Origin of the sequence: Pseudomonas sp. xss_4 (genome assembly GCF_043104125.1) — a bacterium.
Taxonomy (GTDB): Bacteria; Pseudomonadota; Gammaproteobacteria; order Pseudomonadales; family Pseudomonadaceae; genus Aquipseudomonas; species Aquipseudomonas parafulva_B.
In genome coordinates this window covers 1-57,386 of the sequence record NZ_JBICKJ010000073.1, presented here as the reverse complement: position 1 = coordinate 57,386, position 57,386 = coordinate 1, and the positions used below count along the sequence as shown (strand labels likewise).

General features: G+C 62.1%; 48 protein-coding genes, 2 tRNA genes and 2 pseudogenes (1 of these 52 running past the window's edge). 31 read left to right on the top strand and 21 right to left on the bottom strand.

Annotation, left to right across the window (positions count from 1 at the left end):
* The 4 genes and pseudogenes from ACF8GB_RS16475 to ACF8GB_RS16460 form a co-directional block, all read left to right on the top strand.
* Positions 1-490, top strand: partial view of a LysR family transcriptional regulator gene (locus ACF8GB_RS16475; RefSeq protein ID WP_058604199.1) — the 3' portion only. The gene continues 434 nt to the left of window position 1, outside the view; only the last 490 of its 924 coding nucleotides appear in the window; its start codon lies beyond the left edge, outside the window; the stop codon is at positions 488-490.
* Positions 491-728: 238 nt separating this feature from the next.
* A complete protein-coding gene (locus ACF8GB_RS16470; protein WP_196186404.1) occupies positions 729-1,286 on the top strand; it encodes a peptidylprolyl isomerase in 558 nt (185 codons plus the stop codon).
* Positions 1,287-1,347: 61 nt separating this feature from the next.
* Entirely contained in the window at positions 1,348-3,180 is a 1,833-nt protein-coding gene (locus ACF8GB_RS16465; protein WP_058638042.1) for an ABC transporter ATP-binding protein, read from the top strand.
* Positions 3,181-3,347: 167 nt separating this feature from the next.
* A pseudogene (locus ACF8GB_RS16460) lies at positions 3,348-3,800 on the top strand (transposase); the annotation flags it as partial.
* Here the strand turns inward: ACF8GB_RS16460 and ACF8GB_RS16455 are convergent.
* Positions 3,799-4,953 carry a GNAT family N-acetyltransferase gene (locus ACF8GB_RS16455; protein WP_153010288.1) on the bottom strand — a complete coding sequence of 385 codons (1,155 nt, stop codon included), beginning with the start codon at positions 4,951-4,953 and terminating at the stop codon, positions 3,799-3,801. The pseudogene ACF8GB_RS16460 and the gene ACF8GB_RS16455 overlap by 2 nt on opposite strands.
* Before the next feature lie 229 nt (positions 4,954-5,182).
* Here ACF8GB_RS16455 and ACF8GB_RS16450 point away from each other — a divergent pair, with 229 nt between their 5' ends.
* The gene (locus ACF8GB_RS16450) at positions 5,183-6,430 is read left to right on the top strand and encodes a putative porin (RefSeq protein WP_058604196.1); all 1,248 of its coding nucleotides are present in this window, start codon (positions 5,183-5,185) and stop codon (positions 6,428-6,430) included.
* A gap of 75 nt (positions 6,431-6,505) precedes the next feature.
* Here ACF8GB_RS16450 and ACF8GB_RS16445 read toward each other — a convergent pair whose 3' ends face one another.
* The 3 genes from ACF8GB_RS16445 to ACF8GB_RS16435 all read right to left on the bottom strand — a co-directional run bounded on the left by ACF8GB_RS16445 (position 6,506) and on the right by ACF8GB_RS16435 (position 13,030).
* A complete protein-coding gene (locus tag ACF8GB_RS16445; protein ID WP_058638040.1) occupies positions 6,506-7,627 on the bottom strand; it encodes a beta-ketoacyl-ACP synthase III in 1,122 nt (373 codons plus the stop codon).
* Positions 7,628-7,858: 231 nt separating this feature from the next.
* Entirely contained in the window at positions 7,859-11,764 is a 3,906-nt protein-coding gene (hrpA, locus tag ACF8GB_RS16440) for an ATP-dependent RNA helicase HrpA (protein WP_392527333.1), read from the bottom strand.
* Between the two features lie 405 nt (positions 11,765-12,169).
* Complete coding sequence (locus tag ACF8GB_RS16435) at positions 12,170-13,030, bottom strand: glycine betaine ABC transporter substrate-binding protein (protein WP_058604193.1); 861 nt, start codon at positions 13,028-13,030, stop codon at positions 12,170-12,172.
* A gap of 196 nt (positions 13,031-13,226) precedes the next feature.
* Here ACF8GB_RS16435 and ACF8GB_RS16430 point away from each other — a divergent pair, with 196 nt between their 5' ends.
* Positions 13,227-14,792: a beta (1-6) glucans synthase gene (locus tag ACF8GB_RS16430; RefSeq protein ID WP_392527330.1), complete on the top strand. Its 1,566-nt coding sequence runs from the start codon at positions 13,227-13,229 to the stop codon at positions 14,790-14,792.
* 47 nt (positions 14,793-14,839) lie between these two features.
* Here ACF8GB_RS16430 and ACF8GB_RS16425 read toward each other — a convergent pair whose 3' ends face one another.
* Positions 14,840-15,193 carry a hypothetical protein gene (locus ACF8GB_RS16425; RefSeq protein ID WP_058638037.1) on the bottom strand — a complete coding sequence of 118 codons (354 nt, stop codon included), beginning with the start codon at positions 15,191-15,193 and terminating at the stop codon, positions 14,840-14,842.
* 188 nt (positions 15,194-15,381) lie between these two features.
* On the opposite strand from ACF8GB_RS16425, the gene ACF8GB_RS16420 reads away from it, so the two are divergent.
* Positions 15,382-16,680, top strand: coding sequence for a serine/threonine protein kinase (locus ACF8GB_RS16420; protein WP_058604190.1), 1,299 nt, complete (start codon positions 15,382-15,384; stop codon positions 16,678-16,680).
* Positions 16,673-17,500, top strand: a complete 828-nt coding sequence (locus ACF8GB_RS16415; RefSeq protein ID WP_058638036.1) for a VacJ family lipoprotein — start codon at positions 16,673-16,675, stop codon at positions 17,498-17,500. Before ACF8GB_RS16420 ends, ACF8GB_RS16415 begins: the two co-directional genes overlap by 8 nt.
* A gap of 42 nt (positions 17,501-17,542) precedes the next feature.
* On the opposite strand, the gene ACF8GB_RS16410 is transcribed toward ACF8GB_RS16415, so the two are convergent.
* Positions 17,543-18,478 (bottom strand): lipid A biosynthesis lauroyl acyltransferase, encoded by a 936-nt coding sequence (locus ACF8GB_RS16410; protein WP_058604188.1) that lies wholly within the window; start codon positions 18,476-18,478, stop codon positions 17,543-17,545.
* A 111-nt stretch (positions 18,479-18,589) separates the two neighbouring features.
* Between ACF8GB_RS16410 and minC the strand changes: the two genes are divergently transcribed.
* The 7 genes from minC to ACF8GB_RS16375 all read left to right on the top strand — a co-directional run bounded on the left by minC (position 18,590) and on the right by ACF8GB_RS16375 (position 25,287).
* Positions 18,590-19,348 (top strand): septum site-determining protein MinC, encoded by a 759-nt coding sequence (gene minC / locus ACF8GB_RS16405; RefSeq protein ID WP_058604187.1) that lies wholly within the window; start codon positions 18,590-18,592, stop codon positions 19,346-19,348.
* A gap of 100 nt (positions 19,349-19,448) precedes the next feature.
* Positions 19,449-20,261, top strand: coding sequence for a septum site-determining protein MinD (gene minD / locus ACF8GB_RS16400; protein ID WP_012313198.1), 813 nt, complete (start codon positions 19,449-19,451; stop codon positions 20,259-20,261).
* A 3-nt stretch (positions 20,262-20,264) separates the two neighbouring features.
* The gene (minE, locus tag ACF8GB_RS16395) at positions 20,265-20,519 is read left to right on the top strand and encodes a cell division topological specificity factor MinE (RefSeq protein WP_009682849.1); all 255 of its coding nucleotides are present in this window, start codon (positions 20,265-20,267) and stop codon (positions 20,517-20,519) included.
* A gap of 147 nt (positions 20,520-20,666) precedes the next feature.
* Entirely contained in the window at positions 20,667-21,302 is a 636-nt protein-coding gene (locus ACF8GB_RS16390) for an RluA family pseudouridine synthase (RefSeq protein ID WP_058638035.1), read from the top strand.
* Positions 21,303-21,489: 187 nt separating this feature from the next.
* A complete protein-coding gene (locus ACF8GB_RS16385) occupies positions 21,490-22,779 on the top strand; it encodes a M18 family aminopeptidase (protein WP_058604185.1) in 1,290 nt (429 codons plus the stop codon).
* Between the two features lie 142 nt (positions 22,780-22,921).
* Complete coding sequence (locus ACF8GB_RS16380) at positions 22,922-23,089, top strand: hypothetical protein (RefSeq protein ID WP_167339350.1); 168 nt, start codon at positions 22,922-22,924, stop codon at positions 23,087-23,089.
* 44 nt (positions 23,090-23,133) lie between these two features.
* Positions 23,134-25,287: a mechanosensitive ion channel family protein gene (locus ACF8GB_RS16375; RefSeq protein ID WP_100852068.1), complete on the top strand. Its 2,154-nt coding sequence runs from the start codon at positions 23,134-23,136 to the stop codon at positions 25,285-25,287.
* A gap of 54 nt (positions 25,288-25,341) precedes the next feature.
* On the opposite strand, the gene ACF8GB_RS16370 is transcribed toward ACF8GB_RS16375, so the two are convergent.
* Complete coding sequence (locus ACF8GB_RS16370; protein WP_058638034.1) at positions 25,342-26,055, bottom strand: UTRA domain-containing protein; 714 nt, start codon at positions 26,053-26,055, stop codon at positions 25,342-25,344.
* Positions 26,056-26,380: 325 nt separating this feature from the next.
* On the opposite strand from ACF8GB_RS16370, the gene ACF8GB_RS16365 reads away from it, so the two are divergent.
* The 6 genes from ACF8GB_RS16365 to ACF8GB_RS16340 all read left to right on the top strand — a co-directional run bounded on the left by ACF8GB_RS16365 (position 26,381) and on the right by ACF8GB_RS16340 (position 31,673).
* Positions 26,381-27,442 (top strand): ABC transporter substrate-binding protein, encoded by a 1,062-nt coding sequence (locus ACF8GB_RS16365; RefSeq protein WP_078478954.1) that lies wholly within the window; start codon positions 26,381-26,383, stop codon positions 27,440-27,442.
* Positions 27,443-27,589: 147 nt separating this feature from the next.
* Complete coding sequence (locus ACF8GB_RS16360; RefSeq protein WP_058604181.1) at positions 27,590-28,396, top strand: alkaline phosphatase family protein; 807 nt, start codon at positions 27,590-27,592, stop codon at positions 28,394-28,396.
* A complete protein-coding gene (locus tag ACF8GB_RS16355; protein WP_058604180.1) occupies positions 28,393-29,232 on the top strand; it encodes an ABC transporter permease subunit in 840 nt (279 codons plus the stop codon). Before ACF8GB_RS16360 ends, ACF8GB_RS16355 begins: the two co-directional genes overlap by 4 nt.
* Positions 29,222-30,016, top strand: a complete 795-nt coding sequence (locus ACF8GB_RS16350; protein WP_058604179.1) for an ABC transporter permease — start codon at positions 29,222-29,224, stop codon at positions 30,014-30,016. The genes ACF8GB_RS16355 and ACF8GB_RS16350 overlap by 11 nt, the downstream gene beginning before the upstream one ends.
* Position 30,017: 1 nt before the next feature.
* Positions 30,018-31,007 carry an ABC transporter ATP-binding protein gene (locus ACF8GB_RS16345; RefSeq protein ID WP_058604178.1) on the top strand — a complete coding sequence of 330 codons (990 nt, stop codon included), beginning with the start codon at positions 30,018-30,020 and terminating at the stop codon, positions 31,005-31,007.
* A gap of 12 nt (positions 31,008-31,019) precedes the next feature.
* On the top strand, positions 31,020-31,673 hold the full coding sequence (locus ACF8GB_RS16340) for an HAD family phosphatase (RefSeq protein WP_058604177.1): 654 nt from the start codon (positions 31,020-31,022) through the stop codon (positions 31,671-31,673).
* Between the two features lie 124 nt (positions 31,674-31,797).
* Here ACF8GB_RS16340 and ACF8GB_RS16335 read toward each other — a convergent pair whose 3' ends face one another.
* Entirely contained in the window at positions 31,798-32,760 is a 963-nt protein-coding gene (locus ACF8GB_RS16335; protein WP_196186581.1) for an NAD(P)H-quinone oxidoreductase, read from the bottom strand.
* A gap of 141 nt (positions 32,761-32,901) precedes the next feature.
* Here ACF8GB_RS16335 and ACF8GB_RS16330 point away from each other — a divergent pair, with 141 nt between their 5' ends.
* A complete protein-coding gene (locus ACF8GB_RS16330; RefSeq protein WP_182139630.1) occupies positions 32,902-34,983 on the top strand; it encodes a carboxy terminal-processing peptidase in 2,082 nt (693 codons plus the stop codon).
* 157 nt (positions 34,984-35,140) lie between these two features.
* Here ACF8GB_RS16330 and ACF8GB_RS16325 read toward each other — a convergent pair whose 3' ends face one another.
* From ACF8GB_RS16325 to ACF8GB_RS16310, 4 genes are all read right to left on the bottom strand, one after another.
* Positions 35,141-35,509, bottom strand: a complete 369-nt coding sequence (locus ACF8GB_RS16325; protein ID WP_027915781.1) for a hypothetical protein — start codon at positions 35,507-35,509, stop codon at positions 35,141-35,143.
* On the bottom strand, positions 35,506-35,847 hold the full coding sequence (locus ACF8GB_RS16320) for a helix-turn-helix domain-containing protein (RefSeq protein WP_058638029.1): 342 nt from the start codon (positions 35,845-35,847) through the stop codon (positions 35,506-35,508). The genes ACF8GB_RS16325 and ACF8GB_RS16320 overlap by 4 nt, the downstream gene beginning before the upstream one ends.
* 125 nt (positions 35,848-35,972) lie before the next feature.
* Positions 35,973-36,413: a YkvA family protein gene (locus tag ACF8GB_RS16315; RefSeq protein ID WP_058604173.1), complete on the bottom strand. Its 441-nt coding sequence runs from the start codon at positions 36,411-36,413 to the stop codon at positions 35,973-35,975.
* Positions 36,414-36,905: 492 nt separating this feature from the next.
* Positions 36,906-37,670, bottom strand: a complete 765-nt coding sequence (locus ACF8GB_RS16310) for an FKBP-type peptidyl-prolyl cis-trans isomerase (protein WP_058604172.1) — start codon at positions 37,668-37,670, stop codon at positions 36,906-36,908.
* A gap of 325 nt (positions 37,671-37,995) precedes the next feature.
* Between ACF8GB_RS16310 and map the strand changes: the two genes are divergently transcribed.
* On the top strand, positions 37,996-38,796 hold the full coding sequence (map, locus tag ACF8GB_RS16305) for a type I methionyl aminopeptidase (RefSeq protein WP_197844498.1): 801 nt from the start codon (positions 37,996-37,998) through the stop codon (positions 38,794-38,796).
* A 100-nt stretch (positions 38,797-38,896) separates the two neighbouring features.
* On the opposite strand, the gene ACF8GB_RS16300 is transcribed toward map, so the two are convergent.
* Both ACF8GB_RS16300 and ACF8GB_RS16295 read right to left on the bottom strand, forming a co-directional pair.
* Positions 38,897-38,973: transfer RNA gene (locus ACF8GB_RS16300), tRNA-Asp, on the bottom strand.
* 13 nt (positions 38,974-38,986) lie between these two features.
* Positions 38,987-39,062: transfer RNA gene (locus ACF8GB_RS16295), tRNA-Val, on the bottom strand.
* A gap of 215 nt (positions 39,063-39,277) precedes the next feature.
* Here ACF8GB_RS16295 and rdgC point away from each other — a divergent pair.
* From rdgC to sugE, 3 genes are all read left to right on the top strand, one after another.
* The gene (gene rdgC, locus ACF8GB_RS16290) at positions 39,278-40,198 is read left to right on the top strand and encodes a recombination-associated protein RdgC (RefSeq protein ID WP_023533890.1); all 921 of its coding nucleotides are present in this window, start codon (positions 39,278-39,280) and stop codon (positions 40,196-40,198) included.
* A 113-nt stretch (positions 40,199-40,311) separates the two neighbouring features.
* Positions 40,312-41,277: a bile acid:sodium symporter family protein gene (locus tag ACF8GB_RS16285; RefSeq protein ID WP_392527328.1), complete on the top strand. Its 966-nt coding sequence runs from the start codon at positions 40,312-40,314 to the stop codon at positions 41,275-41,277.
* Between the two features lie 133 nt (positions 41,278-41,410).
* Positions 41,411-41,728 carry a quaternary ammonium compound efflux SMR transporter SugE gene (gene sugE, locus ACF8GB_RS16280; RefSeq protein WP_058604169.1) on the top strand — a complete coding sequence of 106 codons (318 nt, stop codon included), beginning with the start codon at positions 41,411-41,413 and terminating at the stop codon, positions 41,726-41,728.
* 24 nt (positions 41,729-41,752) lie between these two features.
* Here the strand turns inward: sugE and ACF8GB_RS16275 are convergent, their stop codons facing one another.
* The 4 genes from ACF8GB_RS16275 to ACF8GB_RS16260 form a co-directional block, all read right to left on the bottom strand.
* Positions 41,753-43,630: an MFS transporter gene (locus ACF8GB_RS16275; RefSeq protein ID WP_078478960.1), complete on the bottom strand. Its 1,878-nt coding sequence runs from the start codon at positions 43,628-43,630 to the stop codon at positions 41,753-41,755.
* A gap of 209 nt (positions 43,631-43,839) precedes the next feature.
* Complete coding sequence (locus tag ACF8GB_RS16270; protein WP_058638025.1) at positions 43,840-44,673, bottom strand: amidohydrolase; 834 nt, start codon at positions 44,671-44,673, stop codon at positions 43,840-43,842.
* Positions 44,674-44,694: 21 nt separating this feature from the next.
* On the bottom strand, positions 44,695-45,963 hold the full coding sequence (locus ACF8GB_RS16265; RefSeq protein WP_027915771.1) for an MFS transporter: 1,269 nt from the start codon (positions 45,961-45,963) through the stop codon (positions 44,695-44,697).
* A 123-nt stretch (positions 45,964-46,086) separates the two neighbouring features.
* Complete coding sequence (locus ACF8GB_RS16260) at positions 46,087-46,818, bottom strand: GntR family transcriptional regulator (protein WP_058604165.1); 732 nt, start codon at positions 46,816-46,818, stop codon at positions 46,087-46,089.
* A gap of 233 nt (positions 46,819-47,051) precedes the next feature.
* Between ACF8GB_RS16260 and ACF8GB_RS16255 the strand changes: the two genes are divergently transcribed.
* Positions 47,052-50,525 (top strand): PAS domain-containing hybrid sensor histidine kinase/response regulator, encoded by a 3,474-nt coding sequence (locus ACF8GB_RS16255; RefSeq protein WP_196186578.1) that lies wholly within the window; start codon positions 47,052-47,054, stop codon positions 50,523-50,525.
* Here ACF8GB_RS16255 and rmuC read toward each other — a convergent pair.
* Together rmuC and ACF8GB_RS16245 are read right to left on the bottom strand one after the other, a co-directional pair.
* A complete protein-coding gene (gene rmuC, locus ACF8GB_RS16250; RefSeq protein WP_178091301.1) occupies positions 50,497-51,867 on the bottom strand; it encodes a DNA recombination protein RmuC in 1,371 nt (456 codons plus the stop codon). The genes ACF8GB_RS16255 and rmuC overlap by 29 nt on opposite strands.
* A 202-nt stretch (positions 51,868-52,069) precedes the next feature.
* On the bottom strand, positions 52,070-52,486 hold the full coding sequence (locus ACF8GB_RS16245) for a sel1 repeat family protein (protein WP_058638021.1): 417 nt from the start codon (positions 52,484-52,486) through the stop codon (positions 52,070-52,072).
* A 940-nt stretch (positions 52,487-53,426) separates the two neighbouring features.
* On the opposite strand from ACF8GB_RS16245, the gene ACF8GB_RS16240 reads away from it, so the two are divergent.
* The 3 genes from ACF8GB_RS16240 (at position 53,427) to ACF8GB_RS16230 (ending at position 55,772) form a co-directional block, all read left to right on the top strand.
* Complete coding sequence (locus ACF8GB_RS16240) at positions 53,427-53,651, top strand: hypothetical protein (RefSeq protein WP_027915766.1); 225 nt, start codon at positions 53,427-53,429, stop codon at positions 53,649-53,651.
* 249 nt (positions 53,652-53,900) lie between these two features.
* Positions 53,901-54,383, top strand: a complete 483-nt coding sequence (locus tag ACF8GB_RS16235; protein ID WP_058638020.1) for a hypothetical protein — start codon at positions 53,901-53,903, stop codon at positions 54,381-54,383.
* Between the two features lie 144 nt (positions 54,384-54,527).
* On the top strand, positions 54,528-55,772 hold the full coding sequence (locus tag ACF8GB_RS16230; protein WP_196136811.1) for an OmpP1/FadL family transporter: 1,245 nt from the start codon (positions 54,528-54,530) through the stop codon (positions 55,770-55,772).
* 40 nt (positions 55,773-55,812) lie between these two features.
* On the opposite strand, the pseudogene ACF8GB_RS16225 reads toward ACF8GB_RS16230, so the two are convergent.
* Positions 55,813-56,741: pseudogene (locus ACF8GB_RS16225) on the bottom strand (LysR substrate-binding domain-containing protein).
* 115 nt (positions 56,742-56,856) lie between these two features.
* Here ACF8GB_RS16225 and ACF8GB_RS16220 point away from each other — a divergent pair.
* Positions 56,857-57,114: a DUF2798 domain-containing protein gene (locus tag ACF8GB_RS16220; protein WP_196127286.1), complete on the top strand. Its 258-nt coding sequence runs from the start codon at positions 56,857-56,859 to the stop codon at positions 57,112-57,114.
* The last annotated feature ends 272 nt before the right edge of the window (positions 57,115-57,386 follow it).

Sequence of the window (57,386 nt, the reverse complement as noted above, 5' to 3'; positions counted from 1 at the left end):
CGCCGACCTTGCCATCAGCAGCTACAACATTGGCGGCTACCTGGGCGCGGAGTTGAGCGCCGTGGAATTCGTGGCCGTGGCCCACCCTGACCACAGCCTGCACCGGCTGGGACGCGAACTGACTTTCCAGGACCTTGAAAGCCAGTTGCAGGTGGTGATTCGAGATTCGGGCCGCTCGCAGCCACGCGATGTGGGCTGGCTTGGCGCCGAACAGCGCTGGACGGTCGGCAGCCTGGGCACGGCTGCCACCTTCGTCAGCAGCGGGCTGGGCTTTGCGTGGTTGCCGCGGCACATGATCGAGCGCGAGCTGCGTGACGGTGTGCTCAAACCCCTGCCGCTGGACCAGGGCGGTAGCCGCCATCCCCTGTTCTATCTTTACGCGAGCAAGGAGAAGTCCCTGGGCCCGGCCACGCAGATCCTCATCGACCTGCTGCGCAACTTCGACACGGCACCGTTGGATGTGCCCTTCGCAGCCCCGGCCCAGGTGTAAGTGTGATGGCCAGGGCCGGCTGCGAACGCGGGCCCCGGCTGGCTGTCCGAGCTGGGTGTCAAACTCGCGATCAGGCCCTGACACAATTTCAAACGCTGCGCCTGTGCCTGGCCTACCACCTGTACTGGCAGCCGTCGAAAATTCACGGCACGCTATTACTCCTTGTACATTGCGATATATCCACCGTACCGGCGGCCCTCGAAAGCAGCCGCCTCCACTTTGAAGGACCTTTGCGCCCATGCTGAAAAAATTGCTGCTTACCGCCTGTTCCGTCGCGTTCGCCACCAGCGTCATGGCATCCGACAAGACGCCGCACGTTGTGCTGGACACCAGCTTCGGCCAGGTGGAAATCGAGCTCAATGCCGAGAAGGCACCCGTCAGCACCCAGAACTTCCTGCAGTACGTGGACAGCGGCTTCTACAACAACACCATCTTTCATCGAGTAATCCCGGGCTTCATGGTGCAAGGCGGCGGCTTCACCGAGCAGATGGTACAGAAGGAGACCAAGGTTCCGATCCGCAACGAAGCCAGCAATGGTCTGCAAAACACCCGCGGCACCCTGGCCATGGCCCGCACCTCGAACCCGAACTCGGCCACCAGCCAGTTCTTCATCAACGTGGCCGACAACGATTTCCTCAACCCAGGCCGTGACGCGGGTTATGCCGTGTTCGGCAAGGTGACCAAAGGCATGGAAGTGGTCGACCAGATCGTCAATTCGCCCACCACTGTCAAGAAAGGCATGCGTGACGTGCCCGCCGACCCTGTGTTCATCAAATCGGCTAAACGCATCGATTGATCGCGGGTCTCACAGGGACGTGACCCGATTACCGGTCGGTTGAACAGGAGTTTCAACGCTGATGCTGTACCGTCGTTTCGAGCAACTGATCGACATCTTCCGTGACGCCCCCAGCGAAGCGCCGCCCAGCGGCGTGTGGGCGTTCTATTTCTATTATCTGCGCCAGGTATGGCCAAGCTTTCTGGCTTTACTGGTGGTTGGCCTGATCGCTTCGTTGATCGAAGTGGCCATGTTCAGCTTCCTGAGCCGCATCATCGACCTGGCCCAGGGCACGCCCAGCGCCAGTATTTTCAGCGAGCACAGCGGCGAGTTGATCTGGATGCTGGTGGTGGTGCTGTTGCTGCGTCCGTTGTTCTTCGGGCTGCATGACCTGCTGGTGCATCAGGCCATCAACCCAGGCATGACCAGCATGATCCGCTGGCAGAACCACAGCTATGTGCTCAAGCAAAGCCTGAACTTCTTCCAAAGCGACTTCGCCGGGCGCATCGCCCAGCGCATCATGCAGACCGGCAACTCGCTGCGCGACTCGGCGGTGCAGGCGGTGGATGCGTTATGGCATGTGCTGATCTACGCCATCACGTCGCTGGTGTTGTTTGCCGAGGCTGATTGGCGGTTGATGTTGCCCCTGGTGGTCTGGATCGTGTGCTTCATTGCCGCCTTGGCGTATTTCGTGCCACGCGTCAAAGCGCGCTCGGTGGTGTCGTCCGATGCCCGCTCCAAGCTGATGGGCCGCATCGTCGATGGCTATACCAACATTGCCACGCTCAAGCTGTTTGCCCACACCGATCACGAACAGCAGTACGCCCGCGAGGCCATCAGCGAGCAGACCGAGAAAACCCAGCTGGCTTCGCGGGTGATCACCAGCATGGACGTGGTCATCACCACGTTGAACGGCTTGCTGGTGGTCGGCACCACCGGGCTTGCCCTGTGGCTGTGGAGCCAGTCGCTGATCACGGTGGGGGCCATTGCCTTGGCGACTGGTCTGGTCATCCGCATCGTGAACATGTCGGGGTGGATCATGTGGGTGGTCAACGGCATTTTCGAGAACATTGGCATGGTGCAGGATGGCCTGCAGACCATAGCCCAGCCCGTCACCGTCACCGACCGCCCTGCTGCCCCGGCCTTGAAGGTTACCCAGGGCGCCGTGCGGTTCGAGAACGTGCGCTTTCACTATGGTGAAGCGAGGAATGTGATCGAGGGGCTGAACCTGGCGATTCGGCCCGGGGAAAAGATCGGCCTGATCGGACCGTCTGGTGCCGGGAAGTCGACCTTGGTGAATTTGCTGTTGCGTCTGTACGACGTGCAAGGTGGGCAGATTCTGATCGATGACCAGGATATTGCGCAGGTGAGCCAGGCAAGCCTGCGTGCGCAGATCGGCATGATCACCCAGGACACCTCGTTGCTGCACCGCTCGATCCGCGAGAACCTGCTGTACGGCCGCCCGGATGCGACTGACGCCCAGTTGCAGGAAGCAGTGCGCCGCGCCCGGGCTGATGAGTTCATCCCGCACCTGTCGGACGCCCAGGGCCGTACCGGTCTGGATGCGCATGTAGGTGAGCGTGGAGTGAAGCTGTCCGGCGGCCAGCGCCAGCGCATCGCGATTGCCCGTGTGCTGCTGAAGAATGCGCCGATTCTGATCATGGACGAGGCCACGTCCGCGCTGGACTCGGAGGTGGAGGCGGCGATCCAGGAGAGCCTGGAAACGCTGATGCAGGGCAAGACCGTGATCGCCATCGCCCACCGGCTGTCCACCATTGCCCGCATGGACCGACTGGTGGTGCTGGACAAGGGCCGGGTCGTGGAGGTGGGTAGCCATACTGAGTTGCTGGAGCAGCGGGGGCTGTATGCGCGGCTTTGGCAGCATCAGACAGGTGGGTTTGTGGGGGTTGATTAGGTGATGCCCAGGCTTTGAGGGTTCAGGCTTGAGGAGGGGGATGAAACCTCGCGCCTGTTCAAAACCCGGAGCCGCTTTGCGGCCCCAAGCCATAGGCTGTAAAACTGTCTCACTCTGCCCACTTCAATGGCCAGCTACCCTTGCAATGACTACGCAAGGAGGTCGCCATGATAGGCCGAGGTTCTCACCGCTTACGTCTGGGCAGGTTCTCCGAGCCCGGGCGGTTATATCTACTGACCACCGCCACCCGAAACCGTACCCCACTTTTCACACACCTGCACTACGCCAGGGCCGTGATCCAGCAGCTGCAACTCACTGCTAAGCAACGACAGTGCCAGAGCCTCGCCTGGGTACTGATGCCCGATCACCTGCACTGGCTAATCGCGCTAGGCCCCTGCAGCCTCGACGAGCTGATGCGTGAATTCAAATTACGCAGCAGTTGCGCGCTTTATACACGAGGCGCCGAGCACCAGCGAATCTGACAACCTGGCTTCCATGACCGCGCCCTTCGCCGTGACGAACAGGTACGCAGCGTCGCTCGCTACATCATCGCCAATCCAATCCGCGCCGGCCTGGTAACGCGAGCGAGCGATTACCCGCATTGGGACTGTGTCTGGCTCAATGGCCCTCTTCCCGGCGATAAGGCAACATCTCCCGTGCCTGGGCGGCATACGCCATTACCCCTTCACGCTCCTGAAGCAGAAAATCGGCCACCGCCGTGCGCAACCCGGGATGCAGCAGGTAATGCCACGAGCGCGTGATCACCGGCTCGAACCCACGAATCAACTTGTGCTCACCCTGGGCGCCAGCATCGAAACGTTGCAGCCCTTGGGCTATGGCGAAGTCCATGCCTTGATAGAAACACGTCTCGAAATGCAGGCGATCGAACTCGGCCAGGCAGCCCCAGTAACGGCCAAACAGACTGTCCCCACCTACCAGGCTCAGCGCCATTGCCACGTCCCGCCCGGCCTGGCGCGCCATTACCACGCGCAGGGCGTGGGGCATGCGCTCGGCCAGCAAGCTGAAGAACTCCCGCGTCAGGTAAGGCGCCCGGCCGCGCACAGCGTAGGTGTTGGCGTAACACAGGTAGACGAAATCCCACTGGGCTTGGTCCAGTTCGTCACCCCGGTACCAGCGAAAATCAATCCCCTGCCCCGCTACCTGCTCACGCTCCTTGCGCATCTGCTTGCGCTTTCGGGAGCTGAGGGTGTCGAGAAAATCCTGGAAATCGCGGTAGCCGCGGTTCTGCCAGTGAAACTGGCAACCCAGGCGCTCCATCCAGCCCGGCAGGCGCGCCAACTGTTCGTCCAGCGCAGGGTCGGTGAAGTTGATGTGGGCGCCAGACAGGCCGGCTTTGCTCAGGTACTCGGGCAAGGCCTGCAGTAACAAGTGCCCGGCTGCCGCATCGGCCGTCAGCAAGCGCGGGCCACTGACCGGGCTGAACGGCACGGCCCCCAGCAGCTTGGGATAGTAGGCGATGCCAGCCCGTTCACAGGCGTGCGCCCAACCATGGTCGAAGACGTACTCACCGTACGAATGCCACTTGCGGTAACCCGGCAGCAGCGCTTGCACCTTGCCCTCGTGCTCGAGCACCAGATGTTCGGCCGCCCACCCGTTGTTGCGCGCGACACTGCCGCTGTCTTCCATCGCACTGAGAAAGGCATGGCTGAGAAACGGCTGGCCTTCGGGCACCAGGGCGTCCCAGGTGGCGGCTGGCATATCACGCAAATGAGCAAGGCTATACAGACTGGTCACAGGGTCGGCTCGCGGCATCAAGGCCCCCAGTATCACCAAGCCGGGCGCCGGACTCAAATGACGATCGCCTGACGGGCTTCACTTCACAACAGTGCCACTATTCCGACATTAATCTGTCACTCGCCCCCGCAATACTTGCGCCTGTTTTCCGGAACCACAGAACCTGTCTATTCAGGCCCTTCCGGAGACATGCCAACACAGGGGCGGGCGCTCGGCGTCCCCCATCTTATTCAGTAGGGAGAACCGTATGCGTCTTGTTTCTACACTTACCGGAGCAAGCCTGACCGGCATGGTGCTGGCCATGAGCACCACTCCGGCCAGTGCGGCCGTCGACGCCAAGCTGCTCGAAATGCTCCGCGCCAATGGCTCGATCAACCAGGCGCAATACAGCGAGCTGCAGGCTGACCTGGCCCAGGAAAACAAGGAAAAGGCCGCTCAGAAGGCCCAGTCCGAGCGCATGAGTTCGTTCGAGCAAAAAGTGGCCTGGGCGGCCAAGACTCAGATCAAAGGCGACGTGCGCCTGCGTTATGAAGACGTCAACGTGGACAACCCGATTTCCCGCAGCGGCAACCAGGACCGGGAGCGTGTGCGTGCCCGTGTCGGATTCTACAGCGAGATCAACCCGCAAGTGGACGCCGGGGTGCGGGTCGCCACCGGCAGCAGCGCCGATGCGCGCTCGACCAACCAGAGCCTGGACAACTACTTCGAGAAGAAATCGTTGTGGGTGGACCTGGCCTACCTGGACTGGCACCCCACCGCCGTGCCGAACCTGCACCTGATCGGCGGCAAGATGATGCAGCCCTGGGTGAGCATGGGCGACATCATCTGGGACAGCGACATCAACCCCGAAGGCGTAGCCGCCACCTACAAGACCAACCTGGGCCCTGCCGAGGTGTTCGGCAGCATCGGCCACTACAACCTCAAGGACAACGTCGACGGCGACGGCGTGCAGTTCAAGCACGATGCACAGCTCTACGCGGCGCAGTTGGGGACCAAGTTCAACGCAGCCGACACCGTCAAGGTCACGGTGGGCGGCAGCGTGTACGGCTACGATAACGACAAGTCGTCGGCCGCGCTGCGCTCGCTGGGCAACACCACCAACGAATTCAACCTGGTCGAAGGCTTTGGCCAGGTGGACTTCACCGGCTTTGCCATCCCGCTGTCGGCCTATGGCCAATTCGTGAAGAACACCGAGAGCACCGATGGGCAGGACAAGGCCTGGCTGGCGGGTCTGAAGAGTAAGATCGGGGCCTGGAGCCTGGACTACAACTACCGCGACGTGCAGCGCAATGGCGTCGTGAGCCTGTTTACCGACTCGGACTTTGGCAACGGTTTCACCGGCTCGCGCGGTCACAAGTTCAAGGTTGGCTACGAGATCGACAAGAACTTCGCACTCGGTGCGGCCTATATGATGGCCAAGACCGACTACTCCAACCTGCCCAACAGCAACGCCGATGTGGATACGCTGCAGGTAGACCTGGAAGCCAAGTTCTAAGCACCGCCACTGCGCAAACGGCCGTCCCCATCCGGCCGTTTGCGCTTTTAGGCGGCCATCGCCAGCCTTGCCGGCTTAGCGTTTGCGCAAAATCACGCTGCCGATCGAATACCCCGCGCCAAACGAGCTGAGCACACCCAGCGCCCCTTGTGGCAGGTCATCCTGATACAGGTGCAAGGCAATGATCGAGCCTGCCGAGCTGGTGTTGGCGTAGCGGTCCAGGATCACCGGCGCTTCCTGTTCACTCACTTCACGCCCCAGCAGCTTCTTGACGATCAGGTGGTTCATGCTGAGGTTGGCCTGGTGCAGCCAGAAGCGCGCCACATCGCTGGGCTGAAGGCCGTTTTCCTGCAAATGCTCGCCCACCAGCTCCGCCACTTTCGGGCACACCTCGCGGAACACCTTGCGGCCTTCCTGGATGAACAGCTTGTCTGCGGCGCCTTCGCCCTCCTCCGCCGCGCGGTTGAGGAAGCCGAAGTTGTTGCGGATGTTATTGGAGAACTCGGTCCACAGCTTGCTGCTGACCACGTCGAACTGGTGCGCCGATGTGGCGTGATCGGCGCGTTCGAGCAGTACCGCGGTCGCCGCATCGCCAAAGATGAAGTGGCTGTCACGGTCGCGGAAGTTCAGGTGGCCGGTGCACACTTCAGGGTTGACCATGAGCACGGCCCGCGCCTGCCCCAGCGCCACGCTGTTGGCGGCGGTCTGGATGCCGAAGGTGGCGGACGAACACGCCACGTTCATGTCGAAGGCAAACCCCTGGATGCCCAGCGCCTGCTGCACTTCGATGGCAATGGCCGGGTAAGGGCGCTGCAAGTTGGAACAGGCGACGATGACCCCGTCCACGTCGGCAGCGCTGCGGCCAGCGCGCTCCAGCGCCTGGCGCGCCGCCGCCACGGCCATTTCGCACAGCACCGACGGCTCGTCGTTGGAGCGCTCTGGCAGGCGCGGTTTCATGCGCTGCGGGTCGAGGATGCCGGCCTTGTCCATGACGAAGCGGCTCTTGATACCCGAGGCCTTTTCGATGAACGCCGCATCGGACAGCGGTGCGGCTTCGACCTCGCCACGCTCGATGGCCTGGGCGTTGTCCTGGTTGAACTGCTGCGACCAGGTGTTGAAGGAGGCTACGAGTTCTTCGTTGGAGATGCTCTGGGCCGGGGTGTACAGGCCGGTGCCGCTGATCACGACATTATGCACGGTCGTTCCTCTGTTCTTGGGCCATCGCCACCCGGCGCTGGCTGGAAATACACTGATTTAGTGGCACTTTAGTACTAACTTTGCGACGAGGGCAGAGCCCACGCTTGACGGTAGCCCACCTCATGGATGCCATCACCCTGTAGGCGGTGAGCATGCAGGCGAAGCAGGGCTGTGCGCAGTGGGCCGCCAAGCGGCCCGAAATTGTCTCAATAGTGCCACAACTGTGTGAGTTTAGCCTTCCACCTGGCTCCACTGCTTGCTCAATCGCTTATCGGAAATCGGCACCTTGGTGCCCAGCTGCTGGGCGAACAGCGACACGCGGTATTCCTCCAGCCACCAGCGGTACAGGGCCAGCTGCTCGTCGCGCTTGCCTTCCTGGGCATGCTTGTCGGCACGGGCCTTGTACTGCGCCCACAAGTTGGCCAGTTCGCCACTCCATACCCGGTCCTTCTGCACCTGCGAACCCAGCTTCTCCAGGCGCAGCTCGATGGCCTTGAGGTAGCGTGGCAGCTCCTTGAACCACAGCGCCGGCGTTTCACGCACAAAGCCCGGGTACACCAGGTTGCCCAACTGCTGTTTGATATCGTTCAGGGCCACGGCCTGGCTCAGGTCGATCTTGCCCTTGAAGCGTTTCTGCAACCCGTGCCACAGCTTCAGCACCTCGAGGGTCTGCCGCGCCAGGCGCTCGGCATGCTCGGCCCAGCTGCCCCGCTTGCGTTCGGCCAGCGCCGCCAGGGCCGCGCCTTCACGGGGCAGCACCGGCTCACCGTCGAGAATGCAACTGTCCAGGCTGGCCAGCAGAATGTCTTCGACCAGCGCGTCGGCCCGGCCCATGTCGCGGTACAGCAGCCCCAGTTCGGTCAGCCCAGGCAGCTTGCCACGCAGGAACTTGGCCGGCTCGGCCAGCTGTTGCAGCAGCAGGCGCTGCAAGGCGCGGCGGTGCTGGAAGTCGGCTTCGGCCTGGGTCGAGAAGCGGCCTTCACGCACCGTGCCATTGTCCTCGACCAAGGCCGGGTAAACCGTCATCGACAGCCCCGCGATCTTTTGCTGCGCCGTGGGTTTCACTTCGCTGAAGGCCTTGGCCTGCACCGGCTGCTCGCTTTTGGCATCGCGTGGCACTGCCAGCGCTGCCTGGCTGGCGGCGGCGAACCGCGCGGTCAGCTCCGCCAGGTCACGCCCTTCGCCCAGGAATTTGCCCTGCCCGTCGACCACTTCGATGTTCATGCGCAGGTGGCCTTCGACCAGGCTGACCGATTCGTCCCAGGCCTCGTCGGGCACCCGCGCACCGGTCATGCGCAGCAGTTCATGGCCCAGGGCCTGGGGCAACGCGCCTTGGCCGAAGGTCATGCGGGCCAAGGCAGCCTTGACGAAGTCCGGCACCGGCACGAAGTTCTTGCGCAGGGCCTTGGGCAAGTTGCGAACCAGCGCCACGCACTTGGCTTCGAGCAGGCCGGGCACCAGCCACTCCAGGCGCTCGCCTGGCAGGCTCGGCAACAGGGGTGCCGGCACCCGAACGGTCACACCGTCACGGGGGTGATTGGGCTCGAAGTGGTAGGTCAAGGGCAGGCGCAGTTCGCCCACCTGCAAGCTGTCGGGGTACTGCGCGGCAGTCACCTCGCTGGCCTCGCGTGCCAGCACGTCTTCCTCGCGCATGATCAGCAGGTTGGGGTCTTTCTGGCTGCCCATGCGGTACCAGCTGTCGAAAGTGGCCGTCTGGTGGATCTCGGCCGGCAGGCGCGCTTCGTAGAACGCATAGAGCGTTTCTTCGTCGGCCAGGATGTCGCGACGGCGGGCCTTGGCCTCGAGGGCGTCGAGCGCTTCGAGCAGGCGCTTGTTGGCCGTCAGGCACTTGGCCCGCGACTGGATCTCACCACCCACCAGGGCCTCACGAATAAACAGCTCGCGGGAGGTGGCCGGGTCGATGGGGCCAAAATGCACCGGCCTGCGGCCGACCAGGATCAACCCATACAGGGTGATCTGCTCATAGGCCACGACCTGCCCGCGCTTCTTCTCCCAATGGGGCTCGAAGTGGTTCTTCTTGATCAGGTGGCCGGCCAGTGGCTCGATCCAGTCCGGCTCGATACGCGCGACCACGCGGGCATAGAGCTTGGTGGTTTCCACCAGCTCGGCTGCCATGACCCACTGCGGGCGCTTGCGCCCGATACCCGATGACGGGTGCACCCAGAACCTGCGCTGCCGTGCGCCCTGGTAATCGCCGTCTTCGGTCTTGTGGCCGATCTGGCTGAGCAGGCCGCTGAGCACGGCTTTGTGCAGCTTGGGGTAGTCGCACGGTTCCTTGTTGACCGTCAGTTGCAGCTCGCGGCAGATCAGCGCCAACTGGCGATGGGCGTCGCGCCACTCACGCAGGCGCAGGTAATTGAGGAAATGCTTGCGGCACCAGTTGCGCAAGGGGTTGGCCGTCAACGCCTGGCGCTGTTCCTCGAAACCTCGCCACAGGTTGACCAGTGCGGCGAAGTCCGAATCCACGTCCTTCCATTGCGCGTGGGCCTGGTCGGCGGCCTGCTGGCGCTCAGGGGGGCGTTCGCGTGGGTCCTGCACCGACAAGGCGCTGGTGACGATCAGCACTTCCTGCAGGCTGCCCAGGCGCGCGCCTTCGAGCAGCATGCGGCCCAGGCGCGGGTCGATGGGCAGCCGAGCCAGCTGACGCCCGACCGGGGTCAGCTGATTTTCACGGTTGACCGCCGAGAGCTCTTGCAGCAGGTTGAAGCCGTCGCTGATCGCCTTGCCGTCTGGCGGTTCGATGAAGGGGAACGCGTCGATGGCCCCCAGGCGCAGGTGTAGCATTTGCAGGATGACGGCCGCCAGGTTGGTGCGCAGGATCTCGGGGTCGGTGAAAGCCGGTCGGCTGTTGAAGTCTTCTTCGCTGTACAGACGCACGCAGATGCCCGGCTCCACCCGTCCACAGCGGCCCTTGCGCTGGTTGGCGCTGGCCTGGGACACGGCTTCGATGGGCAGGCGCTGCACCTTGGCGCGGTAGCTGTAGCGGCTGATGCGCGCCGTGCCGGTATCGATCACATAGCGGATGCCGGGGACCGTCAGCGATGTTTCGGCCACGTTGGTGGCCAGCACCACGCGCCGCCCGGCATGGGGCTGGAAGATCCGCTGCTGCTCGGCCGGCGACAGGCGCGCGTACAAGGGCAAGATTTCGGTATGGCGCAACTGCGCCTTGCGCAGAATCTCGGCGGCGTCGCGAATTTCGCGCTCACCGGGCAGGAAGATCAGCACATCGCCCGGGCCCTTGCCCTGGCCGCGCTCGTGCTGGGCCAATTCGTCGAGGGTGGCAAGGATAGCCTGATCGACGGTGAGGTCGTCCTCGATCGGGTTGCCTTCCTCGTCCTGTTCGCTGATCAGCGGGCGATACCAGGTTTCCACGGGGAAGGTACGGCCGGACACCTCGATGATGGGCGCATTGTCGAAATGCTTGGAAAACCGCTCCAGGTCGATGGTGGCCGAGGTGATGATGAGCTTGAGGTCGGGCCGCCGGTGCAACAGGGTCTTGAGGTAGCCGAGCAGGAAGTCGATGTTCAGGCTGCGTTCGTGGGCTTCGTCGACGATGATGGTGTCGTAGCGTTCCAGGAAGCGGTCGTGCTGGGTTTCGGCCAGCAGGATGCCGTCGGTCATGAGTTTGACCAGTGTGTTGGCATCGCTCTGGTCTTCGAAGCGCACTTGATAACCCACCAGGCCGCCCAGCGGAGTGCCCAGTTCCTCAGCCACCCGGGCGGCGACACTGCGCGCGGCGATCCGGCGTGGCTGGGTGTGGGCGATCAGGCCATGGCTGCCGCGGCCCAGTTCCAGGCAGATCTTGGGTAACTGGGTGGTCTTGCCCGAGCCGGTTTCGCCGGCGATGACCAGCACCTGGTGTTCGGCCAGGGCTTTTTTGATCTCGTCGCGCTTGGCGGCGATGGGCAGGCTGTCGTCGTAGCGCACCAATGGCACGCTCTGCTGGCGGGCGGTGACCTGGGCGCAGGACGCCTGCACCCGCTCTGCCCACTGCGCCAGCTTTGCCTCGTCGGGGCGCTTGCGCAGTTCATGCAACTGGCGCCGCAGGCGGTGGCGGTCGGCGATCATGGCGTGGTCGAGGTTTTGCAGCAGTTTGTCGATGGCGTGGTCAGTCATTGGGCTTTTCGGTGATGCAGGTGGGCCTGCGGTGTAATCGGCATTCGAAAGAGGTGTGATTGTCGCAGATTTGGTTATTGCTTGCTGGGGGTGCTTGAAAGGTTGGGCTGGCGGGTCGGTTTGAGGGTTCAGTTTCTCTCGGCGGGGCTGGAGCTGGCGGGTGCGCAGGTGATGGACGGCGACTTGGGTGGGGGCAGGGATTTGCGAACTGGCTGAGGTCGCCTGAACCGCTTTGCGCCCGTCGCGGCGAGCGTTTCAGTGTTGTTGTGTGCGGGCCGGTAGCGGCCTGTCGTCAGGCAGGCCCTCATTTTCATCACGTTGGCCGGGTGAGCCGACCCCTGAACAAAACCGCTCGAACGCTTAAGGCTCGAACGGCTTCATTGCAGGGATCACCGCACAGGCAATTTACTTGCCCGTCCACTCCTTCACTCGCTCTGGGTGCTTGGCCACCCAGTCCTTGGCGGCCGCCTCGGGCTTGGCGCCTTCCTGGATAGCCAGCATCACCTCGCCGATCTCATCCTTGGACTGCCAGCTGAACTTCTTCAGGAACTCGGCCACTTCCGGGGCCTTGGTGGCCAGCTCCTTGCTACCGATGCTGTTGACGGTCTCAGCAGCGCCATACACGCCTTTGGGGTCTTCAAGGAACTTGAGTTTCCATTTGGCGAACATCCAGTGCGGGACCCAGCCAGTCACGGCGATGGACTGCTGCTTGGCGTAGGCACGGCCCAGCTCGGCGGTCATCGCAGCACCGGAACTTGCCTGCAGCTTGTAGCCGGTCAGGTCGTAGTCCTTGATCGCCTGATCGGTCTTGATCATGACACCGGAACCCGCATCGATGCCGACGATTTTCTGCTTGAACGAGGAATCGGTCTTCAGGTCAGCGATGCTCACCGCCTTGACGTACTCAGGCACGATCAGGCCAATCTTGGCATCCTTGAAGTTAGCGCCGTAGTCGACCACGTTGTCCTTGTTCTTGGCCCAGTACTCACCATGGGTCACCGGCAGCCATGCCGACAGCATGGCATCGAGCTTACCGGTGGCCACGCCCTGCCACATGATGCCCGTGGCCACGGCTTGCAGCTTCACATCGTAGCCAAGCTTCTGCTTGATCACCTCGGCGGCCACGTTGGTGGTAGCCACACTGTCTGCCCACCCATCCACGTAACCAATGCTGACTTCTTTGGCCATGGCCTGTGCGCCGCTCAAGGCCAGTGCCAGGGCGGTACCCACGCCCAGGAAACGACGCATTTTTGTTGAAGTAGCCATCAAAGCATTCCCTCGTCAGGTCTTGGAGATTCCATCATCTGCCTGCAACCAAGCCAGACCTGATCCAAGTACGACGCCCAGGCGCTCATACGCGACAGCACTGTGCCATTAGCGGCAGCGGCATGGACCTGCCTGCGCGATCCTTGCATGCCAAAGGTTTGGCGCCGGGCTACTATTGGCCCTTTTGCCCCCGACGATGGACCGCCCGATGCCCAGTTCTCCCCGCCTGCTGACATGTCTATATACCCTTGCCTGCCTGATCGGTCTGCTCGGGCTCGGTGGGCTCTGGTACGGGCTGGGCAGACCGGTGAACCTGCCAGACGCCGCCAATGCCACGCACAAGCTGCAGTGCGCATCCTATACCCCGTTCGACAAAGACCAGTCGCCCTACGACCAACCCATGCAACTGCGCCCGACGCGCATGGACGCCGACCTGGCCCTGCTCGCTGAGCGATTCCAGTGCATCCGCACCTATTCCATGAGCGGTCTTGAGGCTATCCCGGCGCTGGCGCGCAAGCATGGCCTGAAGGTGATGCTCGGGGCCTGGGTCAATGCCCACCCGGCCGATACCGACCGGGAAGTCGCGCTGCTGATCGCCGCCGCCAACGCCAACCCCGATGTGGTCAGCGCCGTCATCGTGGGTAACGAGACCTTGCTGCGCAAGGAAGTCACCGGCAAACGACTGGCCGAGTTGATTGCGCGGGTCAAGCGTCAGGTAAGCGTGCCGGTCACCTATGCCGATGTGTGGGAGTTCTGGCTGCAGCACCCTGAGATCGCGCCTGAAGTGGACTTTCTCACCATTCACTTGCTGCCGTATTGGGAAGACGAGCCACGGGGCATCGACGATGCGCTGGCCCATGTCGCCGACATACGCCGGCAGTTCGGCGAGCGCTTCGCGCCCAAGGACATCCTGATCGGTGAAACCGGCTGGCCCAGCGAAGGCCGACAGCGTGAAACCGCCCTGCCCAGCCGGGTCAACGAGGCGCGCTTCATTCGCGGCTTCGTCGCCATGGCCGAGCACAATGGCTGGCGCTATAACCTGATCGAAGCTTTCGACCAGCCCTGGAAACGCGCCAACGAAGGTGCCGTGGGGGGGTATTGGGGCTTATACGATGCCGATCGGCAGGACAAAGGCATCCTCGAAGGGCCCGTCAGCAACTTGCCCGACTGGCCCACTTGGTGGCTGGGGTGCGCGGCGCTGGCAGCGCTGATGCTGTGCATGGCCGGGCGACCCCGCACACGCACAGGCGCGTGGGCCATGCCGCTGCTGGCCATGTTCGGTGCGGCGTGTCTGGGCCTGTGGGGCGAGTTGATGCGCAGCCACGCCCGTTTCGCCCCGGAGTGGGTGTGGGCAGGGCTGTTGGCGGGGTTGAACGTGCTGGTACTGGCCCGGGCACTGCTGCATCTGGCCCAGCCGCCAGGCGTGCGCGGGCGCTGGTCTGACTGGCTGCAAAAGCGGGCCGGCGGGTTGCTGCTGCTGGCCGGCTTTGCAGGCGCCGTGAGCACATTGGCAATGGTGTTCGACCCCCGCTACCGCAGTTTTCCCAGCGCAGCGTTGGCCTTGCCAGCCCTAGTGTTCGTGCTGTGGCCCGTGCTGACACGGCGACGGGAGGCTACCTTGCTGGCAGGTATCATCGGCCTTGGCATACTGCCGCAGCTATTCATCGAAGGGCTGAACAGCGGACAGGCCTGGCGCTGGGCAGCCGTGAGCGCGCTGATGACGGCTGCCCTGTGGCGCAGCCTGAGGCTCGGCCGCGCCTGATACCTCTTTCCGTCAGCGTCACGGAGCGCCGCCTGGCGGGCGCTCATTTACCTGACCAGACGCAGCCCCGCCAGCACCAATGCAAATACAGCGATGCTCGCGGTGTACAGCACCAATGCTGGCACTGCGAATAACAGGGCAATGCCGGCCAGCCATTTACCAGTCCGCCCCTTTAGCAGCCAGCCAAGCGCTGCCAGGGCCAGCCCGACCCAGGCCAGGACCTGGTGGTGAATACCCAACCCCAGCAATGCCCGAACCTCGCACTGCCAATAGGCTGCTGGCTGAGTGCACAACCCTACCCACTGCCCGTCCTCCATCAGCCCGTAGCGCACGCCATAGCTGGCAGCGAGCCAGAGCCCGACGAACATCAGCAGTAATGCGCCAGGTAACGTGCGACCCATTCATTTCTCCACGGTGATTGATCGAAAAAATCCATGATCGCCTACGCCACGGTCTAAGGCAAAATACCTCGCCTACCTCGACGTTCAGATAACAGGCACACCAAAGGCCATCACGCCCGGCAACTTTGCCACGGCCATCGTGGTCTTAGCTTGCACACGCGCCACCTTGCGTTCTTTTGGGGGATTACATGCTTCGTTCTTTGCGCCTCGCTGCCGTTCTTGGCAGCCTGCTCATGGCTGTGGCCGCTTCTGCGCGGGATATCGACGCCGCGAGCTATGGCTACCCCCTGACCAACCCGTTCGAGGCGACCATCGCCACGACGCCGCCGGACCAGCGCCCGATGCTGCCCAGCGATGACGAGATCGACCAGTCCGACTACAGCCTCACCTTGCGCCCCGAGCGTGAATTCACGCTGCCGGACAACTTCTGGGCGGTCAAGAAACTCAAGTACCGCATGGCCCAGCAGGACCACGCCGCCCCGTTGATCTTCATCATTGCCGGCACCGGTGCGTCCTACAGCAGCAGCATCAACGAATACCTTAAAAAGCTGTACTACAAGGCCGGCTTCCACGTGGTGCAGTTGTCCTCGCCCACCAGCTACGATTTCATCAGCGCAGCGTCGCGCTTCGCCACGCCCGGCATCAGCCAGGATGACGCCGAAGACATGTACCGGGTGATGCAATCGGTCCGCGCCCAGCACCCTCGCCTGCCCGTGACCGAGTTCTACCTGACCGGCTATAGCCTGGGCGCCCTCGATGCGGCCTTCGTCAGCCACCTGGATGAAACCCGGCGCAGCTTCAACTTCAAGCGTGTGCTGCTGCTCAACCCACCCGTGAACCTCTACACCTCGATCAACAACCTGGACAAGCTGGTGCAGACCCAGGTCAAGGGGATCGACCGGAGCACCACGTTCTATGAGCTGATGCTGGAAAAACTCACGCGCTACTTCCAGGAAAAGGGCTTTATCGACCTCAACGAAGCGCTCTTGTACGATTTCCAGCAGTCGCGCCAGCACTTGTCCAACGAACAGATGGCCATGCTCATCGGCACCTCGTTCCGTTTCTCGGCCGCCGATATCGCCTTCACTTCCGATCTGATCAACCGTCGCGGCCTGATCATCCCACCGAAGGTGAAGATCACCGAAGGCACGAGCCTGACGCCCTACTTCAAGCGTGCCTTGCAGTGCGATTTCGATTGCTACATGACCGAACAGGTCATCCCGATGTGGCGTGCCCGCACCGGTGGTGGCACCATCCTGGAGCTGACCAATCAGGTGAGCCTGTACGCGCTGGCCGACTACTTGCAAAACAGCCCCAAGATCGCCGTGATGCACAATGCCGACGACGTCATTCTCGGCCCAGGCGATATCGGGTTCCTGCGCAAGGTGTTCGGTGATCGCCTGACCCTTTATCCCCATGGTGGCCATTGCGGCAACATCAACTACCGCGTCAACAGTGACGCCATGCTGGAGTTCTTCCGTGGTTAACAAACTGCTCTTTGCCACGGCCCTGCTTGCCGCAGGCCATACCCTGGCCGCCGAGACCGCACCCAGAGCCAGCGTCGTCGAGGCTGATCCGCAGGTGATCGGCACCGCCCCGCTGGCCCCGGAAGCCGACGGCTTCCTGGATCCGCTGCGCGAGTTGAAATTCAACCCGGGCCTGGACCAACGTGAATTCGAGCGCTCCACCCTCGAAGCGCTGAACGTCTACGACCCGCTCGAGTCGATGAATCGCCGCATCTATCATTTCAACTACCGCCTGGACCAATGGGTGCTGCTGCCGCTGGTCAATGGCTACCAGTACGTCACCCCGCGTTTTCTGCGCAGCGGGGTGACCAACTTCTTCAACAACCTGGGGGACGTGCCCAACCTGTTCAACAGCGTGCTGCAGCTCAAGGCCAAACGCTCGGCCGAGATCACGGCACGGCTGATGTTCAACACGATCATCGGGGTAGGCGGTTTGTGGGACCCGGCGACCAAGATGGGCCTGCCGCGCCAGAGCGAGGATTTCGGCCAGACCCTGGGCTTCTATGGCGTGCCGGCAGGCCCTTACCTGATGCTGCCGCTGTTGGGCCCTTCGAACCTGCGCGACACCGCTGGGCTGGTGGTGGATTATTCCGGCGAGCAGGCGATCAATTACCTGGACATGGCCAAGGTCAGCCGCGAAAATCCGGAATTCTTCGGCCTGCGGGTCATCGACAAGCGCTACACCACCAACTTCCGCTACGGGCAGATGAACTCACCGTTCGAGTATGAAAAGGTGCGCTACGTCTATACCCAGTCGCGCAAGCTGCAGATCGCCGAGTAATCTGGCAGCGCCACTGCCGTCACAGCAGCGGCGCGGTCGCTTTCAACGCCTTTTCTTTTCGTACAGCCTTGGGGCCCCGTCCGGTCGGGACTTGAACCGGCGGTGGGCCCACAGGTACTGCTCGGGGCATTCGCGCAGCACCTGCTCTACCCACTGGTTGATCCGCAGGCAGTCAGCCTCTTCGCTTTCACCGGGGAAATCGCTCAACGGGGGATGAATCACCAACCGATAGCCGCTGCCGTCTTCGAGTCGCTTCTGCGTGAACGGAATGACCTGGGCGCGGCCCAAGCGCGCGAACTTGGTGGTGGCCGTGACCGTGGCTGCCGGGATCCCGAACAAGGGCACGAACAGGCTTTGCTTGGCGCCGTAGTCCTGATCGGGCGCGTACCAGATCGCGCGGCCGGCGCGCAGCAGCTTAAGCATGCCCCTGACATCCTCGCGCTCCACGGCCAGTGAGTCCAGGTTATGCCGTTCGCGTCCGCTGCGCTGGATGAAATCGAACAGGGCATTGCCATGCTCGCGGTACATGCCGTCGATGGTGTGACGCTGGCCGAGCAAGGCCGCGCCGATTTCCAGGGTAGTGAAGTGCACCGCCATCAGGATCGCCCCCTGCCCCGCCTGCTGGGCGGCCTGCAAGTGCTCGAGCCCCTCGACATGCGCCAGGCGCGCCAACCGCGCCTTGGGCCACCACCAGCTCATGGCCATTTCGAAGAAGGCGATGCCGGTCGAGGCGAAGTTGGCCTTGAGCAAGCGCTGCCGTTCGTCCGCCGACCGTTCGGGGAAGCACAGTTCCAGGTTGCGCGCGGCGATACGCCTGCGCTCACCGGCAAAGCGGTACATGATCGCGCCTAACGCCGCACCCAGTTTGAGCAGTACACGGTAGGGCAACTGCACCACCAGCCACAGCAGCCCCAGACCCAGCCACAGGCCCCAGAACTTGGGATGAAGGAAATAGGGACGAAAACGCGGGCGATCCATTGAAGCTTCCAGCAAGACATGGGCCGCGCATTCTACAACGGATCGGCTCATGTTGCGGGCAACCGGTCTTATCGTTATAAGTCAGGGCACTTTTTCCGCAACAAGCCGTCTATGCAGACCATGAGCCCAAACCACACCTCCGACACTCCCTCCGTGTTCCAGCTCAAGGGCAGCATGCTTGCCATTACCGTTCTGGAACTGGCGCGCAATGACCTTGAAGCCCTTGATCGCCAGTTGGCGGCCAAAGTGGCCCAGGCGCCGAACTTCTTCAGCAATACGCCGTTGGTGCTGGCGCTGGACAAGCTGCCGGCCGGCGAAGGTGCGATCGACCTGCCTGGCTTGATGCGCATTTGCCGCCACCATGGCCTGCGGACCCTGGCCATTCGCGCCAACCGCATCGAAGACATTGCCGCGGCCATCGCCATCGATCTGCCAGTACTGCCCCCGTCCGGCGCCCGCGAGCGGCCACTGGAACCCGAGCCCGAGGCCAAGAAGCCCGAGCCGGCCCCTGCCCCGCCACCGGTGCTCGAACCCGAGGTACGCGCCACGCGCATCATCACCGCCCCGGTACGTGGCGGCCAGCAGATCTACGCCCAAGGGGGGGACCTGGTGGTCACCGCTTCGGTCAGCCCGGGTGCGGAACTTCTTGCCGATGGCAACATCCATGTGTACGGCGCCATGCGCGGCCGTGCCCTGGCAGGTATCAAGGGCAATACCAAGGCGCGTATCTTCTGCCAGCAGATGACCGCTGAAATGGTCTCGATTGCCGGCCAGTACAAAGTGTGCGAAGACTTGCGCCGCGATCCGTTATGGGGCGCTGGCGTACAAGTCAGCCTGTCTGGCGACGTGTTGAACATCACCCGTCTTTAACGGATACTTGCCAGCATTTTTAGAGCAACTTTTTTATCGTTGCCGTTATTTCAGTTATTTGCAGGGACTTGCGTCCCGATCATTTTAGGGGTGAAACACCTTGGCCAAGATTCTCGTGGTTACTTCCGGCAAAGGGGGTGTGGGCAAGACCACCACCAGCGCCGCCATCGGTACCGGCCTCGCACTGCGTGGCCACAAGACGGTCATCGTCGACTTCGACGTGGGCCTGCGTAACCTCGACCTGATCATGGGCTGCGAACGCCGTGTGGTTTATGACTTCGTCAACGTGGTCAATGGCGAAGCCAACCTGCAACAAGCCCTGATCAAGGACAAGCGCCTGGAAAACCTGTACGTGCTGGCGGCCAGCCAGACCCGTGACAAGGACGCCCTTACCCAGGAAGGCGTCGAGAAGGTCCTGATGGACCTGAAGGAGCAGTTCGAATACGTGATCTGCGACTCGCCGGCCGGTATCGAGAAAGGTGCCCACCTGGCCATGTACTTCGCCGACGAGGCCATCGTGGTCACCAACCCCGAAGTGTCTTCGGTTCGTGACTCCGACCGCATGCTCGGCATTCTGTCGAGCAAGTCGCGCCGCTCGGAAAACGGCGAAGAGCCGATCAAGGAACACCTGCTGATCACCCGTTACCATCCCGAGCGCGTCGTCAAGGGCGAAATGCTGAGCGTGGCCGACGTGGAAGAGATTCTCTCGATCAAGCTCAAGGGCGTGATTCCCGAATCGCAGGCGGTGCTCAAGGCATCCAACCAGGGTATCCCGGTCATTCTCGATGACCAGAGTGATGCCGGCCAGGCGTACAGTGACGCAGTCGACCGCCTGCTGGGCAAAGAGAAGCCGATGCGCTTCATCGATGTACAGAAGAAGGGATTCTTCGAGCGCATTTTCGGGAGCAAATAAACCATGAACCTTTTTGACTTCTTTCGTGGCAGACAGAAACAGACCAGCGCGTCGGTGGCGAAAGAGCGTCTACAGATCATCGTGGCGCACGAGCGCGGACAACGCAGCGAACCGGACTATCTGCCCGAGTTGCAGAAGGAACTGCTGGAAGTGATTCGCAAGTATGTGAACATCGGCAACGACGATGTGCACATCGAGCTGGAAAACCAGGGCAGCTGCTCCATTCTTGAGCTGAACATTACCCTACCGGATCGCTGATCCGGCAGAGAGCCGGGGCTGCGCTGCAGCCATTCGCGGCACGAGGCCGCTCCGACAAGGGATCGCACTCCCCTGTCGGAGCGGCCTTGCCGCATATGGAGTGCAGCACCGCCCCGCTTTTTCTCCTGATTCAACAGAGACCACGCAATGCCGCTGTCGACCATTCAGATCCTTCACGAAGACGCCGCCATCCTGGTGATCAACAAGCCGACGCTGCTGCTGTCGGTCCCTGGCCGGGCTGAAGACAACAAGGATTGCCTGATCACCCGTCTCCAGGAAAACGGCTATCCCGACGCGCTGATCGTGCATCGTCTGGACTGGGAGACGTCGGGCATCATCCTGCTGGCCCGTGATGCCGACAGCCACCGCGAGCTGTCGCGCCAGTTCCATGACCGGGAAACCGAGAAGGCCTACACCGCCCTGTGTTGGGGGCAGCCGGCACTGGACAGCGGCAGCATCGACCTGCCACTGCGGTATGACCCACCCACCAAGCCACGCCACGTCGTGGACCATGAACAAGGCAAGCATGCGCTGACGTTCTGGCGGGTGGTGGAACGTTGCGGCGAGTACTGCCGTGTGGAGCTGACACCGATCACAGGGCGCTCGCATCAACTACGTGTGCACATGTTATCGATCGGCCACCCACTGCTGGGTGATCGGCTGTATGCCAACCCTCAGGCCTTGGCCGCCCACGAGCGGCTGTGCCTGCATGCATCGATGCTCAGCTTTACCCACCCGTTGTCCGGTGAACGCCTCAAATTCGAGTGCCCGGCGCCGTTTTGATCGGGCATGGCTGTGTCTTTGCAGTCCATCAGAGCTGCCGGCGCTGCCCTGACCAACTGTGATGCGGGCTGAGGCGCTGTGGCCGGTGTGCGGCCTGTAGCCATCCAGCCAAGTGCGCAACCCACAGCCCGACACCGCTGGGCGACTCAATACGCTAAACTCGCGCCACTGCTGTCTGGAGTGAACTATGCGCGATGTACTCAATGCAGGCCTGATCGATTTTCTCAAGGCCTCCCCTACTCCCTTCCACGCCACCGCCAGCCTGGCCCTGCGCCTGGAGGCCGCTGGCTACCAGCGCCTGGACGAGCGCGAGAGCTGGTCCGTCGTGTCAGGCGGGCGCTATTACGTCACCCGTAACGATTCCTCGATCATCGCGATCAAGATGGGCAGGCAGGCACCGCTGCTCAACGGCATCCGCATGGTCGGCGCCCACACCGACAGCCCCTGCCTGCGGGTCAAGCCGCAACCGGAACTGCAGCGCCAGGGCTTCTTGCAGCTGGGCGTGGAGGTGTATGGCGGGGCCCTGCTGGCGCCGTGGTTTGACCGCGACCTGTCGCTGGCGGGCCGGGTCACCTACCGCCGTGACGGCAAGGTGGAAAGCCAGCTTGTCGACTTCAAGCTGCCGATCGCGGTCATCCCCAACCTGGCCATCCACCTCAACCGTACCGCCAACGATGGCTGGCATATCAACCCGCAGACCGAACTGCCACCGATCCTGGCGCAAGTGGCCGGTGACGAGCGCATCGACTTTCGCGCCCTGCTGACCGAACAACTGGCGCGCGAGCACCAACTCAACGCCGACGTGGTGCTGGACTACGAGCTGAGCTTCTACGATACCCAGGACGCCGCGCAGATCGGGCTCAATGGCGACTTCATTGCCGGTGCCCGCCTGGACAACCTGCTGTCGTGCTACGCCGGGCTGCAAGCCCTGCTGGCCGCCGACAGCGATGAAACCTGCATCCTGGTGTGCAACGACCACGAGGAAGTCGGCAGCAGCTCGGCCTGCGGCGCAGACGGGCCGATGCTCGAGCAGACTTTGCAGCGCCTGTTGCCCGACGGCGACGCCTACGTGCGCACCATCCAGCGTTCATTGATGGTTTCGGCCGACAATGCCCATGGCGTGCACCCGAACTATGCCGACAAGCACGACGGCAACCATGGCCCGAAACTCAACGCAGGGCCGGTGATCAAGGTGAACAACAACCAGCGCTACGCCACCAACAGCGAAACCGCCGGCTTCTTCCGCCACTTGTGCATGGCCGAGGAAGTACCGGTGCAGAGCTTCGTGGTACGTAGCGACATGGGTTGCGGCTCGACCATCGGGCCCATTGCGGCCAGCCACCTTGGCGTGCGGACGGTCGACATCGGGCTGCCGACCTTTGCCATGCACTCCATTCGCGAGCTGTGCGGCAGCCATGACCTGGCGCACCTGGTGAAGGTCCTGACAGCGTTCTACCGCAGTCACGACCTGCCGTGAGCCACTCAGAGCGCCGCGGTGCTACACACCCGGCGCCAACAGACCGCACTGCTGCACATGGCCTACACGTTCGCCTCAGGCAGGCCGGGCCGGGGGTTAGCGACTATGCTAATGGCATGTCTCACTGCAAAGGACTGTCGCCATGTCACCCTTCCTGGCCCTGCTGATCCCCGTCTGCGCATCCCTGCTGCTGCTCACCCTCGGGTTCGGCCTGCGCGAGCGCGATGTTGGCGTGCTGATGATGTGGGCAGGCACCCTGGGCATCTTCGGCCTGACCTGCTGGAAGATCCTGGAGAAACTGCCGTCATAAACCTCTACACTCGGGCAATCGTTTGACCTGAGGTAGATCTGCCCGTGCCTGCCCTTCTGCGTTACCTGCTTGTCCTGCTGTTGCTGTCCACCGGCCCTGTACACGCAGCAGGCCTGCCCGGCCTTCTCGGTTCCAGTGCCCCCGCCCAGCCCGAGGCTTCCGAGCCGCTGGGCAAATCCCTGGACGAGGTGATCAAGAGCCTTGAGAACGACCAGCAGCGTGCCAAGCTCCTGGCCGACTTGAAAAAGCTGCGCGACGCCACGCAGAAGTCACAACCGAGCGTTGAGCAAGGCGTGCTCGGCTTGATCGGTGGCGCCCTGCACGATTTCGAAAAGCAGTTCACCGGCGAGGCCAACCCGTTCCAGCGCTGGGGCATGGAAATCGACCAGGCCCAGGAGGAACTGGCGGCCTTGATGGTGCCGGTTCACCAATGGCCCGCGATCCTGTTCGGCTTTGCAGCAGTGATTGCGGTGTGGAGCGTGCTGGCATTCGCCTTCAACTGGGTGGGCCATCGGGTTCGCCTGCGGTTCGGCCTGAGCGAAGAACTGCCCCAACATCCCCGCACCTGGGACCTGGTCCGCTTCGCCCTGCGCAAGCTGGGCCCGTGGTTGGTTGCGCTGGTGTTCACGGTGTACCTGAGCTTCGTACTGCCCCCGTCGCTGGGTAAATCGCTGGCCATGGTGCTGGCGTATGCCCTGGTGGTGGGCACCTGCTTCTCGGCCATCTGCGTGATCGCGTTTTCCCTGCTGGACGGCCCACACCGCCACCGGGCATTGCACATCCTGCGCCACCGGGCATTCCGGCCCTTGTGGCTGATCGGCAGCTTTGCCGCCTTCGGCGAGGCCATGAGCGACCCGCGCCTCACCGCTGCGCTGGGCATACACCTGGCCCATGGGGTGGCCACCTTGGCCAACGTCGTCGCCGCGGTGTGCACTGGCCTGTTCATCCTGCGTTTTCGCCGGCCCATCGCCCACCTGATCCGCAACCAACCCTTGTCGCGCCGCCTGACGCGACGAACCCTGAGCGACACCATCGAGATCCTGGGCAGTTTCTGGTTCATTCCGGCGCTGATTCTGGTAGCCATCTCCCTGTTCGCCACTTTCGTCTCGGCCGGTGACACCAGCACGGCGCTTCGCCAGTCACTGATGTGCACGGTGCTGGTCGTGGTGTGCATGGTGCTCAATGGCCTGGTGCGCCGCCACGCCGCCAACCCCAAGCGCGCCGGCAAACGCCATGCGGTGTATGCCGAGCGGCTGCGCAACTTTGGCTACTTGCTGGTGCACCTGTTCATCTGGCTGGTGTTCATCGAACTGGGTCTTCGGGTATGGGGGCTGTCGATGATCAGCTTCGCCGAAGGCGACGGGCATGACATCAGCCTGCGCCTGATGGGCCTGGCAGGCACGCTGATCGTCGCCTGGCTGGTGTGGATCCTGGCCGACACGGCGGTACACCATGCGCTGGTCCGCTCGCGCCGCGGCATGGCCAACGCCCGGGCGCAGACCATGATGCCGTTGATCCGTAACGTGATGTTCGTGTTCATCTTCATCATCGCGGTGATCGTGGCCCTGGCCAACATGGGCATGAACGTGACGCCGCTGCTGGCCGGTGCCGGTGTCATCGGCCTGGCGATCGGCTTCGGTGCCCAGTCACTGGTGGCCGACCTGATCACCGGGCTGTTCATCATCATCGAGGACTCCCTGGCCATCGACGACTATGTGGATGTCGGCGGCCACCTGGGTACGGTGGAAGGCCTGACCATCCGCACCGTGCGCCTGCGGGACATTGATGGCATCGTGCACACCATTCCATTCAGCGAAATCAAGAGCATCAAGAACTACTCCCGCGAATTCGGCTACGCGATCTTCCGCGTGGCGATCCCCTACAACATGAACATCGACCAGGCGATCACGCTGGTGCGCGAGGTCGGTCAGAAGCTGCGCAGCGATCCGCTGATGCGGCGCAACATCTGGTCGCCACTGGAGCTGCAAGGTGTGGAGAGCTTCGAGTCGGGGTCAGCAGTGTTGCGCGCCCGCTTCAAGACGGCGCCGATCAAGCAGTGGGAAGTGTCGCGGGCTTTCAACCTGGCACTCAAGCGCCAGCTCGACGAAGCCGGCCTGGACCTGGCAACGCCCAGGCTGTCGGTGCAAGTGGTAACGGCCGGCGCAGGCGCCCTGACACAAGCCGAGGCGTCCAGTTGAAGTCGATTGGCCACGGATCGTGGCCACGCCGGCGCCCCCCGGGAGGCCGCCCGGCTAGCCTGCCTGTGCCCTAATACAGATGGCGTCATGGCGCCAGTATTCCAGGTCGCAGTCGATCAGCTGCCCATGCTGGTCGCTGTTGACCCGGGTGATCTGCAGCCCCGGGCTGCCCGCTGACACCCTTAACGCTCCGGCCGCCTGCACGGGCAATGCGGTGGGCAAGATCTCGAAGCACACCTGCCCGTAGTGCAGACCGTATTGGCGCTCATAGATTTCAGTCAATGACTGCGCCAGGTCGTGTTCGAGGATGGCCGGGAAGTAACGCGGATTGAGGTAGTGCTCGGCGTACAGCACCGCCCTGCCGTCGATACGCCTGAGCCTACAGATGCACACCACACTGGACAACGCCGGCAGCTGCAGCCGCGCGCAGATGGCCGCCGAAGCCGGCTGCAGCCGAGCCGACAGCAGCTCGGTACTGGCGGCTCGCCCCTGCTCACGCACCATTGCATGGAAGTGGCTGCGCGCGATGAGGTCATAGCTCAAGCGCTCGGGAGCCACGAACCAGCCCCGCCGCTCTTCGCGATAGATCAAGCCCCTTGCCTCCAACTGCACCAACGCCTCGCGCAGGGTGATGCGCGTGGTGGCGAAGAGTTCGCTGAGCCGGCGCTCGGCGGGCAGCTTGCCGCCCGGCGCCAACAGGCCGTGCTCGATCTGCTCCTCAAGGGCGTTACAAATGGCTGTTACCGCGCGCGGTGGCATCGGCTGCATCAAAGGTTACCTATCTGGACTAGGCCAGCCCCACGACAGGGCACCGGGCACTGGGTGCAAGCCTAGGCAGGGCTGATGAACATCCCGTGACAAGCCTGCCCGGCTAGCGCTGCCAGAAACGGGCCAAGCCTTGTGAAGCCCGGCTCCCAGGTGGTCTACGCTGTACTGCCAGAAGCCGCGATCAGGCAGCAGGACCTGGGGCTACATCAAATTGTCACGCTACCGGCCTACCTTGGCTCAAGGTTTGCTGACCTAGACCAAGGCTGCAGACAACGGCTTCATACATAACAGCGTTCGGTCGATGCACCCACCCAAGGAGCTACGGATGAAAAAGTTGTTCATGGCGTCACTGCTCGGTTCGGCAATTGCGTTCTGCACGTCGGCCATGGCCGCCGATGACCTCAAGGCACTGGAGGATGCCGCCCGCAAGGAAGGCACGGTCAATAGCGTGGGCATGCCCGATGCCTGGGCCAACTGGAAGGACACCTGGCAGGACCTGGCCAGCAAATACGGGCTCAAGCACAGCGACACCGACATGAGTTCGGCCCAGGAAATCGCCAAGTTCGAGGCGGAAAAAGACAATGCCAGTGCCGACATCGGCGACGTGGGCGCAGCGTTCGGGCCCATTGCCATTGCCAAGGGCGTAAGCCAGCCGTACAAGCCAAGCACCTGGGACCAGGTGCCAGCGTGGGCCAAGGACAAGGATGGCCATTGGGCGCTGGCCTACACCGGCACCATCGCGTTCATCATCAACAAGGACCTGGTCAAGGAATCAGAACGGCCCAAGACCTGGCACGACCTGGAACGCGGCAAGTACAAGGTGGCCATCGGTGATGTCGGCACCGCCGCCCAGGCCGCCAACGGCGTGCTGGCCGCCGCCATCGCTTACAAGGGCGATGAGAGCAACGTGGCCCCAGGCCTGCAACTGTTCACCAAACTGGCCCAGCAAAAACGCCTGTCCCTGGCCAACCCGACCATCCAGACCCTGGAAAAGGGCGAGGTGGAAGTGGGCGTGGTCTGGGACTTCAATGGCTTGAGCTACCGCGATCAGATCGACCCCAAGCGCTTTGAAGTGCTGATCCCATCGGACGGCTCAATCACCTCGGGCTACACCACCATCATCAACAAGTACGCCAAGCACCCCAATGCAGCGAAACTGACGCGTGAATACATCTTCAGCGATGCCGGGCAGATCAACCTGGCCAAGGGGCACGCACGCCCGATTCGCGCCGAGCACCTGAAGCTGCCGGAGGATGTGCAGGCCAAATTGCTGCCCAACGAGCAATACGCGCCTGCGCAACCGATCAAGAATGCCGAAGTGTGGGAAGCGACCTCCAAGAAGCTGCCGCAGTTGTGGCAAGAACAGGTAATCATCGAAATGGAATGAAGCAGGCAAACTGGCCTGCCAACTGCCATGCGGGTCGTCCTGCCTGCGTGGCAGCCCTAGCGAGCCGGCGTCGCGCCAGCAGTAACCCCCTGGCGCGGCGCCGCGCACTGCAGGCGCCCTCTCCCCGATGTTTTTGCGGAGTCATCAATGAGCCACAACGTCATCCTGGTGCTGTTGGACGGGCTGAACTATCAGGTTGCCCACCACGCCATGGGCCATTTGCACGCCTATGTCGAGGCTGACCGCGCCGCGCTTTACCGCATGGAGTGCGAACTGCCATCGCTGTCCCGCCCGCTGTACGAGTGCATTCTCACAGGTGTTCCCCCTATCGACAGCGGCATCGTGCATAACAACGTCAACCGGCTTTCCAACCAGCGCAGCGTGTTCCACTACGCCCGCGAGGCCAACCTGGGCACGGCAGCCGCGGCCTATCACTGGATGAGCGAGCTGTACAACCGCTCGCCTTTCGACCCCCAGCGTGACCGGCACACCCACGCCCCCAAGTTGCCCATCCAGCATGGGCTGTTCTACTGGGACGATCGCTACCCCGATTCACACCTGCTGGCCGACGGCGAATACCTGCGCCGGCGTCATGCGCCCAATTTTCTGCTGGTGCACCCGATGAGCATCGACGATGTGGGCCACCACCATGGGCTGGACAGCAGCCAATACCGCAATGCTGCCCGCAGCGCAGACATCCTGCTGGCCGACTATCTGCCCAAGTGGCTCGACGAGGGCTACCAGGTGCTGGTGACCGCCGACCATGGCATGAACAACGACCGCTCGCACAACGGCCTGCTGGCCGAAGAGCGCGAAGTGCCCTTGTTCGTGTTCGGCGCAGCCTTCAGCCTCGACCCTTCGGCCAAGCCGCTGCAGACCGACCTGTGCGGGACCATCTGCGAGTTGCTCGGCGCCGCTCACGACAAATCGGTCTGCCGGGAGTTGCTCAAATGAGCCAGTCGCCCCGTGGTCGGTACCTGGCATTGTTGTGCCTGGTGCCCTTCGCTGTCGTTTTCGTGGTCTTCCAGATTGCCCCGCTGGCCTGGGTGGCGCTGAGCAGCCTGCAGTCGGAGGCAGGTTGGGGCATGGACAATTTCAGCAAGGTGTTCGCCTCCAAGTTCTACCTGCAAGCCCTGCAACGCAGCCTGGAGATCAGCTTCTGGTCCAGCCTGTTCGGCATCATCATCGCGACCCTGGGCGCCTATTCGCTACGTCAGGTGGACTCACGGCTGCGCGACTTCGTCAGCGCCTTTGCCAACATGACCAGCAATTTTGCCGGCGTGCCGCTGGCGTTCGCGTTCATCATCCTGCTCGGTTTCAACGGCGCATTGACCCTGTTGCTCAAGCAGATGGGCCTGCTGGAAGACTTCAGCATCTACTCCAAGAGCGGGCTGATCCTGGTTTACACCTATTTCCAGATCCCACTGGGTGTCCTGCTGCTGTACCCGGCCTTCGACGCGCTGCGCGAAGACTGGCGCGAGTCGGCTGCGCTGCTGGGTGCTAACCACTGGCAGTTCTGGCGGCACATCGGGCTGCCGGTGCTAGCCCCGGCGCTGCTGGGCACCTTCGTCATCCTGCTGGCCAACGCCCTGGGCGCCTATGCCACGGTCTATGCCCTGACCACCGGCAACTTCAACGTACTGCCCATTCGCATCGCGGGCCTGGTGGCCGGCGACATCAGCCTCGATCCGAACCTTGCCAGTGCCCTGGCAATGGTGCTGGTCGGGCTGATGACAGTGGTCACCGTGGTGCATCAATGGTTGTTGAAAAGGAGCTACCATGCGCGCTGATTCCCGTAGCGGCGGCTGGTACCACCGCGCCGTGGTCTACCTGCTGTTTCTCATTCTGCTGATGCCACTGGCCGGCACCCTGCTCTACTCCCTGGCCACCAGTTGGTCGGCCACTCTACTACCCAGCGGCCTGACCCTGAAGTGGTACGTGGCGTTGTGGAGCGAGCCGCGCTTTCTGGCAGCGTTCGGCCAGTCGTTGCTGGTGTGCGTTGGTGCGTTGCTGCTATCGGTGGTGCTGATCCTGCCGCTGCTGTTCGTGGTGCATTATCACTTCCCCCGGCTCGACGCGTTGATGAATGTCCTGATCCTGCTGCCGTTTGCCGTGCCACCTGTGGTGTCGTCGGTGGGGTTGCTGCAACTGTATGGCAGTGGGCCGATGGCCATGGTGGGGACACCGTGGATCCTGATCGGCTGCTACTTCACCATTGCCCTGCCCTTCATGTACCGGGCCATCACCAACAACTTGCAGGCCATCAACCTGCGCGACCTGATGGACGCGGCGCAATTGCTGGGCGCCAGCACCTGGCAGGCGGCTTTGCTGGTGGTACTCCCCAACCTGCGCAAAGGCCTGATGGTGGCCCTGTTGCTGTCGTTCTCGTTCCTGTTCGGGGAGTTCGTGTTCGCCAACCTGCTGGTGGGCACGCGCTACGAAACCCTGCAGGTCTACCTCAACAACATGCGCAACAGCAGCGGCCACTTCAACAGTGCGCTGGTGATTTCCTATTTCGCCTTCGTGCTGATTTTGACGTGGGTCGCCAACCGCCTGAACAAGGACAAGACCTGAGATGAGCTACGTCAGCGTACGCAACCTGCAGAAAAGCTACGCCGGTAGCCCGGTATTCAGCCAGATCGATTGCCAGATCGAACGGGGCGAGTTCATCACCCTGCTCGGCCCTTCAGGGTGCGGCAAGTCCACGCTGCTGCGCTGCATCGCCGGGCTCACGCCGGTCGACAGCGGGCAGATCCTGCTCGACGGCATTGACATCGTGCCGCAGAGCCCGCAAAAGCGCGGCATCGGTATGGTGTTCCAGAGTTATGCGCTGTTTCCCAACATGACGGTGGAGCAGAACGTTGCCTTCGGGCTGCGCATGCAGAAGGTCAGGGGTGATGAGAGCCAGGCAAGGGTGCGAGAGGCATTGCAGTTGGTGGAATTGAATGACTTCGCCGCACGTTACCCTCATCAGTTGTCTGGCGGGCAATGCCAGCGCGTCGCCCTGGCCCGCTCCCTGGTCACCCGGCCCCGACTGCTGTTGCTCGACGAGCCGCTTTCGGCACTCGATGCGCGCATTCGCAAACACCTGCGTGAGCAGATTCGCGCCATCCAGAGGGAACTGGGCTTGACCACGATCTTCGTTACCCATGACCAGGAAGAAGCCTTGACGCTGTCGGACCGCATCTTCCTGATGAATCAGGGCCGTATCGTGCAAAGCGGCGATGCAGAGACCCTCTACACGGCCCCGGTGGACCTGTTTGCCGCCGGCTTCATCGGCAATTACAACCTCCTCGATGCCGACAGTGCCAGCCGCCTGTTGCAGCGCCCTGTCTCCGGGCGCCTGGCCATACGCCCCGAATCCATCACGCTGGGCCTGCACGGCGAACTCGACGCCCAGGTGCGCAGTCACAGCCTGCTGGGCAACGTGATACGTTATCGGGTGCAGGTGCGTGAGGTAGAGCTGGTGGTGGATGTGCTCAACCGCTCGCCGGCCGACCTGCATGCCGATGGGCAGCGGGTCAGCGTATCGATAGACCCCAGTGCGCTACGGGAAGTGGCTTAAGGAGATGCATGTATGGCGCTAGCCATTTTCGATCTGGACGAAACCCTGATCCACGGCGACTGCGCGTCACTGTGGAGCGAACACATGGCACGGCTGGGATGGGTGGATGGCGAGACGTTCTTGCGCCGTGACCACGCGCTGATGGAGGCCTACGGCAAAGGCGAACTGGCGATGGAAGACTACATGGCATTCAGCCTGGAGCCGATTGCCGGGCGGACCCTGGAAGAAGTCGCACACCTGGTCGAGCCGTGGGTGGAAGAGGTTATCGAACCGATCATTTTCGGCGATGCCTGCCGCTGCATTGCCGAGCATCGCAAGCGCGGGGACCGGGTGCTGATCATCTCGGCGTCAGGCGTACACCTGGTTGGGCCGATTGCTGCGCGCCTGGGCGTGGACGAATACCTGGCCATCGATCTGGACGCCCACAACGGCGTCTATACCGGCCGGACCCACGGCGTACTCACTTACCGGGAAGGCAAGATCACCCGCTTGCTGGCCTGGCTGGACCAGGAGCAGGAAAACCTGGAGGGCGCGAGCTTCTATTCGGACTCGCGCAATGACCTGCCCCTGTTGCTGAAGGTGGATCACCCTTGTGCCGTGAACCCGGACCCGGTGTTGCGCGAGCATGCGCAAGCTCACGGTTGGCCTATCTTGAGCTGGCACTGAACCCGCGCTCGCTGTTCAGTGCCAAACACTTGCCCTGCCTCCCCTCAAGCCTGCGCTCGGGCAGGCTTAAGGGCCCATCAGGGCGCCATGACGCCAGTGAGCGAGCAGTCAAACGGGTCCGGCACTAGGCCAGGCTTGGGTCGATGATCATGACCAGCTTGCCGGACACCTGGTTGGTCTCGAGTTCGGCGTAGGCTGCCTGGGCGAACTCAACCGGGTAGGTATCAACCAGCTGCGGTGACAACCGGCCTTCGGCGAACAGCGGCCAGACTTGTTGGTGCAAGTCACCCAACAGCTCGGCCTTGAACGCATCGTCACGGTTGCGCAAGGTCGAACCCGTGATCTGCGCCCGCTTGGCCAGGACCTGGGCGAGGTCCAGTTCAAACTTGCGTCCGCCCATCACGCCGATGATCACCCAGCGCCCGTCGCGGGCCAGCAGCTTGAGGTTGAGCTCGCCATAGCTGGCGCCAACCGGGTCGAGAATCACATCGAATGGGCCAATGGCTTCCAGGTCATCGAGGTTCTGGTTGCGCACAACGCCCCCTGCCGCGCCCAAGGCCTGGCAATACGCCAGTCGCTCGGCTGAACCGACGCTGACCCACACGCTGTTGCCGAACGCTTTGCACAGCTGAATGGCAGCCGACCCCACGCCGCTGGCACCGGCGTGCACCAGCACCTTCTCGCCGGCCTTGACGCCGCCCAGCTGGAAGATGTTCAGCCACGCCGTGGCGTAGACTTCCGGCAGGGCCGCCGCTTCATGCAGACTGAGCCCTTCGGGCACGGGCAGAACGTGCCGCGCATCAACGATCACTTCCTCGGCCATGGCACCGCTGGCCAGCAGTGCGCACACCCTGTCGCCCACCTGCCAGGCTGTCCCGGCCCCCACTTCTGCGATCACACCGGCACATTCCAGGCCCATGTAGGGGCTGGCGCCGGGCGGCGGCGGATAGAGCCCTTTCATCTGCAGCAAATCGGCACGGTTCAACCCCGCAGCCGCGACCCGGATGCGTACTTGTCCTGCATCACACGCAGGACGTTCGGCTTCGACCCAGGTGACATGTCCGTCAACGCCTTGCAATGCCTTCACAGTGCCTCCATAGTTGAATCATATGACCGAGCCTGGGCACCCGTGCCCAGGCTTTTTGCAGTATGCGCCCGGTTTTATGGAACCGGCGAACGGAAAAGACGGCCTACTATGCGTGATCAATTGCCCCCACGTCGAATCAGCATGAAGCATTTCCTACCTAGCACCGCCCTGGCACTGATGATCGGCCTTGGCAGCCTTACGCTCGGCGGCAATGCGGCGGCCGCCAACAAATGGGATAGCCTGCAACCGGACCGCGACGAAATCGTCGCCAGCCTCAACGTGGTGGAGCTGCTCAAGCGCCATCACTACAGCAAGCCGCCGTTGGATGACGCCCGTTCGGTCATCATCTACGACAGCTACATCAAGCTGTTGGACCCGGCACGCAGCTATTTCACCGCCGCCGACATCGCCGAGTTCGACAAGTGGAAGACGCAATTCGACGACTTCCTCAAAAGCGGCAACCTCGACCCTGGCTTCACCATCTACAAGCGCTACCTGGACCGGGTCAAGCAGCGCCTGGACTTCGCCTTGGCCGAGCTCAACAGGGGCGTGGACAAGATCGACTTCACCGTCAACGAGACCTTGCTGATCGACCGCAAGGACGCGCCTTGGCTCAAGGACCAGGCTGCCCTGGACGAGTTGTGGCGTAAACGCGTCAAGGACGAGGTGCTGCGCCAGAAGATCGCTGGCAAAGAGCCCAAGCAGATTCAGGAAACCCTGATCAAGCGCTACAAGAATCAGCTGGCACGTCTGGATCAGACCCGGGCGGAAGACATCTTCCAGGCGTACATCAATACCTTTGCCCAGTCCTACGATCCGCACACCAACTACCTGTCGCCTGACAACGCCGAAAACTTCGACATCAACATGAGCCTGTCGCTTGAAGGGATCGGCGCGGTACTGCAAAGCGACAACGATCAGGTCAAAATCGTGCGCCTGGTGCCCGCCGGTCCTGCGGCCAAGACCAAGCAGGTCGCGCCGGCTGACAAGATCATCGGCGTAGCCCAGGGCAACAAGGAAATGGTCGACGTCGTCGGCTGGCGCCTGGACGAAGTGGTCAAGCTGATTCGTGGCCCCAAGGGCTCGGTGGTACGCCTGGAAATCATCCCGGCGAGCAACGCCCCCAGCGACCAGACCAGCAAGATCGTGTCGATCACGCGTGAAGCGGTCAAGCTTGAAGAGCAGGCGGCCAAGAAGTCCGTGCTCAAGCTCAAGCAGGACGGGCGTGACTACAAACTCGGCATCATCGAGATCCCGGCGTTCTACCTGGACTTCAAGGCCTACCGCGCAGGTGACCCGGAGTACAAGAGCACCACGCGTGACGTGAAGAAGCTGCTGACCGAGCTGCAAAAAGAGAAAGTCGACGGCGTGGTCATCGATTTGCGCAACAACGGCGGTGGCTCGCTGCAGGAAGCGACCGAGCTCACTAGCCTGTTCATCGAAAAAGGCCCCACTGTACTGGTACGCAACAGCGATGGCCGTGTCGATGTGCTTGAAGATGAAAACCCAGGTGCCTTCTACAAGGGGCCGCTGGCGTTGCTGGTCAACCGCTTGTCCGCCTCGGCATCGGAGATTTTCGCCGGCGCCATGCAGGATTATCACCGCGCGTTGATCATTGGCGGCCAGACCTTCGGCAAGGGCACCGTGCAGACCATCCAGCCACTCAACCATGGCGAGCTCAAGCTGACCCTGGCCAAGTTCTACCGCGTTTCCGGGCAGAGCACCCAGCACCAGGGTGTATTGCCGGACATCGACTACCCGTCGATCATCGACACCAAGGAAATCGGCGAAAGCGCCCTGCCCGAAGCGATGCCGTGGGACACCATCCGCCCGGTCGTCAAGCCTGCGGTAGACCCCTTCAAGCCTTACCTGGCCCAGCTTAAGGCTCAACACCAGGCGCGCAGCGACAAGGATGCCGAGTTCATCTACATCCGCGACCGTCTGGCATTGACCCAGAAACTGATGACCGAGAAGACTGTCAGCCTCAACGAGCAGGCACGCCGGGCGCGCCACGATGAAGTCGAGGCCAAGCAGCTGGCACTGGAAAACATCCGCCGCAAGGCCAAGGGTGAAGAACCGCTCAAGGAGCTGAAAAAAGAAGACGAGGATGCACTGCCGGCCGAGGATGAAAACACCAAGCCGGAAGACGACGCCTACCTGTCGGAAACCGGGCGCATCCTGATCGATTACCTCAGCGCCAGTACCAAGGTGGCTAAAAAGTAGCGCCAGACCCTGGGGAGGGACGAATCATTCGCCACCCTCCCTGATGTGTAATCAAAAGCCGGGCTCATTGATGCCCGGCTTTTCTTTTGGGTCATTGATAGGTGCGACTGGCCAATGACTGGATGGCACAGCGCCGATGAACGCGCGCTGTGCCTGGTCAGGCGGGGTCGGGGTACGTGTATTCGAATACGCGCGCGACCTCAGAGGCATGCCAGGACGCGGCCTCCATGCCATCGACAGGCCCTGTGAAGCGCCCCAGCCGCTCCACACACTCAAAGAAGCCGGTGCGCGGCAAACGGCTGGCACCCTGGCTGATCACCAGTGAACTGCGCAGGGGTTGTTCGGCACGCGCATCCAGCACCGCCAGGTACTCAAGCGCCGCGGTCAGGGTCTGCATGGCAGGGCTTGGCAGTTGCAGGCGTTCGATGAGCGCTCGGTAGGTCAGCAAATGACGTTGGCGTCGGGCCAGATCCAGCTCGCCCAGCAGGTTGTCCCAATGCTGGCGGCTGATCCTGACCTGACTCATGAAGCCTCGCTCCAGCCAGGCACACCCAGGTGCCAGGCCAGCGCACGGCGAATGGCGGCGTCGGGCTGCCGCTCACCCGATTCGATCATCGCCAGGTAGGCCGGGCTGACGCCCACATTGCGGGCCAGGTGCTCGGCGGCGATACCCTTGTCCCGGCGTATGGCCCCAACGTCGGCAAAGGCAGGCAGGGCGGCGTGCGAGTCGTTTTCTTGCACAGGTGCAGATGCCGGAGTATTCGCTGGGGCCTGCCCTGCCGCTTTGAGCAGCGCTTGGTAGTCTTCCCACGCTACGACGGCATACTCGGGTTGACCGTCCCGGCTGATGACCTGAATATCCATTGCAAAACCCCTTCGAGAGGATTACTGGAGGTAATCCATTGGCGTGTTTCATGTGCCAATTATATGACCAAGTTCAGGATCTTTGCAGTCGAGCCCTTCCAGGGGACCCCTGTGTCACTCACGCCTCAAGGGATTTCACGCTCCAGACGCAGGTCTTCGGGGGTAGCTGGAAGACGCTCTACCACCTGCAGCCGCTCTGGGGACTGGCTGTCTCGCCAGGCCTTGAAGCGCTCCAGTTCATCGGAAACGGTCTTGAGCACCCACCCCAGCACGGCGATGTCATCCAGAAAGCCTACGCCCAGCAACCAGTCAGGGATGGCATCGATGGGGCTTACGAAATACAGCAGGCCGGCAACGATCGTAATCAATGCCTTGCGGTTGATCGCCCGGTATTCGCCACGCCACCAGGCCAGACACAGGGCCTGCATCAACTTCACGTCTTCGCGCAGCTTGCCCAAGCGCGGCCCTTTGCGGGCCACGGCAAACAGCAGCGCTGGCAAGCGCCCACGACTGAGCAGGCGCTCGGCCAGGGGCAGGAAGCGCGCGAAATTCCAAGGTGCATTCATGGTGCCTCCAGACGGAAAAGGTTATCCACATTTATTGTGGATAACCTTGTGAACAGGGGGACGTTTTTGAGCCCGTTGGCCCATAAACAAGGCGCCGGACAAGATCGGGCATTTTTTACACAGCGGTTACAGCTCACTGCGCAGGTCCGCCCCAGGACCGTAATTTCAGACGCAGCTTACAATGGGTGCCTGTCCTTGTTCGGACAGTGTGTGCCGGGGCAGGTTCGAATGGGGTATGCCTGAACACGTAGGTACTGCAAGGCAGCCTCGCCACTGGTTCAGTACGGCTCTGAGTGTTATCAGGCACCCGTGCAGGAGGATTACGCTGTACCCGTGTAGGAACGGCCCTGCCGGGACGCCGAATCGGTGGCGTAGGATCTCTAGGATCTGGCTTCGCCACACAAACCATTGGGGCCGCAAAGCGGCCCCAATGGGATTGAGTGAGCCGAACTCTCCGTGAGGACGGCGCGCTCGTTTCAACCGAAATACCGCTTACTTAGCAGGTGCTTCAGCCGGTGCTTCAGCCGGTGCCTCGGCCTCAGGCTCACCGCCTTGCAGCTGCGCGGGGTCCTTGATCGCGATCAGTTCCAGGTCGAACACCAGAACCGAATTGGCCGGAATCAATGGGCTCGGGCTCTGGGCGCCGTACGCCAGGTCAGCAGGGATGAACAACTTGTACTTCTCGCCAACGTGCATCAATTGCAAGGCTTCGACCCAACCTGGGATCACGCCACTGACCGGCAGGTCGATCGGGCTGCCACGCTCGACGGAGCTGTCGAAGACCTTGCCGTCGATCAACTTGCCTTCATAGTGAACTGTCACTACGTCGGTTGGCTTGGGCTGCGGGCCATCGGCCTTCTTGATCACCTCGTATTGCAGGCCCGAGGCGGTGGTCACTACGCCTTGCTTCTTGCCATTTTCCTCAAGGAATTTCTTGCCCGCAGTGGCCGCCTCTTCGCTGGCCTTGGCCAGGCGCTCTTCGGCACGCTTTTGCAAGGCAGTGAAGGCTTCTACCAGCTCTTCGTCCTTCAGGCGCTGCTCTTTCTTGCCAACGGCATCCTCGATACCCAGCGCTACCGCCTTGGAATCAAGGTCATCCATGCCTTCTTGTGCCAGGCTCTTGCCCATGTTCAGGCCAATGCCGTAGGAAGCTTTCTGCGCAGGTGTCTTCAGTTCGGGGCTGCTGGCCTGCTGATCACAACCAGCCAGTACCAGGCCTACCAGGGCAACCGCAGCCGCCAAACGATGCTGTTTCATGCTAATTCCTTGTTCATGCGCCATAAGGGCAATCAGGGTAGAGGCCGCGAGCTTAGCAGGCGGCCCTCACCAATGGCTACCGGCATAGGAGCGGGTTTGAGTAAGTAAGTTCAGCAAGTGAATCGTTATTCATCAACCAGGTAACAGCCATGTTCCATGACCTGGAAGATTTCCCTTTCGTGCGCCTCGTGTCGTGTCGAAAACAGCAGGCAGCGACAGGGAAATCATCCACGATCAAGTGTCGCACCCGTGCTCGAAGGTGGCATGTGGATATGCCGTGGGTCTATGCTCTGAGGCATTCTAGCTGGAGTGATTGTTCGCGTTTATGTCCAAGGTCATCATCAAATCCCCCGCCGAGCTCGACCTGATGCGCCGCGCAGGCCAACTGCTTGCACAGGTGTTCGCCGAACTCGACAGGTTCATACGTCCAGGCGTCACCACCCTGCAGATCAATGACCACGCCGAAGACTTCATCGTCCAGACCTTGAGGGCCAGGCCGGCAAGCAAAGGCCAGTACGGCTTCCCCTTTGCGCTCAACACCTCGGTCGATCATGTCGTGTGCCATGGCATGCCTGACGCCCATGAAGTCCTTGAAGAAGGTTCGATCGTCAACGTCGACATCACGCTGGAGCAAGGCGGTTACATCGCTGACTCTTCGAAGATGTATGCCATTGGGCAGATCGATGATGAAGCCCGGCGCCTGGTCGACACCACCTACGCGGCGCTGTGGAAAGGCATCGAGCAAGTGCGACCCGGCGCGACCCTGGGTGACATTGGCCACGCCGTACAGGCTCATGCCGAGGCCGCAGGTTACAGCGTGGTCCGTGAGTATTGTGGCCATGGCATTGGCCAGCAGATGCATGAAGCGCCGGAGGTGCTGCATGTGGGTCAGCGCGGCATGGGCATGAAGCTCAAGCCAGGCATGGTGTTCACCATCGAGCCCATGATCAACCAGGGCGGGCGTGGCACCCGCACGCTCAAGGATGGCTGGAGCGTGGTGACCCGTGACGGCAGCCTGTCAGCACAATGGGAGCACACGGTGGCCGTGACAGACGAAGGTTTCGAGGTACTGACCCTGCGGGCCGAAGAGCGCCAAGGCCTGAATGGCCAGGCTGCGCGAGCCTGAACAGCGTCTACAGAGACTGAACTGCGGGCATAAAAAAAGCGACCCTAAGGTCGCTTTTCTTGTTGCTTCAGGGTGTTCAGTGGGCCCTTGAAGCTGAATATGGCGCAGCGGACGGGACTCGAACCCGCGACCCCCGGCGTGACAGGCCGGTATTCTAACCGACTGAACTACCGCTGCGCTATACATCGAGTGGTGGGTGATGACGGGATCGAACCGCCGACCCTCTGCTTGTAAGGCAGATGCTCTCCCGGCTGAGCTAATCACCCTTCGTCTCGGTGTGGGGCGCATTCTACGGACGGTCCTGCCCCCTGGCAAGCACTTTCTTTCACTTTATCTCGAAAAAAGTACAGATCTTTCAACAACCTAGCGCAGCGGCCCGATTTCGTTCGGTTTGTGCACTGCTGGCCCTCTGACAGGGTTGGCCTTCCGGGGCTGGTAGGAGAATAATGCCCGCCTTATGCATTAATGAGAGACTCCCCCGATGTGGTTCAAGAACCTGCTGACCTACCGCCTGACCCAGGACGTCCCCTTCGAGCCTGAAGCCCTGGAGGCTGCCCTGGCCAGCAAGCCAGCCCGTCCGTGCGCCAGCCAGGAGCTGACCACCTACGGTTTCGTCGCCCCGTTCGGCAAGGGCGAAGATGCGCCGCTGGTCCATGTCAGCGGTGATTACCTGCTGATCGCCGCCCGCAAGGAAGAACGTATTCTGCCCAGCAGCGTGGTCAATGACGCGGTCAAGGAAAAGGTCGAGGAGATCGAGACCGAACAGATGCGCAAGGTCTACAAGAAGGAGCGTGACCAGATCAAGGACGAGATCATTCAGGCCTTCCTGCCCCGCGCCTTCATTCGCCGCTCCATGATCTTTGCGGCCATTGCCCCGCGCCTTGGGGTGATTCTGGTCAACTCGGCCAGCGCCAAGCGCGCCGAAGACCTGCTGTCCACCCTGCGTGAAGTGATGGGCTCGCTGCCCGTGCGGCCGGCCACCGTCAAGATCGCCCCGGTGGCCACCATGACCGACTGGGTCAAGTCCCAGAAGGCCGCCGAAGGCTTCTATGTGCTGGACGAATGCGAGCTGCGCGACACGGCCGAAGATGGCGGCATCGTGCGCTGCAAGCGCCAGGACCTGACCGGCGAGGAAATCCAGCTGCACCTGAGCACCGGCAAGGTGGTGACCCAGCTCGCCCTGGCCTGGCAGGACAAGCTGTCGTTCGTACTGGACGACAAGATGGTCATCAAGCGCCTGAAATTCGAGGAACTGCTGCAGGAGCAGGCCGAGCAGGATGGCGGTGACGAGGCCGCGCAGCAGTTCGACGCCAGCTTCCAGCTGATGATGATGACATTTGCAGAGTTCCTGCCCGTGCTCTTCGAAGCCCTGGGCGGCGAAGAGATCCCGCAAGGGGTGTGAGCCCGCTGAGGGTTGGCAGTACCCATGATGCGTGAGGGCGGCACCGTTGCCGCACCTCATCCCCTGCCTGCAGCGCAAATGCCCGGGCATGCAGTCGAACTGGAGATCACCCCATGCGCGCCCTCGCCACCTTGAGTCGATTCGTCGGCAACACCTTTGCATTGTGGGTATTGATGTTCGCCGTGCTGGCCTTCCTGCAACCGCAATGGTTCATTGGGTTGAAGGTGGCCATCGTGCCCTTGCTGGGGCTGGTGATGTTCGGGATGGGCCTTACCCTCAAGCTCGACGACTTCGCTGCCCTCGCCCGCCAACCCTGGCGGGTCATGCTGGGGGTGGTCGCGCATTTCGTGATCATGCCGGGCATGGCCTGGCTGCTGTGCCAGCTGTTCCAGCTACCGCCGCAAATTGCCGTGGGCGTGGTCCTGGTCGGCTGCTGCCCGAGCGGCACGGCTTCGAACGTGATGGTGTGGCTGTCGCGCGGCGACCTGGCGCTGGCCGTGGCCATCGCGGGCGTCACCACGCTGCTGGCGCCACTGCTGACGCCTGCGCTGATCTGGTTCCTGGCCTCGGCCTGGCTTCCTGTGTCCTTCATGGACATGTTCTGGTCGATCCTGCAACTGGTCATGCTCCCGATCGTGCTCGGCGTGCTGGCCCAGCGCCTGCTGGGTGAGCGTGTGCAGGCTGCGGTTCAGATCCTGCCACTGGTGTCGGTGGTGAGCATCGTGCTGATCGTGTGCGCCGTGGTGGCCGCCAGCCAGGCGAAGATCGCCGAGTCGGGGCTCCTGATCATGGCGGTTGTCATCTTGCACAACAGCTTCGGTTATTTGCTGGGGTACATCACCGGCAAGCTGTGCAAACTGCCCTTGGCCCAGCGCAAGTCGCTGGCGCTGGAGGTGGGCATGCAGAACTCCGGGTTGGGGGCAGCTCTTGCCGCTGCACATTTTTCGCCCCTGGCCGCCGTGCCCAGCGCATTGTTCAGCGTTTGGCACAATATTTCCGGGGCGCTGCTTTCCACCTGGTTCCGACGTCTGGAGGACACCCCTTCCGACGGCGAGGACGCAAAACGCGTCAGACACTGACAGGCGATTGGCCTGCAGGCTTGCCCGCAAGACCCTAGATGTGCACCATGGGCCTACGGTGAGGACGACCTCACGACGCCCAGCGTGATCACCCAGGGGACGGCCCCATCACTTGCAACGATGGAGACGCATCATGTCCTGGATCATCCTGTTCTTCGCCGGCCTGTTCGAGGTCGGCTGGGCCGTTGGCCTCAAATATACTGACGGCTTCAGCAAGCCACTGCCCACCGCGCTCACGGTTGCCGCCATGGCCGTCAGCCTCGGTCTGTTGGGCCTGGCGATGAAAGAGCTGCCGCTGGGCACGGCCTATGCCATCTGGACCGGCGTCGGCGCCGTGGGCACCGTGATCGCCGGCATCATCCTGTTCGGTGAGTCCATGGCGCTGGTTCGACTGGTCAGCGTGGCGCTGATCGTGTGCGGCCTGGTTGGTCTCAAGGTCAGCGCCAGCTGATACCGGTCAGCTGGCCAGGCGCGCTCAGCGGTTGCCTGCGCGCAGGCCAATGACCTGCTCGCGCAGCCGCTCCGGTAGCGCCTCCTGTGCAGGGATGGCGCTGCCTGCCACGACAGTCACCCGGGACCACATTCTTCTGAAAAACCCTTTGGCCGGGTCGCGACTGAAGAAACTGCCCCATAGCCCTTGCAGTGCCAGGGGAATCACTGGCACGGGCGTCTGTTCAAGAATATGGCTCAGGCCGCCCTTGAACACGTCGATCTCACCGTCCCCTGTCAATTTGCCCTCGGGAAAGATGCACACAAGCTCGCCGTCAGCCAGGTAACGGGCAATGCGGGTGAAGGCGCGCTCGTATGTCGCCAGGTCCTCGCTACGCCCGGCAATGGGTATGGCGCCCGCGGTGCGAAACACGAAGTTCAACACGGGCAGGTTGTAGATCTTGTAGTACATGACGAAACGAATAGGACGGCGTATGGCGCCAGCGAGCAACAGGGCATCGACGAACGACACGTGGTTGCACACCAGCAATGCCGCGCCTTCATCGGGAATGTGCTGCAACCCCTGGTGCTTGACGCGGTACATCGAGTGACTGAGCAGCCAGATGAGAAACCGCATGGTGAATTCGGGCACGATGCTGAATATGTAGGCGTTGACGGCGATGTTCAGCAGCGAGACGACCAAAAACAGCTGGGGAATGTCCAGCCCAGCCACGCCCAGCAAAACCATGGTCAACAGGGCCGACACCACCATGAACAATGCATTGAGGATGTTGTTGGCAGCGATCACCCGCGCGCGCTCGTCCACGGCCGTGCGTGACTGAATCAACGCGTACAGCGGCACGATATAGAACCCGCCGAACACCCCGAGCCCGACGATGGACAGCAGAATCCACCAAGCTTGGTGCAGGCCCAGCAGGTCGAGCCAGTCATGGGCGCTGGCGGCGCTCGGCACATCCCCGGAATGCCACCACCACAGCAGGCCGAACACGGTCAGGCCGAAGGAGCCGAACGGCACCAGGCCGATTTCCACCTTGCGCCCGCTCAGGCGCTCACACAACAAGGAACCCAGGGCGATGCCCACCGAGAACAGCGTCAGCACCAAGGTGACCACGGTGCCATCGCCGTGCAGCCAGTCTTTGGCGTAGGCCGGGATCTGGGTCAGGTAAATAGCACCGACGAACCAGAACCAGGAGTTGCCGACGATCGAGCGCGATACCGCAGGCGGCTGGGCAAGGCCCATGCGCAGGATGGTCCACGACTGCCTGAAGATGTTCCAGTCCAGCTTCATGTGCGGTGAGGCAGCAGCGGCGCGGGGAATCCAGCGGCTGGCCAGGTAGCCCAGTACAGCAGTGCCCACTACGCCCCCGGCTACCACCGTGGCGTAGTTTTCGGCTGACATCATTACCCCGGCGCCGATGGTGCCGGCGAGGATGGCCAGGAAGGTGCCCGTCTCTACCAGCCCATTGCCGCCGACCAGCTCTTGCTCGCGCAGCGCCTGGGGCAGGATCGAGTACTTCACCGGCCCGAACAGCGCCGAATGGGTACCCATGCCGAACAAGGCCACCAGCATGAGGGCCAGGTGATTGGTCGCAAACCCCAGCGCGCCGACCGACATGATGCCGATCTCCGCCAGCTTGATCACCCGAATGAGCGCGTCCTTGGGAAACTTCTCCCCGAACTGCCCACCCAGCGCCGAGAAAAGAAAGAACGGCAGGATGAACAGCAAGGCACACAGATTGACCCAGATGGACCGGTCACCGTCCCCAAGGCTCAGCTTGAACAGGATGGCCAGGATCAGCGACTGCTTGAACAGGTTGTCGTTGAACGCACCGAGCGACTGGGTAATGAAAAAAGGCAGGAAGCGCCGTTTGCCGAGCAAGGTGAATTGCGAGGAATGACTCATCGTCCTTGGTCCTGGATTGAGGTTCAGCCGTGATGGCAGTCAGCGGATGACCAGGGTTAGGCCCGCGCCGACAGCGGTAGCCTGCCTCGGTACACGCAGGCAAGCAAGGACTGTGACGAGCAGGCAAGGCGCCCTTGGAGCCTCAGCGCCTCAACACCCCGTCGCCGGGCTGTTTGCCAAGGGCGCTGGTCGATGATGCCTTGCTTGGCTCAAGCGAAGCCAAACAGCGTTCTGGCCGTATCGACAAGCAGTGCCTGACGCAACTGAGCCGAGCACCCCAGTGCCTCGAATTGCTCAAGGGCCTGGCCAAAACTCATCGCTCTTTCATGCTGCGTATGCGGCCAGTCGCTGCCCCACATCAGGCGCTCGGCCCCATAATGCGCTTCCAGCGCGCCCAGCGCCTGGCGGGCGAACAGCACGTTCTGCTCGGGCGAGCCTTCCAGACGGTAGATACCGGAAACCTTCACCCAGACATTACCCTGCCCGCCCAGGGTCAGCAGCTCGGCGAAACCCGCTTGCCCCAGCCCGTTGCGCGCATCGGGCCTTCCCAGGTGGTCGATGACGATATCCAGCCCATACGGTTGCAGCGCCCGCACCAGGGTGGGAATGTCCGCCAGGTGTCGATGCAGCTCGACGTGCCAGCCCAGCTCGGCCATGCATTCGAAGCGATGGCGCCACTGCGGGGCCGCAAGGTCCGGTAGCGGTTGCCCCATGAGGTTCAGGCGCACGCCTCTGACCCCTAGCTGGTCCATCCGGATGAGGGTTTGGCGGGCAGCGTCCGGCTCAAGCATCACCACCCCCCGCAGGCGCCCCTGAGCGGCCTGCAGAGCGCCCAGCAGATAGCCATTGTCGGCACCCAGGAAACTGGGCTGTACTAGAACGCCATGACTGAAACCGTGCGCCTGCAACTGGCTGAGATAGTCAGCCAACGGCGCATCGTACGCGGGGGCATAACGGCGCTCGCGCGCCAGTGTCAGCCCTTGGCTGAACACGTGGGCATGGCTGTCGATGGCAATAACGGAGCAAGTAGGGTCGTGAGGCATGTCTTTGATCTATAGGTCAGGTTACTGGGCGGCCACACCGGGTGCTTGCGGGGCAGGTTCGAGGTTGCGGCCGCGTGTTTCTGGCAGGCACAGCGCGGCGATCACCGCCACGCCGTAGGCGATGCCGGCATCGATGCCGATGGCGGTACCCAGCGACATGGATTCGCTCATGTGTCCGACCAGGAATGGGAAGACAGCCGAGAGCACACGGCCGAAGTTGTAGCAGAAGCCCACCCCTGCTCCGCGCACGTCGGCAGGGTACAGCTCGTTGAAGAAGGCGCCGAGGCTTGCCGGAATACCGGCTGCGAAGAAGCCCAACGGGAAACCCAGGAACAGCATCTGGGTGTTGCTCAACGGGAAGAAGACATAGGCCTGAACCGTCAGCACGCAGCACAGCGCAAACAGCAGGATGTTGCGACGCCTGCCGATGCGATCGATCAGCAGCCCGCTGACGACACAGCCACACCAGAACGCGAAGATGATCACCGCCAGGTAGCCACCGGAATTGAGCACCGACAGGTTGCGTTCGGTCTTGAGGAAGGTCGGCAGCCAGGTCATCACCGCATGGTAGCCACCATGCGCCCCGAGGCCCAGCAAGCCGCCCAGCAGCGTGACACGCAGCAGTTCAGGGCGAAAGATCCCGGCCATCGAGGCGAAGAAGCCCTGGGGAATGGCGTTCTGTTTCTGCAGGCGTTGAAAGCTGTCCGGTTCTGGCACGTTGCGACGCACCCAGATGATCAGCAACGACGGCAACAGGCCAACGAAGAACATCACACGCCAGGCGAATTCCTGCGGCACCAGCGAATAGATCAAGGTGAACAACGCCACCGCCAGGCCCCAGCCTACCGCCCAGGCGCTTTGCACCGTGCCCATGACCTTGCCGCGGTACTTGGGGTTGATGGTCTCGGCCATCAGCACGGCCCCGGCCGCCCACTCCCCACCAATGCCAAAGCCTTGCATGGCCTTGACGAACAGCAGTGGATAGAACCCTGTCACGAAAGCCGAGAGGAACGTGAAGCAGGAGAACCACAGGATCATCCATTGCAACGTGCGCACACGGCCGTACCGATCCGACAGGGTTCCGCCAAGCCAACCGCCGATCGCGGAGGTCACCAGGGTCAGGCCGCTGATCAGGCCCGCATCGCCTTTGGACAGCGAGAAAGCCGCGATCAGCGCGGGAATGGCCAGGCCGAACATCTGCACTTCCAGCGCATCGAGCGACCAGCCCCCAAAACAGGCCCAGAAGGTCTTGCGTTCGCGCGATGTTATTTGGCGGTACCAGCTGAACATGATTTTTATCCTTTTAATGGTGAGGGGTACGCTGGGTTGCATGCAGCGCAGGCAACCGAGCAGGCGAAGCCACTGCGCCCGGGTGACGGGGCGCAGGCAGGTAAAAAAGTTGAAACGGCGCGGTCAGCGAATATCGATGCGGTAACGGAAGTGCTGCGCGTGCCCTCGCGACCGGCGCCACTCCAGGGGCTTACCGGCGTAGTCACGGGCGAGCCGCTCGATCACCACGATCGGGCTGCCAGCCGGTACCTGCAGAAGGCGCCCGTGTACTTGATCCACGGCCTCGGCAGTCAGGGTCTCTTCGGCAGCAGCGACCACTTGCCCACACACCTGTTCGTAGATCGGGTAAAGCAACGGGCCCTTGCTATCCAGATCGGTCTCCAGCAGCAACTTAAACGGCTGGCGGGGCAGCCAGATGTCCTCGGCCAGCACGGGCTGGGCGTCGAGCAGACGAAGGCGCTGCAAGTGGATCACATCGGCTGCGGGGGCCAGCCCCAAGGCCTGGGCCACGGCAGACGGGGCCGCCACGACGTTCATTCCCAGGATGCGACTCATCGGCACGACACGCTCGCCGTTGACCGCCTCGAAGCGGAAGAAGCGAAACAGCGAGGATTGGAACTGTGGACGGCGGATGAAGGTGCCTCGCCCCTGCTGGCGCTCAAGCACGCCTTCGGCCACCAGCGCATCGATGGCCTTGCGCACCGTGCCTACCGACAGGTCGAATTCGGTCGCCAGCGCAGCCTCGGTGGGAATCGCTTCACCGGGGTGCCAGCGATTGTTGGCAATCTGGGCTACCAGATGGTCGCGTAGCTGTTGGTAGCGTGGCAGTCGTGTGTCGCTGGCGAGTGGAAGCATGGGCGTGTTCCCGTCTTGTTATATAGACATCTATATGAATTTTTCGGGAGTATTTGCTTCGCGGCATCACCTGTCAATCCTTTATCGGTCAACTGGCCTCGCCCGAGCCTGCAATTGGGGGCGCCACGCTGCGACCACCTGCCACTGCGACCATCGTCTGCGCTGACGGCGCGCCACCTGTCGTGCCAGACTGGCTGACCGGGCCTCGTTATCCATTAAGCGTCGGAGTCACCATGTCGTTGTCCAGCGGGCTGATCGCCGCGGTCGCCCTGGCCTATATGGCCGTCATGTTCGCCATCGCCTTCTATGGCGACCGGCGCAGCACCCCATTGCCGCCCAAATTGCGTGCCTGGGTGTACAGCCTGTCGCTGGCGGTGTATTGCACCAGCTGGACGTTCTTCGGCGCGGTCGGACAAGCGGCCGAGCAGCTGTGGGCATTCCTGCCGATCTACCTGGGGCCGGTATTGCTCCTGGTCTTCGCACCCTGGGTGGTGCAGAAGATGGTGCTGATCAGCAAACAGCAGAACATCACTTCCATCGCCGACTTCATCGCCGCCCGCTACGGCAAGTCCCAGACGCTGGCCGTGGTGGTGGCCCTGATCTGCCTGGTGGGGGTGCTGCCCTACATCGCCTTGCAGCTCAAGGGCATCGTACTGGGCGTCAACCTGTTGATCGGCGCCAGTGCAGACGCCACCGGCACACGCGTACAGGACACAGCGCTAGTGGTGTCGCTGGTGCTGGCGCTGTTCGCCATCGTATTCGGCACGCGCAGCCTGGACGTCACCGAGCACCACCGGGGCATGGTGCTGGCGATCGCGTTCGAGTCGATGATCAAGCTGCTGGCGTTTCTGGCCGTGGGGATCTTCGTCGTCTTCAACCTCTACGATGGGTTCGATGACCTGTTCACCCAGGCGCGCCAGTCCATCGAACTGCACGATTACTGGACGGAGACCATCAACTGGCCGTCGATGGTGGTCCAGACGGCCGTTGCCATGATGGCCATCATCTGCCTGCCACGGCAGTTTCATGTGACCGTTGTGGAAAACATCGAGCCGCAGGACATGCGCCTGGCACGCTGGGTGTTCCCGATTTACCTGGCCCTGGCCGCCCTGTTCGTGGTGCCCATCGCCCTGGCGGGGCAGATGCTGCTGCCGGGTACGGTAATATCGGACTCATTCGTGATCAGCCTGCCCCTGGCCGAGGCACACCCCAGCCTGGCGCTGCTGGCATTCATCGGTGGCGCGTCAGCTGCTACCGGCATGGTCATCGTCGAAGCGGTAGCGCTGTCGACCATGGTGTCCAACGACATGCTGCTGCCCTGGTTGCTGCGTCGCAACAACGCCGAGCGACCATTCGAGGTGTTCCGGCACTGGATGCTTTCGGTTCGGCGGGTCACCATCGTGGTCATCCTGCTGCTGGCGTACGTCAGTTACCGCCTGCTGGGCTCCACGGCCAGCCTGGCGACCATCGGCCAGATCGCGTTTGCCGCCGTGACCCAATTGACGCCCGCCATGCTCGGGGCGCTGTACTGGAAGCAGGCCAACCGCCGGGGCGTGTTTGCAGGCCTGGCGGCGGGTATCTTCCTGTGGTTCTACACCCTGGTGCTGCCCATCGCCGCCCACAGCCTGGGCTGGTCGCTGCAGGTGTTTCCAGGGTTGGCGTGGTTGCATGGCAACCCGTTGAATCTGCCGATCAGCCCGCTGACCCAAGGCGTGGTGCTGTCGCTTGCCGGCAACTTCACCCTGTTTGCCTGGGTCTCGCTGCTGTCGCGTACCCGCGTGTCCGAGCATTGGCAAGCGGGCCGCTTCATTGGCCAGCAGACCAGCGCCCGCCCCAGCAGCAAGCCGCTGCTGGCGGTGCAGATCGACGACCTGCTGACCCTGGCGTCGCGTTTCGTGGGTGAGGAGCGCGCGCGGCAGAGCTTCATTCGGTTCGCCTATCGCCAGGGCAAGGGCTTCAACCCCAACCAGAACGCCGACGGTGACTGGATCGAACACACCGAGCGGTTGTTGGCCGGTGTCTTGGGCAGTTCGTCTACCCGTGCAGTAGTCAAGGCAGCCATCGAGGGCCGCGACATGCAGCTCGAAGACGTGGTGCGCATTGCCGATGAAGCGAGCGAGGTGCTGCAGTTCAACCGGGCGTTGCTGCAGGGCGCCATCGAGAACATTAACCAGGGCATCAGTGTGGTCGACCAGAACCTGCACCTGGTGGCCTGGAACCGGCGTTACCTTGAGCTGTTCAATTACCCGGACGGGCTGATCAGCGTGGGACGGCCCATTGCCGACATCATTCGCTATAACGCTGAGCGCGGCCTGTGCGGCCCAGGGGAAGCCCAGGTGCACGTGGCCCGGCGTCTGCACTGGATGCGCCAGGGCCGGGCTCACTCGTCCGAGCGGCTGTTCCCCAATGGGCGCGTGATCGAGTTGATCGGCAACCCGATGCCAGGTGGCGGTTTCGTCATGAGCTTTACCGACATCACGCCGTTTCGCGAAGCCGAGCAAGCGCTGCGCCACGCCAACGAGAGCCTTGAGCAACGCGTGGCAGAGCGCACCTACGAGCTGTCGCAACTGAACCAGGCGCTGACCGAAGCCAAGAGCCATGCCGAAGCGGTCAGCCAGTCCAAGACCCGCTTCCTGGCTGCGGTCAGCCACGACCTGATGCAGCCGCTCAACGCCGCCAGGCTGTTTTCTGCGGCCTTGTCGCAGCAAGCCGAAGGCATGACCGAAGAAGCCCGGCAACTGGTCCAGCACATGGACAGTTCACTGCGTTCGGCCGAGGAGCTGATCAGCGACCTGCTGGACATCTCGCGCCTGGAAAACGGCAAGATCACCCCCGACGCCAAGCCGTTTGCCCTGAACGAGCTGTTCGACACCCTTGGGGCGGAATTCAAGGTGTTGGCTGCCGAGAAAGGCCTGGCGTTTCGCCTGCGCGGTAGCCGCCTGCGGGTCAACAGTGACATCAAACTGCTGCGCCGTGTGCTGCAGAACTTCCTCACCAACGCCCTGCGCTATGGCAAGAGCCCGATCCTGCTGGGGGCTCGCCGCCAGGGCGAGCGCCTGTGGCTGGAAGTCTGGGACAGGGGGCCCGGCATCGCCGACGACAAGCTGCACGTGATCTTCCAGGAGTTCAAACGCCTGGACAGCCATCAGACCCGCGCCGAAAAAGGCCTGGGCCTGGGCCTGGCGATCGCTGACGGACTGTGCCGGGTCCTGGGCCACACACTGGAGGTACGTTCCTGGCCAGGCAAGGGGACAGTGTTCCGCGTAAGCGTACCGATCTCTCAACAACCAGCCCTCGTCACTTCGGCGGTAGAGCAGCGCAGCGAGCCGCTGGCCGGGCTGCAGGTGCTGTGCGTCGACAACGAAGACAGCATCCTGATTGGCATGAACAGCCTGCTCAGCCGCTGGGGCTGCCAGGTGTGGACCGCACGCAGCCGCAGCGAGTGCGAGGCGCTGCTGGCCGAGGGCATGCGTCCGCACCTGGCCTTGGTGGACTACCACCTGGATGAAGGCGACACCGGCACGCGCTTGATGGGCTGGCTACGCACTCGGTTGGGCGAACCGGTGCCTGGGGTGGTCATCAGCGCCGACGGCAGCAAGGAAACCGTCGCACTGGTGCATGCCGCAGGCCTGGACTATCTGCCCAAGCCGGTGAAGCCCGCTGCCTTGCGGGCCCTGCTCAACCGTCATCTGAGCCTGGTGCAGTAAGCGCCTGGTCGGGCGCTTCATCGGCGAAGGCGCGTTCGAGCAAGTCGGGCGCCAGGCTTTTGCTGGCCCGGGCGCCGAGCAGCTTGAGCTGCTCGCTGCGACTGACCAGGTTGCCGCGCCCTTCGCACAGTTTGTTACGGGCTGCCGCGTAGGCCTTGTCCACCTGTTGCAGGCGGCTGCCCAGTTCATCCAGGTCCTGGATAAACAGCACGAACTTGTCGTACAGCCACCCGGCACGTTCGGCGATTTCCCGGGCGTTCTGGCCTTGGCGTTCCTGCTTCCACAAACTGTCTATCACCCGCAACGTGGCCAGTAAGGTGGTGGGGCTGACGATGACGATTTGCCGGTCGAAGGCTTCCTGGAACAGGTTGGGCTCGGCCTGCAACGCCGCCGAGAACGCGGCCTCGATGGGCACGAACAGCAGCACGAAATCCAGGCTGTGCAGGCCTTCGAGACGGCTGTAGTCCTTGCTTGACAGGCCCTTGACGTGACTGCGCAGGGACTGGACGTGCTGCTTGAGCGCCGCCTCGTCGTTGCCTGACACGAACTGCTGGTAGGCCGTCAGGCTTACCTTGGCATCGACCACCACCTGTTTGTTGCCCGGCAACATGATCAGCACATCGGGCTGGAAGCGCTCACCGTCAGCGCTCTTGAGGCTGACCTGCGTCTGGTACTCCCTGCCCTTTTCGAGCCCTGCGTGTTCGAGCACGCGCTCCAGGATCAGCTCGCCCCAGTTACCCTGGGTTTTCTGCCCCTTGAGCGCCTGGGTGAGGTTGGTCGCTTCATCGGACAGGCGCAGGTTCAGTTGCTGCAGGCGCTCGAGCTCCTTGCCCAGCGAAAAGCGCTCGCGGGCTTCCTGCTGGTAGCTTTCCTCGACACGTTTTTCGAACGCCTGGATGCGCTCCTTCAATGGGTCGAGCAGTTGGCCAAGGTGCTGCTGGCTGGTCTGGGCAAAGCGCTGTTCGCGCTCATCGAAGATCTTGGTGGCCATGTCGGCAAACTGGGCACGCAGGGTATCGCGGGCCTCCTGCAGGTCCTCGAGACGCTGCTGGTGGCTTTCCTGCTGCTCTCGCAGCTCGGCTTCCAGGCGTGCGGCCTGAGACTCCAGGCGGCGCTGCTCTGCCTCGCGGGTAGCGCGCTCCAGGTTCCAGGCATGGGCGGCGTCGCGGGCATTGTCCCGCTCGATCTGCAGCAGCTCCAGCTCTCGGCCCTGGGCTGCAAGCTGCGTCTGCTTGAGGGTATTGGCTTCGCTGAGGTCACTGACTTCATCACGACTGGCATCGAGTTGCGCCTGCAAACCGGCCTGGGCCAGCTGCGCTGCGTTCAGACGCTCTTCAAGCAAGGCACGCTCGCCATGCCGTGCCGCATGCCGACGCTGCAGCTGCATGACCCACACCAGGCACGGCACCGCGCCCGCCACCAAGCCCAGCAGAATGCTGGCCAGATCCACTGTCATGCCTACCCCGGTCACTGTCTGGCAAATTCGCTGAAGCTTAACAGCCTGACCGGCAGGTTGCCCGCGGCGCTGTCACATGCAGGGGTAATCAGTGCCCGAACCACTGACGCAGCAAACGGCGGGCCTCCTGGGATCCCTTCCCGGCCGCCAACTCCAGCCAGCTGCGAGCCTGCTCGGGCGCAGACGCCCGGCACGCTCGGGCATACTCCACCTGGGCGCGACAATCGCCTGCGCGTGCGGCCTGACGGAGCAGGTCATGGCCGATACGCCGATCACGGGCGCTGCCGCAGTCGCGGCAAAGCATCTGTCCCAGGCGGCTTTGAGCCACCACCACACCCTCGCGCGCTGGGCGCTTGAGTAACCGCCCAGCCAGGTGCTTGACCTGTGGTTTGTCGCCCAAACGCGAACTGTCGAGTAGCCACAGGGCAACTTTGAGCGTGAACCGTCCAGGGCGCTGTGCAGACGAGGGCATGGGGCTGGCGAGTTGTTTGCTGCGAGACTTCATGAGCGGCAGGTCAGGCAAATCGAAAAGCGCGCCACTCTACCGGTTTTTGACGTGCCGGCCTAATGCCGAGGACTTTTTTTATAAAAATTTCATGTGATTGTTTCTTGACGTTTGCAAGACGATGGATGGTCATGCGAGCTGGTCTGATTTTTGGCAAGACCCGAGACAATTTGGCGCCAACCCCGCACTAGAGCAAGCGGCGACGACAATCCACAGTTCCTGTGGATAAGTCGGTGGACAACACCCTATTCCCCCCCGCCAAGCCCCGAATTACGGGGGCTGCTGTCAAACTGACGATTTTTTCACCAACAAAAAATAGTGTTTTTTTTCATTGACTTAACTGGCCAGTCAAGTCATTGGCGACCGGAGCGGAAGGTAGGACGCGTTTGATACAAATCATCCTTTCGGTGTGAACAAGCCCCAGCCGGGCATCCGTTCGTGTGTCAGGCAGGCGTTCTAGGCATCCTCTAAGCGTGCTCTACCCCCTTCCCACCGGCAAAATTAAGGGCCATACTGCTCGGCTACCCAAGCGCTTCCAGGGCTTGCCTTCATTGAAAGGTTCAGGTAGGATGCGCCTCGTTAGTACCAAGCTGAAAGTCAATTCTGGCCAACAATGTCCTTGCAGATTCGCTTTCCCAACAGCGCGCTGCTGAAACCAGGACCGGCCCTTTCGATGACTCGCCCGCAGCCGATATGCTGCCGCGACATCCATCACGAGACTAATTGATCAGGATCCCGCACGAAGGCCCAGAACCTTGGCCCCGTGTGCTGCCTGTCCTCTGAAGTACCTACCAGTCAGCCCAAGCGCCCACTTTTGATTGCGCTCCTTCTGGCTGCTTTGTTCCAGCAGGTTCTCTCGTCCCTTAATAAAGACGTCACTGGAACGTTTCTATGATGCACGGATCTACTCCCCGTGTTTAATGCAGGAACCTCCAATAATATGCAAACTCAACATCAAATCCAGGCTGCAATCGGTACCCTTTCCCAAGCGTTTTCGCCGCTGAAATGCTTGCTCGTTGCACCACGCAAGGGCAGCTTCAGCTTCACGCTGGTGGACGAACACGGTATCGCCTGCCACACCGAACGTCTGTACCACGAGCAGTACAGCCGCAGCGAACCGCTGCAGGCCGTTATCGCCCGTACCCGCCAGTCACTCACCGCGTGAGCGGTGAATGCTGCGGCATTCACCCGTCAGATACACCCCCTCCCCGCTTGCCTGTACAAATCCAGCGTAATTGCCTTCGGGTATATCGCTCGGGTTGTCAGGCAGCAATCGATTTAAAAACAGCCCTTTACATCATCCTTATCACACTACACTTCAACTCGAGCGGTGCACGCCGCTTCCGGCGGGCCTGACCGTTCATCCAGCTGCCAAGCGCCTGCGCCCGTCGGTCTCTTACTGCTCGGGGGCACCATGGGTATTGCGGCCAAAGAATTACGTCAGCATGTCATCAGGCCCACACTGATCTACCTTGACCGCCACTGCGTGAGCGCCGAAATGTTGTTGCTCGGCATTGCTGCCTGCCAGTCGGCACTGGGGTCGGCGCTGCACGGTCGACGTGGGCATGGTCTGTTTCGCATAGATGACCAGCGTCATCGGACGCTTTGGGACGATTACCTGGCACGCGATCCCGACTTGGCCAGCCGTGTACGCGGCCTGGCCAGCCAGCATGCCTTCCTGGGCGGACCCGACCTGGAACTTACCGTGAACCTGCGCTACGCCACCGCCATTGCCTGGCTACTTGTCGAAGCTCAGGCTGTGACCTTGCCTGCAGTGGACGACCGGATAGGCCAGGCGCGCATCTGGCGTCAGATTTTCAACCCCCAGGGTCGCTTGCGAGACTTCACAGAAGCCTGGCAAGCCTGCGTGGATCAGAAACTGCCAGTGGCTTCTTGAGACGGTTCTTACAGACTCAACTGAGAAAGGGAATTTTAGTCGGATTGTCCTACAAAACCGCTCTATCTCCTGCGATTGCGCCTATAGCGCGGCGCGTGATTTGTTGGTAGCTTTTCGCCTCGGAGATCCCAAGGAGTTCTAATAATGAAAAAAGTAATGCTCAAAACCTCCCTTGGCGTTGCTGTTGCGCTCGCTTCGAGCCAACTGTTCGCCAGCGGCTTCGCGTTGAACGAACAAAGCGTCAGCAGCATGGGGACAGGTTTCGCGGGACGTTCCTCTTCTGCCGAGGATGCCAGCACCGTATACGGCAACCCGGCCGGCATGTCCCGCCTCAAGCGCCAGCAGGTCACCGTCGGTGGCGCAGCGGTCATCGCCAAAACCGATATCTCGGGGCCTGGCAGCAACCTTGGGGGGGAAACTGACGGTGACATGGTACCGGTGGTCGGCGTACCCATGGGTTACTACGTCAAGCCCATCGACGATCACTGGACCGTCGGCTTCGGTGTCTACGTGCCATTCGGTCTGGTCACCGACTACGGCAGTGACGACGCGGCGCGTTATTGGGGCAAGAAAAGCCACGTGGAAGTGGTGACATTCCAGCCTACCGTCAGCTACGCCTTCAATGACAAGGTGTCGATCGGCTTCGGCCCGACCTTCAACCGGATCAAGGGCGAACTGGGTTCCAACCTGATCAACCCGGCCACTCCCGGGCGCAACGACGGTGAAGTCAAGATCAAAGGCGACGACACGGCGGTCGGCTACAACATCGGCCTGATGGTGCAAGCCACCGACCGCACGCGCATCGGCCTGACCTATCACTCCATGGTCGATTACAAGCTCGAGGGCAAGACCAAGGTCAATACTCTGCAGGGTGCCAACAAGTTCGATGCCTCGCTCAAGATCAAGACGCCGGAGTCGGTGGACCTGTCAGTCACTCACGAACTCGACGACCAGTGGACGCTGTACGCCGGCAGCACTTGGACGCGCTGGAGCCGCCTGAAGGACATCACTGTGCAGAACGATGTACCGAACTCCTCTATCTTCAAGACCATTTCGGAAGAACAGAACTGGCATGACACCTGGGCCCACGCCGTGGGTGCGTCGTACAAGGTCAACAAGGAGTGGGTGCTGCGCACCGGCTTCACCGTCGACCAGTCGCCGACCAACAACCAGGACCGCTCGCCGCGCATCCCCACAGGCGATCGCAAGATCTTCAGCCTGGGCGCCGGCTGGAGCCCGAGCGAGGACATGACCATCGACGTGGCGTATTCCTACCTGTGGGAAGAAGACACCAAGGTCAATCAGGTCAGCGCCACCAAGGGCGCCTACCGTGCCAAGTACGAGAACAGCGCGCACGGTGTAGGGGCATCCCTCACTTACCGCTTCTGATCGTTCCCGCTACTGGAAAACCGCCCTCGTGGCGGTTTTTTCATGTGGGCACTTGCCAATCTTCGCCAAGACGGTCGCGCAGGTAATGCATGAAGGCGTTTACCTTGCTCGTGAGTGCGAAGCGATCGGCCACGCATAGATAAACGTCCATGGGTTCTGTCTGCGCGTACGCCTGTCCGTCAGGGCTGTATTCGAACAGCGGCACCAGGGCACCGCAAGCCAGGTGCGGACGTGCAATGAACGCTGCCAGGCGAGTGATGCCGCCGTCATGCACCGCCATCTGCGTGAGCGCATCGATGTCGTCGCAGATGAGCACGTCGCCGAATTCGGGCTCCAGGCGCTGCCCATCACGCATGAACCCCCAACGCAACAGACGGCCATCGACCGGGTAGCGAAACACCAGACAACGGTGGTTGCGCAGGGCCTCTGGCGTTTGCGGTACACCGGCACTGGCCAGATACCCTGGCGCTGCACAGCAGACGAAAGGAATGCGGGCGATGTGCTTGGCGACCAGGTGCTCGTCCAGCTGGGGCGTGATGCGCAGGCTGACATCGATACCTTCACGTGCGTGGTCAACCTTTCTGTCGCTCATGACCAGCTCGATCGAGATACGCGGGTACAGCTCGCTGAACGCAGGTATCAGTGGCGCCAGGACGTGACGACCGAACGCGGAGGTCGAAGCGATGCACAGCCGACCTTGGGCTCGGTTTCAGGCGTCATCACCGCTTGCTCAGCGCGCGCCAGGTCACGCTCTATCAGCCTGACATGCTTGTAGTACTGGGTGCCGGCGGGAGTCAGGGTCATGCGCCGCGTTGTGCGGGTCAGCAGGCGGACCTGCAGGTGTCCTTCAAGACGCGCCAGGTTCTGGCTCACGGCGGCTGGGCTGATGCCCAGGCTGCGGGCGCCCGCAGCAATACTTTCCGCTTCGACGACCTTGATGAAGCTGCGGATGGCGTTGAGCAGGTCCATGCTATGCCCTTGGGATTCGTAAGTTTTGCTTTATAAAGGACTAAGGCGCAGCGGTCTACTGGGGGAGCGCCGTGGGTTGATAGGGTAACGCCTCAATCGGACTCCAGGAGGTCGCATGACTGATGCCACTCAAAGCCGTCGCTGCAGGTTGCATGTGAATGCCACGCCGTATGTGTTTGCCTTTTACATGTCGGCCATCATGGCGTTGCTGATGTGTTTCGTGATTACGGCAGCTAACGCCGGAATTGATCAGGATTATATAAGCAACGTGCTGAAAGCCTATCGATTGGCAATGCCGGTAGCCTTTGTTTGCGTGTTGATTGTAAGACCGATTGTGGGAAGGCTGGTTGCGATGACCGTGTATGCGGGTTGAATCGTGATGCAGCTGCCATTGTGGATAGATAGATAGATAGATAGATAGATCATCAACAATTACTACCCAGGGCACTCTAGCCAATAAACCCCCGCAATAACTAACGCCAATTGCTCTTGCTCTTGCTCTTGCTCTTGCTCTTGATCTTGATCTTGATCTTGATCTTGATCTTGCTTTGGCTTTGGCTTTGGCTTTTGATCTTGCTTTTGATCTTCGCGACTTCAGAAGGCCGAACGCAGGTCTTGCGGAGGGAGGTGACGGGCATGGATGCC

Coding starts and splice junctions, on each gene's coding strand:
- ACF8GB_RS16470 (WP_196186404.1), top strand. CDS start 729: ATGCTGAAAAAATTGCTGCTTACCGCCTGTTCCGTCGCGTTCGCCACC.
- ACF8GB_RS16465 (WP_058638042.1), top strand. CDS start 1,348: ATGCTGTACCGTCGTTTCGAGCAACTGATCGACATCTTCCGTGACGCC.
- ACF8GB_RS16455 (WP_153010288.1), bottom strand. CDS start 4,953: ATGCCGCGAGCCGACCCTGTGACCAGTCTGTATAGCCTTGCTCATTTG.
- ACF8GB_RS16450 (WP_058604196.1), top strand. CDS start 5,183: ATGCGTCTTGTTTCTACACTTACCGGAGCAAGCCTGACCGGCATGGTG.
- hrpA (WP_392527333.1), bottom strand. CDS start 11,764: ATGACTGACCACGCCATCGACAAACTGCTGCAAAACCTCGACCACGCC.
- ACF8GB_RS16435 (WP_058604193.1), bottom strand. CDS start 13,030: ATGGCTACTTCAACAAAAATGCGTCGTTTCCTGGGCGTGGGTACCGCC.
- ACF8GB_RS16430 (WP_392527330.1), top strand. CDS start 13,227: ATGGACCGCCCGATGCCCAGTTCTCCCCGCCTGCTGACATGTCTATAT.
- ACF8GB_RS16425 (WP_058638037.1), bottom strand. CDS start 15,193: ATGGGTCGCACGTTACCTGGCGCATTACTGCTGATGTTCGTCGGGCTC.
- ACF8GB_RS16420 (WP_058604190.1), top strand. CDS start 15,382: ATGCTTCGTTCTTTGCGCCTCGCTGCCGTTCTTGGCAGCCTGCTCATG.
- ACF8GB_RS16410 (WP_058604188.1), bottom strand. CDS start 18,478: ATGGATCGCCCGCGTTTTCGTCCCTATTTCCTTCATCCCAAGTTCTGG.
- minC (WP_058604187.1), top strand. CDS start 18,590: ATGCAGACCATGAGCCCAAACCACACCTCCGACACTCCCTCCGTGTTC.
- minE (WP_009682849.1), top strand. CDS start 20,265: ATGAACCTTTTTGACTTCTTTCGTGGCAGACAGAAACAGACCAGCGCG.
- ACF8GB_RS16390 (WP_058638035.1), top strand. CDS start 20,667: ATGCCGCTGTCGACCATTCAGATCCTTCACGAAGACGCCGCCATCCTG.
- ACF8GB_RS16385 (WP_058604185.1), top strand. CDS start 21,490: ATGCGCGATGTACTCAATGCAGGCCTGATCGATTTTCTCAAGGCCTCC.
- ACF8GB_RS16380 (WP_167339350.1), top strand. CDS start 22,922: ATGTCACCCTTCCTGGCCCTGCTGATCCCCGTCTGCGCATCCCTGCTG.
- ACF8GB_RS16370 (WP_058638034.1), bottom strand. CDS start 26,055: ATGCAGCCGATGCCACCGCGCGCGGTAACAGCCATTTGTAACGCCCTT.
- ACF8GB_RS16365 (WP_078478954.1), top strand. CDS start 26,381: ATGAAAAAGTTGTTCATGGCGTCACTGCTCGGTTCGGCAATTGCGTTC.
- ACF8GB_RS16360 (WP_058604181.1), top strand. CDS start 27,590: ATGAGCCACAACGTCATCCTGGTGCTGTTGGACGGGCTGAACTATCAG.
- ACF8GB_RS16355 (WP_058604180.1), top strand. CDS start 28,393: ATGAGCCAGTCGCCCCGTGGTCGGTACCTGGCATTGTTGTGCCTGGTG.
- ACF8GB_RS16350 (WP_058604179.1), top strand. CDS start 29,222: ATGCGCGCTGATTCCCGTAGCGGCGGCTGGTACCACCGCGCCGTGGTC.
- ACF8GB_RS16345 (WP_058604178.1), top strand. CDS start 30,018: ATGAGCTACGTCAGCGTACGCAACCTGCAGAAAAGCTACGCCGGTAGC.
- ACF8GB_RS16340 (WP_058604177.1), top strand. CDS start 31,020: ATGGCGCTAGCCATTTTCGATCTGGACGAAACCCTGATCCACGGCGAC.
- ACF8GB_RS16330 (WP_182139630.1), top strand. CDS start 32,902: ATGAAGCATTTCCTACCTAGCACCGCCCTGGCACTGATGATCGGCCTT.
- ACF8GB_RS16325 (WP_027915781.1), bottom strand. CDS start 35,509: ATGAGTCAGGTCAGGATCAGCCGCCAGCATTGGGACAACCTGCTGGGC.
- ACF8GB_RS16320 (WP_058638029.1), bottom strand. CDS start 35,847: ATGGATATTCAGGTCATCAGCCGGGACGGTCAACCCGAGTATGCCGTC.
- ACF8GB_RS16315 (WP_058604173.1), bottom strand. CDS start 36,413: ATGAATGCACCTTGGAATTTCGCGCGCTTCCTGCCCCTGGCCGAGCGC.
- ACF8GB_RS16310 (WP_058604172.1), bottom strand. CDS start 37,670: ATGAAACAGCATCGTTTGGCGGCTGCGGTTGCCCTGGTAGGCCTGGTA.
- map (WP_197844498.1), top strand. CDS start 37,996: ATGTCCAAGGTCATCATCAAATCCCCCGCCGAGCTCGACCTGATGCGC.
- rdgC (WP_023533890.1), top strand. CDS start 39,278: ATGTGGTTCAAGAACCTGCTGACCTACCGCCTGACCCAGGACGTCCCC.
- ACF8GB_RS16285 (WP_392527328.1), top strand. CDS start 40,312: ATGCGCGCCCTCGCCACCTTGAGTCGATTCGTCGGCAACACCTTTGCA.
- sugE (WP_058604169.1), top strand. CDS start 41,411: ATGTCCTGGATCATCCTGTTCTTCGCCGGCCTGTTCGAGGTCGGCTGG.
- ACF8GB_RS16275 (WP_078478960.1), bottom strand. CDS start 43,630: ATGAGTCATTCCTCGCAATTCACCTTGCTCGGCAAACGGCGCTTCCTG.
- ACF8GB_RS16270 (WP_058638025.1), bottom strand. CDS start 44,673: ATGCCTCACGACCCTACTTGCTCCGTTATTGCCATCGACAGCCATGCC.
- ACF8GB_RS16265 (WP_027915771.1), bottom strand. CDS start 45,963: ATGTTCAGCTGGTACCGCCAAATAACATCGCGCGAACGCAAGACCTTC.
- ACF8GB_RS16260 (WP_058604165.1), bottom strand. CDS start 46,818: ATGCTTCCACTCGCCAGCGACACACGACTGCCACGCTACCAACAGCTA.
- ACF8GB_RS16255 (WP_196186578.1), top strand. CDS start 47,052: ATGTCGTTGTCCAGCGGGCTGATCGCCGCGGTCGCCCTGGCCTATATG.
- ACF8GB_RS16245 (WP_058638021.1), bottom strand. CDS start 52,486: ATGAAGTCTCGCAGCAAACAACTCGCCAGCCCCATGCCCTCGTCTGCA.
- ACF8GB_RS16240 (WP_027915766.1), top strand. CDS start 53,427: ATGCAAACTCAACATCAAATCCAGGCTGCAATCGGTACCCTTTCCCAA.
- ACF8GB_RS16235 (WP_058638020.1), top strand. CDS start 53,901: ATGGGTATTGCGGCCAAAGAATTACGTCAGCATGTCATCAGGCCCACA.
- ACF8GB_RS16230 (WP_196136811.1), top strand. CDS start 54,528: ATGAAAAAAGTAATGCTCAAAACCTCCCTTGGCGTTGCTGTTGCGCTC.
- ACF8GB_RS16220 (WP_196127286.1), top strand. CDS start 56,857: ATGACTGATGCCACTCAAAGCCGTCGCTGCAGGTTGCATGTGAATGCC.